General features: G+C 71.4%; 46 protein-coding genes. 24 read left to right on the top strand and 22 right to left on the bottom strand.

All coding sequences use genetic code 11. The annotated features are described in order from the left end of the window. On the top strand, positions 1-203 hold a 203-nt coding region (locus AB0H84_RS41430), incomplete at its 5' end, for a hypothetical protein (protein ID WP_357617248.1). A 59-nt stretch (positions 204-262) separates the two neighbouring features. On the opposite strand, the gene AB0H84_RS41425 is transcribed toward AB0H84_RS41430, so the two are convergent. From AB0H84_RS41425 to AB0H84_RS41400, 6 genes are all read right to left on the bottom strand, one after another. Continuing rightward, positions 263-517, bottom strand: a complete 255-nt coding sequence (locus tag AB0H84_RS41425; protein WP_357617246.1) for a hypothetical protein — start codon at positions 515-517, stop codon at positions 263-265. A 668-nt stretch (positions 518-1,185) separates the two neighbouring features. After that, positions 1,186-1,560: a nuclear transport factor 2 family protein gene (locus tag AB0H84_RS41420; protein WP_357617244.1), complete on the bottom strand. Its 375-nt coding sequence runs from the start codon at positions 1,558-1,560 to the stop codon at positions 1,186-1,188. A gap of 75 nt (positions 1,561-1,635) precedes the next feature. Further along, positions 1,636-1,938, bottom strand: a complete 303-nt coding sequence (locus AB0H84_RS41415; RefSeq protein WP_357617242.1) for a DUF952 domain-containing protein — start codon at positions 1,936-1,938, stop codon at positions 1,636-1,638. Next, positions 1,935-2,489 carry a GNAT family N-acetyltransferase gene (locus tag AB0H84_RS41410; protein WP_357617240.1) on the bottom strand — a complete coding sequence of 185 codons (555 nt, stop codon included), beginning with the start codon at positions 2,487-2,489 and terminating at the stop codon, positions 1,935-1,937. The genes AB0H84_RS41415 and AB0H84_RS41410 overlap by 4 nt, the downstream gene beginning before the upstream one ends. A 20-nt stretch (positions 2,490-2,509) precedes the next feature. After that, a complete protein-coding gene (locus tag AB0H84_RS41405) occupies positions 2,510-3,094 on the bottom strand; it encodes a TetR family transcriptional regulator (protein WP_357617238.1) in 585 nt (194 codons plus the stop codon). Next, the gene (locus AB0H84_RS41400) at positions 3,091-3,414 is read right to left on the bottom strand and encodes a multidrug efflux SMR transporter (RefSeq protein ID WP_357617237.1); all 324 of its coding nucleotides are present in this window, start codon (positions 3,412-3,414) and stop codon (positions 3,091-3,093) included. Before AB0H84_RS41400 ends, AB0H84_RS41405 begins: the two co-directional genes overlap by 4 nt. Positions 3,415-3,511: 97 nt before the next feature. Here AB0H84_RS41400 and AB0H84_RS41395 point away from each other — a divergent pair, with 97 nt between their 5' ends. Next, entirely contained in the window at positions 3,512-4,489 is a 978-nt protein-coding gene (locus tag AB0H84_RS41395; RefSeq protein WP_357617235.1) for a radical SAM protein, read from the top strand. A 38-nt stretch (positions 4,490-4,527) separates the two neighbouring features. Here AB0H84_RS41395 and AB0H84_RS41390 read toward each other — a convergent pair whose 3' ends face one another. Together AB0H84_RS41390 and AB0H84_RS41385 are read right to left on the bottom strand one after the other, a co-directional pair. Beyond that, positions 4,528-4,872 carry a hypothetical protein gene (locus tag AB0H84_RS41390; RefSeq protein WP_357617233.1) on the bottom strand — a complete coding sequence of 115 codons (345 nt, stop codon included), beginning with the start codon at positions 4,870-4,872 and terminating at the stop codon, positions 4,528-4,530. A gap of 132 nt (positions 4,873-5,004) precedes the next feature. Further along, complete coding sequence (locus AB0H84_RS41385) at positions 5,005-5,628, bottom strand: TetR family transcriptional regulator (protein WP_357617231.1); 624 nt, start codon at positions 5,626-5,628, stop codon at positions 5,005-5,007. Between the two features lie 53 nt (positions 5,629-5,681). On the opposite strand from AB0H84_RS41385, the gene AB0H84_RS41380 reads away from it, so the two are divergent. Both AB0H84_RS41380 and AB0H84_RS41375 read left to right on the top strand, forming a co-directional pair. Next, positions 5,682-6,875 carry an FAD-dependent monooxygenase gene (locus AB0H84_RS41380; RefSeq protein WP_357617229.1) on the top strand — a complete coding sequence of 398 codons (1,194 nt, stop codon included), beginning with the start codon at positions 5,682-5,684 and terminating at the stop codon, positions 6,873-6,875. A 100-nt stretch (positions 6,876-6,975) separates the two neighbouring features. Beyond that, a complete protein-coding gene (locus tag AB0H84_RS41375) occupies positions 6,976-7,704 on the top strand; it encodes a phytanoyl-CoA dioxygenase family protein (protein ID WP_357617227.1) in 729 nt (242 codons plus the stop codon). A gap of 12 nt (positions 7,705-7,716) precedes the next feature. On the opposite strand, the gene AB0H84_RS41370 is transcribed toward AB0H84_RS41375, so the two are convergent. From AB0H84_RS41370 to AB0H84_RS41360, 3 genes are all read right to left on the bottom strand, one after another. Further along, on the bottom strand, positions 7,717-8,259 hold the full coding sequence (locus AB0H84_RS41370; protein ID WP_357617226.1) for a GNAT family N-acetyltransferase: 543 nt from the start codon (positions 8,257-8,259) through the stop codon (positions 7,717-7,719). Beyond that, positions 8,256-9,464, bottom strand: coding sequence for an Ig-like domain-containing protein (locus AB0H84_RS41365; protein WP_357617224.1), 1,209 nt, complete (start codon positions 9,462-9,464; stop codon positions 8,256-8,258). The genes AB0H84_RS41370 and AB0H84_RS41365 overlap by 4 nt, the downstream gene beginning before the upstream one ends. Before the next feature lie 122 nt (positions 9,465-9,586). Beyond that, on the bottom strand, positions 9,587-11,791 hold the full coding sequence (locus AB0H84_RS41360) for an ATP-dependent RecD-like DNA helicase (RefSeq protein ID WP_357617222.1): 2,205 nt from the start codon (positions 11,789-11,791) through the stop codon (positions 9,587-9,589). 213 nt (positions 11,792-12,004) lie between these two features. Between AB0H84_RS41360 and AB0H84_RS41355 the strand changes: the two genes are divergently transcribed. Continuing rightward, positions 12,005-12,493: a hypothetical protein gene (locus tag AB0H84_RS41355; RefSeq protein WP_357617220.1), complete on the top strand. Its 489-nt coding sequence runs from the start codon at positions 12,005-12,007 to the stop codon at positions 12,491-12,493. Positions 12,494-12,547: 54 nt separating this feature from the next. Here the strand turns inward: AB0H84_RS41355 and AB0H84_RS41350 are convergent, their stop codons facing one another. Continuing rightward, on the bottom strand, positions 12,548-12,820 hold the full coding sequence (locus tag AB0H84_RS41350; RefSeq protein WP_357617218.1) for a hypothetical protein: 273 nt from the start codon (positions 12,818-12,820) through the stop codon (positions 12,548-12,550). 503 nt (positions 12,821-13,323) lie between these two features. On the opposite strand from AB0H84_RS41350, the gene AB0H84_RS41345 reads away from it, so the two are divergent. Genes AB0H84_RS41345 through aroQ form a run of 4 tightly spaced genes read left to right on the top strand, consistent with a single transcriptional unit; the run spans position 13,324 to position 15,732 of the window. Next, on the top strand, positions 13,324-13,668 hold the full coding sequence (locus tag AB0H84_RS41345; RefSeq protein ID WP_345002933.1) for an Lsr2 family protein: 345 nt from the start codon (positions 13,324-13,326) through the stop codon (positions 13,666-13,668). 49 nt (positions 13,669-13,717) lie between these two features. After that, on the top strand, positions 13,718-14,533 hold the full coding sequence (locus AB0H84_RS41340; protein WP_357617216.1) for a MerR family transcriptional regulator: 816 nt from the start codon (positions 13,718-13,720) through the stop codon (positions 14,531-14,533). After that, positions 14,530-15,063: a hypothetical protein gene (locus tag AB0H84_RS41335; RefSeq protein ID WP_357617214.1), complete on the top strand. Its 534-nt coding sequence runs from the start codon at positions 14,530-14,532 to the stop codon at positions 15,061-15,063. The genes AB0H84_RS41340 and AB0H84_RS41335 overlap by 4 nt, the downstream gene beginning before the upstream one ends. Positions 15,064-15,090: 27 nt before the next feature. Next, complete coding sequence (gene aroQ, locus AB0H84_RS41330) at positions 15,091-15,732, top strand: gamma subclass chorismate mutase AroQ (RefSeq protein WP_357617212.1); 642 nt, start codon at positions 15,091-15,093, stop codon at positions 15,730-15,732. A gap of 57 nt (positions 15,733-15,789) precedes the next feature. Here aroQ and AB0H84_RS41325 read toward each other — a convergent pair whose 3' ends face one another. Then, on the bottom strand, positions 15,790-16,839 hold the full coding sequence (locus AB0H84_RS41325) for a hypothetical protein (RefSeq protein WP_357617210.1): 1,050 nt from the start codon (positions 16,837-16,839) through the stop codon (positions 15,790-15,792). A 188-nt stretch (positions 16,840-17,027) separates the two neighbouring features. Here AB0H84_RS41325 and AB0H84_RS41320 point away from each other — a divergent pair, with 188 nt between their 5' ends. After that, the gene (locus AB0H84_RS41320; RefSeq protein ID WP_357617208.1) at positions 17,028-18,242 is read left to right on the top strand and encodes a cytochrome P450; all 1,215 of its coding nucleotides are present in this window, start codon (positions 17,028-17,030) and stop codon (positions 18,240-18,242) included. Positions 18,243-18,354: 112 nt separating this feature from the next. Then, positions 18,355-19,686 (top strand): serine hydrolase domain-containing protein, encoded by a 1,332-nt coding sequence (locus AB0H84_RS41315; protein WP_357617206.1) that lies wholly within the window; start codon positions 18,355-18,357, stop codon positions 19,684-19,686. 25 nt (positions 19,687-19,711) lie between these two features. Here the strand turns inward: AB0H84_RS41315 and AB0H84_RS41310 are convergent, their stop codons facing one another. Continuing rightward, complete coding sequence (locus AB0H84_RS41310; protein ID WP_357617204.1) at positions 19,712-20,071, bottom strand: helix-turn-helix domain-containing protein; 360 nt, start codon at positions 20,069-20,071, stop codon at positions 19,712-19,714. A 135-nt stretch (positions 20,072-20,206) separates the two neighbouring features. On the opposite strand from AB0H84_RS41310, the gene AB0H84_RS41305 reads away from it, so the two are divergent. Beyond that, positions 20,207-21,130 carry an NADP-dependent oxidoreductase gene (locus AB0H84_RS41305; RefSeq protein WP_357617202.1) on the top strand — a complete coding sequence of 308 codons (924 nt, stop codon included), beginning with the start codon at positions 20,207-20,209 and terminating at the stop codon, positions 21,128-21,130. A gap of 41 nt (positions 21,131-21,171) precedes the next feature. On the opposite strand, the gene AB0H84_RS41300 is transcribed toward AB0H84_RS41305, so the two are convergent. Continuing rightward, entirely contained in the window at positions 21,172-22,122 is a 951-nt protein-coding gene (locus AB0H84_RS41300; RefSeq protein WP_357617200.1) for a helix-turn-helix domain-containing protein, read from the bottom strand. Between the two features lie 85 nt (positions 22,123-22,207). On the opposite strand from AB0H84_RS41300, the gene AB0H84_RS41295 reads away from it, so the two are divergent. Beyond that, positions 22,208-22,645, top strand: coding sequence for a DUF6010 family protein (locus AB0H84_RS41295; protein ID WP_357617198.1), 438 nt, complete (start codon positions 22,208-22,210; stop codon positions 22,643-22,645). A 4-nt stretch (positions 22,646-22,649) separates the two neighbouring features. Here the strand turns inward: AB0H84_RS41295 and AB0H84_RS41290 are convergent, their stop codons facing one another. Beyond that, positions 22,650-23,147, bottom strand: a complete 498-nt coding sequence (locus AB0H84_RS41290; RefSeq protein ID WP_357617197.1) for an FBP domain-containing protein — start codon at positions 23,145-23,147, stop codon at positions 22,650-22,652. 72 nt (positions 23,148-23,219) lie between these two features. Here AB0H84_RS41290 and AB0H84_RS41285 point away from each other — a divergent pair, with 72 nt between their 5' ends. Beyond that, complete coding sequence (locus tag AB0H84_RS41285; protein WP_357617195.1) at positions 23,220-23,789, top strand: TetR-like C-terminal domain-containing protein; 570 nt, start codon at positions 23,220-23,222, stop codon at positions 23,787-23,789. 37 nt (positions 23,790-23,826) lie between these two features. On the opposite strand, the gene AB0H84_RS41280 is transcribed toward AB0H84_RS41285, so the two are convergent. Then, positions 23,827-25,320, bottom strand: a complete 1,494-nt coding sequence (locus tag AB0H84_RS41280; protein WP_357617193.1) for an MFS transporter — start codon at positions 25,318-25,320, stop codon at positions 23,827-23,829. A 24-nt stretch (positions 25,321-25,344) separates the two neighbouring features. On the opposite strand from AB0H84_RS41280, the gene AB0H84_RS41275 reads away from it, so the two are divergent. From AB0H84_RS41275 to AB0H84_RS41250, 6 genes are all read left to right on the top strand, one after another. Then, positions 25,345-25,797 (top strand): SRPBCC family protein, encoded by a 453-nt coding sequence (locus AB0H84_RS41275; RefSeq protein ID WP_357617191.1) that lies wholly within the window; start codon positions 25,345-25,347, stop codon positions 25,795-25,797. Positions 25,798-25,846: 49 nt separating this feature from the next. Continuing rightward, the gene (locus AB0H84_RS41270; RefSeq protein WP_357617189.1) at positions 25,847-27,085 is read left to right on the top strand and encodes a hypothetical protein; all 1,239 of its coding nucleotides are present in this window, start codon (positions 25,847-25,849) and stop codon (positions 27,083-27,085) included. A gap of 151 nt (positions 27,086-27,236) precedes the next feature. Next, the gene (locus AB0H84_RS41265) at positions 27,237-27,737 is read left to right on the top strand and encodes an SRPBCC domain-containing protein (RefSeq protein WP_357617188.1); all 501 of its coding nucleotides are present in this window, start codon (positions 27,237-27,239) and stop codon (positions 27,735-27,737) included. 199 nt (positions 27,738-27,936) lie between these two features. Beyond that, positions 27,937-28,950, top strand: coding sequence for a hypothetical protein (locus AB0H84_RS41260; protein WP_357617186.1), 1,014 nt, complete (start codon positions 27,937-27,939; stop codon positions 28,948-28,950). Next, positions 28,947-30,110 (top strand): histidine kinase, encoded by a 1,164-nt coding sequence (locus AB0H84_RS41255; protein ID WP_357617185.1) that lies wholly within the window; start codon positions 28,947-28,949, stop codon positions 30,108-30,110. Before AB0H84_RS41260 ends, AB0H84_RS41255 begins: the two co-directional genes overlap by 4 nt. Then, positions 30,107-30,712, top strand: a complete 606-nt coding sequence (locus AB0H84_RS41250) for a response regulator transcription factor (protein WP_357617183.1) — start codon at positions 30,107-30,109, stop codon at positions 30,710-30,712. Before AB0H84_RS41255 ends, AB0H84_RS41250 begins: the two co-directional genes overlap by 4 nt. Before the next feature lie 76 nt (positions 30,713-30,788). On the opposite strand, the gene AB0H84_RS41245 is transcribed toward AB0H84_RS41250, so the two are convergent. Further along, the gene (locus AB0H84_RS41245; RefSeq protein WP_357617181.1) at positions 30,789-32,282 is read right to left on the bottom strand and encodes an FAD-dependent monooxygenase; all 1,494 of its coding nucleotides are present in this window, start codon (positions 32,280-32,282) and stop codon (positions 30,789-30,791) included. Between the two features lie 47 nt (positions 32,283-32,329). Here AB0H84_RS41245 and AB0H84_RS41240 point away from each other — a divergent pair, with 47 nt between their 5' ends. Continuing rightward, positions 32,330-32,854, top strand: coding sequence for a PadR family transcriptional regulator (locus AB0H84_RS41240; RefSeq protein ID WP_357617179.1), 525 nt, complete (start codon positions 32,330-32,332; stop codon positions 32,852-32,854). A gap of 40 nt (positions 32,855-32,894) precedes the next feature. On the opposite strand, the gene sigJ is transcribed toward AB0H84_RS41240, so the two are convergent. Beyond that, positions 32,895-33,860 carry an RNA polymerase sigma factor SigJ gene (sigJ, locus tag AB0H84_RS41235; protein ID WP_357617177.1) on the bottom strand — a complete coding sequence of 322 codons (966 nt, stop codon included), beginning with the start codon at positions 33,858-33,860 and terminating at the stop codon, positions 32,895-32,897. Between the two features lie 117 nt (positions 33,861-33,977). Next, positions 33,978-34,478 (bottom strand): MarR family transcriptional regulator, encoded by a 501-nt coding sequence (locus AB0H84_RS41230; RefSeq protein WP_357617175.1) that lies wholly within the window; start codon positions 34,476-34,478, stop codon positions 33,978-33,980. A 149-nt stretch (positions 34,479-34,627) separates the two neighbouring features. Here AB0H84_RS41230 and AB0H84_RS41225 point away from each other — a divergent pair, with 149 nt between their 5' ends. Further along, positions 34,628-36,733: an MFS transporter gene (locus AB0H84_RS41225; protein WP_357617173.1), complete on the top strand. Its 2,106-nt coding sequence runs from the start codon at positions 34,628-34,630 to the stop codon at positions 36,731-36,733. Between the two features lie 149 nt (positions 36,734-36,882). On the opposite strand, the gene AB0H84_RS41220 is transcribed toward AB0H84_RS41225, so the two are convergent. Beyond that, the gene (locus AB0H84_RS41220) at positions 36,883-37,686 is read right to left on the bottom strand and encodes a hypothetical protein (RefSeq protein WP_357617171.1); all 804 of its coding nucleotides are present in this window, start codon (positions 37,684-37,686) and stop codon (positions 36,883-36,885) included. Between the two features lie 210 nt (positions 37,687-37,896). Here AB0H84_RS41220 and AB0H84_RS41215 point away from each other — a divergent pair, with 210 nt between their 5' ends. Together AB0H84_RS41215 and AB0H84_RS41210 are read left to right on the top strand one after the other, a co-directional pair. Next, positions 37,897-39,099: a sensor histidine kinase gene (locus AB0H84_RS41215; protein ID WP_357617170.1), complete on the top strand. Its 1,203-nt coding sequence runs from the start codon at positions 37,897-37,899 to the stop codon at positions 39,097-39,099. After that, entirely contained in the window at positions 39,096-39,800 is a 705-nt protein-coding gene (locus tag AB0H84_RS41210; RefSeq protein WP_357617169.1) for a response regulator transcription factor, read from the top strand. Before AB0H84_RS41215 ends, AB0H84_RS41210 begins: the two co-directional genes overlap by 4 nt. Before the next feature lie 174 nt (positions 39,801-39,974). Here the strand turns inward: AB0H84_RS41210 and AB0H84_RS41205 are convergent, their stop codons facing one another. Beyond that, the gene (locus AB0H84_RS41205) at positions 39,975-40,784 is read right to left on the bottom strand and encodes a nucleotide disphospho-sugar-binding domain-containing protein (protein ID WP_357617167.1); all 810 of its coding nucleotides are present in this window, start codon (positions 40,782-40,784) and stop codon (positions 39,975-39,977) included. Between the last annotated feature and the right edge of the window lie 45 nt (positions 40,785-40,829).

The following is a 40,829-nucleotide window of genomic DNA, read 5'->3' as shown; positions in this document are numbered from 1 at the left end:
CCATCGCCATCGCCATCGCCATCGCCATCGCCATCGCCATCGCCATCGCCATCGCCATCGCCATCGCCATCGCCATCGCCATCGCCATCGCCATCGCCATCGACGAGAGGCGCGGGGCAGGGCACCGCACTGCGTGGCGGCGATGGGCGGGCACGTGGGCGCCATTGGCTGATTTGCCGAACTATGTACAGCTTTGTCGGTAACCAGACAGAATCCAGCTTCTGTCTGGTTACGTGTGCAAAGTCGGATTCGGGGTGGGGGGTCAGAGGCGGTTGACGAAGCGGGCGGCGGCGCGCTGGCTCATGCCTGTCTCGCCGCGTACGAGGAAGACGGCTTCCTGGATCTGGCCGAGGGCCTTGAGTTCGCGGGCCTGGTCGACGAGGTCGACGCGGATGCCGGGCCGGTTGCGTGGGCGCTGGGTGAGCCGGGCCGCCACGATGATCAGCCAGATGGTGAGTGCGACGACGACGGCGGTGAGCGCGATGACGCCGGGGGCAGAGATGTCGAGGGCGCGCATGGTGGGCGTCTGCCCAAGGTCGGACGGTTTATGCCGGTTGCTTGATAATGAACATTATGTCAAGTAAGGGATTCTGGGAGGGGTTGGGGGCTCCCCTAGCGGCTGGGGTTGGTGGGTCTGGTGTGATTTTTCTCTCGGCGGCGTGTCCGGTGTCTGTCTGTGATCTCTGTGGAGGTGCGGATCGGGCGGTGAGCGGGGGTTTCGTGGTGTGGTGCGGTGGTGTGGCGGGGCTCTCCCGGGCGTTGACCGGCCGTTTGACGCTCTGTTGATTCGCTGTCCTTGGCCGGTTGTGTCGTTTTAGTGTGGGAGATCCTGCTATTCGCGCCGCGAGAGGAGCAGCACAGTGGGAAGTCAGTCGGTGCTATGTGAGGTGTGTCAGGGGGTTCTGCCGGCTTCGGGTAAGGAGGCGTACACGACGCTCCGGAGTCGCCTGATCCTGTCGAACGGGTATTGCGTGGGTGGGTGCGCCGAGCGGCGTGCTGAGGAGCTGGCGCAGCAGCAGCAGGCGCAGCAGGTGGTGCGTCCGCAGCCGGCTTCGGTGCCTGTGGGTTCGCGTGGGCCGGTGCGGTCCGCGGTGGCGCCGGTTCAGGTGGGGCGCTGAGCGGTTCCGGCTGGGTGCCGGGGTGTGTTTCGGGGGTGTGTGGCCGGTTGCGGGGCCGGCGGGTGGGTTATGAGTGGCCGTCGGTGGTGTGCCAGTAGTCGCGGGTGTGGGTGGCGAGGCCGTCGGCGTTGAAGCGGGCGAAGACGCAGCCTGCGAGGGTGACGGGGCGGCCGTTGTCGTGGGCGTGGACGCGGAATTCGATGGCTGCCTGGTCGCCGTCGACGATGGGTGGGGCGAAGGTGACGTGGGGGTCGGTTTCGCCGGTGAAGGACCATCGGATGTAGTCGGCGATGGCGTGTTTGCCCTGGTGGGGTGGGCGGAAGGGCATGCTGGTGTGGACGGCGTCGTCGTGGTAGAGGGCGATGATGGCGTCGGTGTCGTGGTGGGTCCAGCCGTGTTGCCAGGTGTCGGCGAAGTGCTGGGCGGCCGTGCGGGTGTCCATGGTTCTCATTGTGTGGGTGCCGTTGCCCTCCTTTCTCGTGGTTCTGTTCGCCCCTCTCCCCCGGTGTCGGGCTGTTCAGGGGGTGTAGGGGTGTACGGCGGTGACGGCCGTGATGGGCAGGGGGCCGTACAGGTGGGGGAAGCCGTTCTCGATGCGGATGTCGAGGCCCGTGGGGTCGATGTCGAGGACGAGCAGGGGTTCGGTGACGTGGGCGTAGTAGGCGGTGTGGACGCCGCGTAGCTGGGTGTGGTCGCGGCTGCAGTGGATGAAGCCTTCTTGGTCGAGGGTGCGGCCGAGGGTGGAGATGCGGTACTCCCCCGTTTTCTGTGCGGTGTGCCAGTCGGTGCGGAGGGCGAGGTGGTGGATGACGGGGGTCATGGGGTCCATTCGCTGTCGAGCATGGCGTAGATGGTTTCGCTGGACCATTCGCCTTTGACGAGTTCGTTCTCGATGAGGGTGGCTTCGTGGCGCATGCCGAGTTTTTCCAGGACGCGGGCGGAGGCGGTGTTGCGGGCGTCGAGGCGGCCGGTGATGCGGTGCAGGCCGAGGTGGTCGAAGCCGAGGCGGAGCATTTCGCGGGCGGCTTCGGGGGCGTAGCCGTGGCCGTGGTGGTCGGGGTGGAGGACGTAGCCGATTTCGCCTTGGCAGTGTTGCTTGCTGGTCCAGATGAGCAGGCTCTGGCCGATGAGTTGGCCGGTGTGGCGGAGGGTGACGGCGAGGTCGATGGCGTCGCCTTCGTTGAGGAGGCTCGTGCGGGTGATCTTCTTGTCGAGGAAGGTGCGGGTGGTCTCGCGGTCGCGGGGTTCCCAGTAGAGGTAGCGGGCGACGTCGGGGCGGGATTCGTAGGCGTGGATGGCGTCGAGGTCGTGGGGGGTGAAGGGGCGGAGGAGGAGGCGTTCGGTGGTGATCGGGTAGTCGGGTTTGAGCACGGGGGCAGTGTAGGTGGGGTTCAGGGGGGCGGCAATGCGTTTTGTGCTGTTGTGAGGGCGTGGGTGAGCAGGGCGCGGGTGTGGTCGAGGGGGCGTTGTTCGACGACGTGTTCGAGCCAGAGTGTGGTGATGGTGGTGTGGAGCAGGCGGACGCGGGTGTCGGTTTCGGGCAGGTTGAGGGTGTCGGCGATGATGCGGACGCAGCCGTCTGTCCAGTGGCGGGCGATGCGCTGGAGTTCGGGGTGGCGGCCGGCGTGGACGTACAGCTCCCACAGGCTGAGTTGGCGGGTGCGGTCGGCGGTGGCGAGTTCGGGCAGGGCGGTGAGGCCGTGGTCGGTGATCCAGGTGCGGGTGGTGGCGAGTTCGGTGTCGACGAGTTGGGCGAAGGCTTCGGCGAGGAGTTGGTCGCGGGAGGCGAAGTAGTAGGTGGTGGCGGCGAGGGGGAGGTTGGCGCGGTGGGCGACGGCGCGGTGGGTGAGGGCGGCGAAGCCGCCTTCGGTGAGGAGGTCGACGGCGGCGGTGAGGAGGGTGGCGCGGCGGCGGCGGCCGCGTGCTTGGGTGGGGGTGTCGGGGTGGGTCCGCTCCCCCGGTGTGTGGTGGGTCAATGGGCACCTGCGAGGTTGAGGACGACGACGCCGCCGATGATGAGGAGGATGCCGCCGATCTTGAGTGGGGTGAGGGTTTCGCCCATGAAGGCGGCTCCGATGAGGGCGATGGCGGCGGTGCCGGCGCCGGCCCAGATGGCGTAGGCGGTGCCCATGTCGAGGTGGAGTTTGAGTGCTTGGGAGAGCAGGGTGAAGGAGGTGAGGTAGCCGGCGGCGACGGTGATGGTCCAGGGAATGTGGGTGAAGCCGTTGCTGAGTTTGAGTGCGGTGGTGGCGAGGACTTCGGAGGCGATGGCGAGGGAGAGCAGGAGCCAGGGCATGGGGTCTTCCGGTGGGGAAAAGTGGTACGGGTGTACCGATTTTATGGTGGGGGCTGCGGTGTGCGGGTGTGCGGGAACTGCTTGAAAACGCAGTCGAATGCGTGTTCCATTGGTTGGTGTGGGTTGGGACGCGCTTGCGCTTGTCGAGGAGGCCGCCGACGAGCGGCCGCTGATCGAGCGGCGTGCGGTGGCGCGCGGCGGTTTTTTCGAGTTGCAGGCCCGTACGGTGATCGAGCGGGTGCCGGAGGCGGCGGGCATTGCTCAGCGGTGGGCGGTGTCTCCTTATCGTGGGTGCGCTCATGCGTGTCGTGGGTGTGGGGCGCGGGCGGGGCATCGGCGGCTGGGGTTGGATGCGGGGCGTGATTTCGACACGCGGGTCGTGGTCAAGCCGAACGTGGTGGCCCGGTTGCGGGCGGAGCTGGCGCGTTGGGACGGGCAGGAGCTGGCGGTGGGGGTCAGCGGTGACTGCTATCAGGCGGCCGAGGAGACGTATCGGCTGATGCCGGGGGTGATCGGGGCGCTGGCGGAGGCGGCGGTGCCGTTCACCGTCTACACCAAGAGCGCGCTGGTGGTGCGGGATGCCGCGTTGCTGGCGCGGGCGGGTGCGCGGGTGGCGGTGTCGATCGCGTTCGTGGACGAGCGGATCCGGCGGGCGGTGGAGCCGGGTGCGCCGGGTGCGCAGGCGCGGTTGGAGCTGGTGTCGGCGCTGGTGGAGGCGGGGGTGGAGTGCCGGGTGCTGATGGCTCCGGTGCTGCCGTTGCTGAGTGACGCGGCTGATCAGCTGGGGGCGACGGTGCGGCGGATCGCGGCGGCGGGTGCGCGGGCGGTGGAGCCGGTGGTGTTGCGGCTGCCGCCGGGGACGCGGTCGTGGTATTTGGAGTGGCTGGCGCAGGCGCATCCGCAGCTGGTGGGGCGGTATGAGGAGCTGTATGACCGGTCGGGGGTGCCGTCGCCGGATTATGAGGGGCGCATCACGGGGCAGATCGCGCAGTTGTGCCGGGTGTACGGGATGGGGTGTGGTGCGCCTGCGGTCGAGCGGCGTGAGCCGCGTGCGGCGCAGCTCGCGCTGGTGTGACGCTGCTCGCGGTGATCGGTGGCCGCTTCAGGTGATTGTCATGGCCATCTGATGTCGGGCGGCAGGAGCACGTCGGGTGGGTGCTTCGGCTGTTGGGCAGGGGAAGCCTTGGTCGGGTCCGATCGTGGCTTGCTGGTCTTTCTTCTCACCTGCTGCAGCTGATGGCAGCGCTTTTTGTGCTTCTTCATCGTGGTGCAGGGGCGGAGCTGGGACGGGTGGTCGGCGGCGGCCGGTCCCTGAGCGGCGGAGATGGTCGCCGGGTTGACGGTGGCCGAGGCGGGTGTGGCTGTCTCGGCGGTGGCTGCGGCGGTGGCTGTCGAGCCGCCGGCCAGGCCGGCGATGAGTGTCGAGGCAAGCAGGAGAGTGCGTTGCCTGCCGTGCATGGACTTTCCTTCCGAAGTGGAGCCCTCCTCGCCGTGAAGGCTCGGGATTGCTCGTTCAGAAAGCCCACAGTACGCCTGTGGTTGATCGCGCTGAAGTACTTATGGTCCTTGTTGCCTGGGCCTGGGCAACCTCTACCTTTCTCCTTCGGCGGGGTGGCGGGGTGTGGCGCAGCCGTGCACCATGGCCTGGGCCATGTGCCGGACGAGGTCGCGGGTGACGCTGTCCGGCGGCGCGGTGACCAGGGTGAACAGGGCGCCTCCGTAGAGCGCGATCAGGGCGGGGATTTTTTCGCGCGCGATGGTGAGGCCGAGCTTGTCGTGATGGGCGGCGGTGATCTGCGAGGAGGTGTCCTGCAGGTCCGCGAGTGCTGAGGCCAGTGCCGGTCGGCGTGTGGCCTCCAGCTGTAGTTCGAAGATCGCCAGATAGCGGGTGCGCAGGGTGGTCGCCGCTGTGAGCAGGGATTCCGTCCATAGGTCGGCCAGGGTCGTGGGCTGCCCTGCGGATCCGTCGGTGGCCCGGTCGGTGGCCCGGTCGGTGGCCCGGTCGGTGTCGGCGTGGTGCAGCTCGGCGATGCGCTCGGCGGCGGCGATCAGCAGGGCTTCTCTGCTGCGGAAGTAGTTGGAGGCCGTTCCGGGCGGAAGGTCGGCTTGCTTCTCCACCGCGCGGTGGGTCAGCCCATGGGCGCCGGAGGACGCCAGGAGCTCGATGGCGGCGTCGGTCAGGGCTTGGCGCCGGGCCGGATTGGTGGGCGGCATGCGGCCATGCTACCAATAGCCGTACTAGTACGATCGTAGTGAACGGAGGTCTGATGAGGATCGTGGTGGTCGGCGCCGGACTCGGAGGAGTCGCGGCCGCGGTGGGGCTCCATCGCCTGGGCCATGAGGTGACGCTCTTCGAACGAGGCGCCGAGCTGCGGGAGGCGGGCACCGGGATCGCGATCATGCCCAACGGGCAGCGCGCCCTCGACGCGCTGGGGCTGGCGGGTGACGTACGGCGGCACGCCATGCGGGGCGGCCGGATGGGATTACGGGACCGGCTCGGACGGCCGCTGCTGGTTGCCGACGTGGTCCGGGCGCAGCAGGAGGTCGGGACGGTGGCCGTCGTCGAACGTGCGCTTCTGCACCGGGGGCTTCGCGCCGGTCTGCCTGCCGGCCTGGTGCGCACCGCGACCCCGGTCGAGCGCCTGGAGCCCGATCCCACGGGCGTGAGCGTGATCAGCGACGGTGAGCCCGTCGCGAGAGCGGAGGCTGTGATCGCGGCTGACGGCATCGGCAGCAGGCTGCGCGGGCAGCTCTTCCCCGGCCATCCCGGGCTGTGCCGGACCGGCCGGATGGACCTGCGCGGCATGCTGCCCCGCCCGGCGGGCCTGGCGACGGACCTGATCGCGGGTCAGCTGGTCGACCGCCGCAGTGGGGCGATGTTCGGCCTGTTCCCTGTCGGCGAAGAGCGCCTGTACTGGTTCACCGACTCGGCCCTGCCCGAGACACCGCACAAAACACCGCCCGAGACGCCGTCCGAAACACAGCATGGTGCACTGCCGGGCGCGCAGGAGGCGCGGCGGCAGATGCTGTCCTTGATGGCCGACTGGCATCCCCTGGTCACGGAGTTGATCGAGGCCACCCCGGCCGCTGACATCTACGTCGATGCGATCACCCGCCTGGCCGCGCCCCTGCCGTCGTATGCGGCCGGCAGGATCGCGCTGCTCGGCGACGCCGCGCACGCCATGCCGCCCGACCTCGGTCAGGGCGCCAGCCAGGCCTTCGAGGACGCGGCCGCGCTGACCCGCCACCTGAGCGGCGCCGAGCCGGCGGACGTCGCCGAGCGGCTGCTGCGTTATGACGCCGAGCGCAGGCCCCGCGCCAACCGGCTGATGCGGGCGGCGTCGCGGCAGTCGCGGCTGACCTCGCAGACCGGCGCGGCCGCCTGGGTGCGCGACGCGCTGCTGCGCGCCGTGCCGTCCCGGCTGGCCACCCGGCAGCTGGCCGCGCTCTGGCACGCCTGAGGGGCTGCGGGCGGGCGGTTGACGGGCAGGCGGGTAGCGCCCGATCGGGGGCTGGAGCAGGGTCGGAAAATCGGTGGACGGCGCTGCTAGCCTGCCGTTCGTGGATGTCATTGATGTTGAGGCGTTCGTGGCCGACGGGTTCGCCAAGGTCGAGGCGGTGGTGCCGCCTGAGGTGGGTGACGCGGCCAGGGCGCTGCTGTGGGAGCGGATCGGCCTGTCGCCCGACGATCCGTCCGGCTGGACGCAGCCGGTGGTGTGGACGGCCGATTTGACCGGTGAGGGGCCGTTCGGGCAGATCGTCAACAGTGGGCGGCTGCGGGCGGCGCTGGACGCCGTGGCGGGCGAGGGCGGGTGGCTGCCGCTGGGGAGCCTGGGCAACATGCCCATCCGGTTCCCGGTTCTGCCTGCGGCCGACGACCGGGGCTGGCACATCGACGCGCACACCGCCCGCCCCGACGGCAGCCATGGGGTGAGCGCGCGGCCGGAGACGCTGCTGGTGCTGGTGCTGCTGTCCCATGTGGGGCCGCAGGATGCGCCGACGCGGATCAGGGCCGGTTCGCAGCGTGACATGGCGGCGCTGCTGGACGAGCGGGTGCTGGACCCGTTCCAGATGGGGCCGCTGTTCGACGAGGCGGGGCGGGAGCGGCCGGTGGCGCTGGCGACCGGGGCGCCGGGCGATGTGTATGTGGTGCATCCGTTCACGGTGCACGCGGCACAGGAGCACCGGGGCAGCCGGCCGCGTTTCATGGCGCAGAAGCCGGTGTTCCTCGCCTCGCCGCTGAAGCCGGGCGATGCCACGCCGCTGGGCCGGGCCGCCGGCTACTCCTGACCCGGCCGCGTTTCAGAGGCCGCGTTCCAAAGGCGGCGTTTCAGAGGCGGCGGTGCAGAGGCGGCGGTGCAGGAGCATGCCGGGCCACTCCCCCACGGTGAAGGGCGCGCTGCGGGTGAAGCCGCAGCTTTCGTAGTAGGAGACCAGGCGGCCGTCGTCGCCGGCGTAGCAGTCGACGCGGAGCAGGCCGACGCCGCGCCGGGCGGCTTCGGCCGCGGCCCAGTCCAGCAGGGCGCGGCCGACGCCGTGGCCGGCGTGGCGCCGGTCGGTGACCAGCGCCTGCACGTACAGTTCGGGCTCGGTGGCGGGGGTGACGTAGTCGTGGGCGGCGCCGACGACGATGCAGCCGGCCGGCTGGTCGTCGAGTTCGGCGATGCGCATGCCGCCGTGCTCGAGCCAGCTGGTGACCTGGTGGGTGCGCCGCTCGTTGCCGGTGAAGGGGCTGCTGCCCCACTGGCCGGTGCGTCCCTGGGAGGTCAGCCAGGCGACGGCGCTGTCGAACATGGCCAAGACGATGGGGACGTCACCGTCGCGGCCCTGGCGGATGCGCGTCATGCTTTGGTGTTCTTCAGGGCGCTGCCCTTCTTCCACTGGGAGAACGGCATCTGCCAGAAGCCCCAGCCGTTGTTCCACTCCAGCTCGCGGGTGGTGCCGGTGATGTCGACGACGTCGCCGCGCTGGAAGTGGTCGTAGAACCAGCGGGCCTGGTCGGGGCGGGCGTTGACGCAGCCGTGGCTGACGTTGCGTACGCCTTGGGCCCACACGTTGTCCTTGGCGTGGACGTACTCGCCGGAGTTGGAGATGCGGACCGCGTGGTTGATCATGACGTCGTAGTAGCCGGGGTCGCCCTTCTTGCGGCCGGGCGAGATCATGCGGACGGGGTTGCCGCGTTCCATGGTCAGGTGGATGCCGGAGGTGGTGGTGTATTCGCGGGTGGTCGCCATGCCCGCACTGATGCGCATGGTTTGTACGCGTTTGCCGTCTCGGTAGACGTACATCATGTGCTTCTTGGTGTCGACCTTGCTGATCTGCTTGGCGCCGATCTTGAGGGTGGCGGAGTAGTCCTTGACCCCGTACAGGCCCTTGCCGCCCTTGATGCCCTTGATGCGGGCGTTGAACGTGACCTTCTGGTGGGCGGGCCAGTATTTGGCGGTGCGGTAGATGGCGACGGTGTCGTTGATCCAGCGCCAGGCGCCCGTGACCGGCTTTTCCGCCTCGACCTCCAGGGCGCGCTCGATGGTGGCCTTGCTGGAGACGGGCTGGTTGAAGGTGACGATGATGGGGGCGCCGACGCCGACTGTCTCGCCCTTGGCGTTGGGGGTGACGTCGGCGATCTGCAGTTCACGTTCGGGTTTGACGGTCTTGAACGTGCTGGTGGCGGTGGTGGCGCCGGCCTTGGCCGAGACGGTGTAGCCGGTGGAGGGCTTCAGCGCCGTCTTGGAGATCCATTTGGTCTTGTCGGTGTTGAAGGCGCCCTCGACCTGTTCGCCGTCGGCCTCGACGGTCACGCTCTCCAGGGCGCCGCCGTCGGAGGTGACGACGACCTTTTTCTCGGGGCTGACCTTGGAACTGCCCTCCGCGGGGCTGATCTTGACGGTCGGCGCCTGGGGGGTGGCGGTCGTGGTGCCCTCGGGCGCGCCCCCTCCCCCTTGGGCGGCGCTGCCGCCGCCGCCGGATGAGCATGAAGCCGTCAACGTGGCCGCCGTGAGCAGCGCGACTGCGGTGGCGGGCTTCCTCCAAGCGGGCCTGACGTTCAACACTGTCCTTTCCCCCATAACACCAAACGCACCCCAAAAACCTTAATGCTCCTACCTGTAAGACGACCAAATATTTGGGGAAGTTCGGTCACATTTCAATCACTTGTGACTGAAAGGGGTCCTGGTCAGAGGCGGTGGGTCAGGCCGGTGTGCCGCCGCCCGGCCCCCTTGGTCCGTACGGCCTGCGCCAGGGCCCGGCGGGAGCCGACGATGACGACGAGCTTCTTGGCCCGGGTGATGGCGGTGTAGAGCAGGTTGCGCTGCAGCATCATCCAGGCGCTGGTGGCCAGCGGGATGACCACGGCCGGGTACTCGCTGCCCTGGGAGCGGTGGATGGAGACGGCGTAGGCGTGGGCGAGCTCGTCGAGCTCGTCGAAGGCGTAGTCGACCGCCTCGTCCTCGTCGGTCAGGACGCTCAGCTTGTGCTCGTCGGGCCGGATGTCGGTGACGATGCCGACGGTGCCGTTGAACACCCCGGCGGCGCCCTTGTCGTAGTTGTTGCGCAGCTGGGTGACCTTGTCGCCGACGCGGAAGACGCGGCCGCCGTACCGGCGCTCCGGCATGCCCTCGCGGGCCGGGGTGAGGGCCTCCTGCAGGGCGATGTTGAGGGCGCCGGCGCCGGCGGCGCCGCGGTGCATGGGCGCCAGGACCTGCACGTCGCGGCGCGCGTCGAGGCCGAAGCGGCGCGGGATGCGGCGGGCGACGACGTCGACGGTCAGGGCGGCGATCTCCTCCGGCTCCTCGCACGGGAAGAGGAAGAAGTCGTTCATGCCCTGCAGGATCGGGTGGTGGCCGGTGTTGACGCGGTGGGCGTTGACCACGACGCCGGACTCCTGGGCCTGGCGGAAGATCTGCGTCAGCCGTACGCGCGGGATCTCCTCGGCGGCCAGCAGGTCTTTGAGCACCTCCCCCGCCCCGACTGAGGGCAGCTGGTCGACGTCGCCGACGAACAGCAGGTGCGCGCCCGGCGCGACGGCCTTGACGAGCTTGTTGGCCAGCAGCAGGTCGAGCATGGAGGCCTCGTCGACGACGACGAGGTCGGCCTCCAGGGGGTTGTCGCGGTCGAAGGTGGCCTCGCCGCCGGGCCGCAGCTGCAGCAGCCGGTGCACGGTGGTGGCCTCGTGGCCGGTCAGCTCGGCCAGGCGCTTGGCGGCGCGGCCGGTCGGGGCGGCCAGGATGACCTTGGCGCGTTTGGCCCGGGCCAGCAGCACGATGGAGCGCACGGTGAAGCTCTTGCCGCAGCCCGGCCCGCCGGTCAGCACGGCCACCTTCTCCGTCAGGGCCAGGCGGACGGCCTGGCGCTGCTCGGTGGCCAGCTCGGCGCCGGTCTGGCCGTGCAGCCAGCTCTCGGCGCGCTCCCAGTCGACGTCGGCGAAGGCCTTCAGCCGGTCGTGGCCCGAGCGCAGCAGCGACAGCAGGCCGGAGGCGAGGGAGAGCTCGGCGCGGTGGAAGGGCGGCAGGTAGACGGCCGGCACGACGTTCTCGCCCGCCGGGACGGGCTCGCGTACGACGCCCTCGGCGGCCACCAGCTCCTCCAGGCAGGTGGTGACCAGGTCGGCGGGCACGTCGAGGATCTTGACGGCGTCGGCGACGAGGTTGGGGGCGGGCAGGTAGCAGTGGCCGTCGTCGGCGGCCTGCGACAGGGTGTAGCGCAGGCCCGCCTTGACGCGTTCGGGGCTGTCGTGCGGGATGCCGACGGCCTGGGCGATGGTGTCGGCCGTCTTGAACCCGATCCCCCACACGTCGTCGGCCAGCTGGTACGGCCGGGTCTTGACCACCGTGACCGACGATTCGCCGTACTGCTTGAAGATGCGCACCGCGATCGAGGTGGACACGCCGACGCCCTGCAGGAAGATCATCACCTCTTTGATGATCTTCTGTTCCTCCCAGGCGGCGGCGATCATCTTCGTCCGCTTGGGACCCAGGCCCGGCACCTCGACCAGGCGCTGCGGCGCCTGCTCGATGACCTCGAGGGTGTCGGTGCCGAAGTGGTCGACGATCCGCTCGGCCATCTTGGGGCCGATGCCCTTGATCAGGCCGGAGCCGAGGTAGCGGCGGATGCCCTGCACGGTGGCCGGCAGGACGGTGGTGTAGGACCACACCTCGAACTGGCGGCCGTAGCGGGGATGGGAGCCCCAGCGGCCGTGCAGCCGCAGCGACTCGCCGACCTGCGCGCCCAGCAGCGGGCCGACGACGGTCAGCAGCTCGGAGCCGGAACGCTCGGTGGCCACGCGGGCGATGGTGTAGCCGGTCTCCTCGTTGGCGTAGGTGATGCGTTCCAGTACGGCCGAAAGCTCGGTGCCGGGGGCCTTGTCCGCACTGTCGCTCACCGTTCACCTCTCCCGAAGGACCGCTTCCCGGGTCAGAGTAGAGGAATCGGCGTCCATGGGCGGCTCGCGGGAGGCGCCTGGACGTCCAGGCGGACGGGCGCCCTGTCGGGTGAGGCAGCGGCGGCTACGGAGACCCCGCCGCGTGTGCCGTGTGAGGGGGGATTGATCGTGACCCAGAACTTTTCGCGGCGCTTCGCAGTCAAAGCAGACATGATGAAGATGATGATCGGAGCCTCGCTCCTCGCCGGCTCGCTGCTTGCCTCCGGCGCCACCGCGGCGACCGCCCAGACGAAGCCGACGCTGGGTCCCTACGGTTACGGCGCGGTCAAGCTCGGCATGACGGTCAAGCAGGCCAAGGCGACGGGAGACCTGATCAACAAGATGCCGGGCGGCGGCGGCTGCTCCGGCTGGGACCTGAAGAAGTTCCCGACTCCGAAGGACGCGATCGGCGTCTACATCTCGCCGCGCGTGGGGCTGGCCGCCATTTTCGCCGCGAAGGGGATGACGACCCCGCAAGGCATCAAGATCGGCTCCACCGCCAAGCAGCTGAAGGCGGCCTACCCGCGCATCAAGCAGGACTTCCACGGCTTCTACGTGACCGCGGTCCCCGGCAACAAGAAGGCCTACTACAGCTTCGGCGTCACGCGCGGCAAGGTCACCGAGTACGGCATCGCGCTCAACAAGCAGGACTGCTTCAACTAGGGCAATCCTGGCCGGCGGGTGCGACGAGCACCCGCCCCTCGTGCGCGGACGGGCTCAGCGGCTCACGGCGGTCTCCCGCTCCACACGGGACGACTTCTCGGGAATGCGCACATGGGAGACGCCGGTGACGTAGCCGTTCTCGAGCCGCATCGCCAGCACGCCGTCGATCTCCCCGTTGATCTCCCCGTTGATCCGGACGAGCAGCGCCGGGCCGCCGTTGAGGCGACGTGGGTGGAGGTGACGTACACCGGCTGGACGCGCTACTGCGAACCGTGCAGCGACACGGGGGTCTGGGGGGCCGACGGCGACGGGAGCCCCTACCGCCATGAGGGCAATTATCAGGTGTGCACGTTTCCCAGGCCCCTCGGCGATGACAGGCCGACGGCGACAGGAAATGACGCGGCGCCGGAGGCGGGGCTGCCACTTCGTGCCGTGAAAGGCATAACCGCCTTCGCCGCCCGCCCCGGCAGGAATGCGATGAGTTCATAACGGGATCGCGCCGTCCCGCCGTTGCCGGCGCATGGATTCATCGCCCGATTTCCCGCCGACCCGCTGGCGTGTCCGCGGGAATTCGGCGAGGCGCGGGTATTCAACCCGCCGATTATCTCTTCCGCCCCCGTGAAATGCCGATCTGCTGGAGTGGCCGTCGCGGCCCGGTGATCGCCGTACCGTCCCGCACGGCGTACGGAGCCGAGCACGGCAGCGCTTTTCCGCCAACGCTTTGCCCTGCAAGCCGTAAAGAGAGGGATACGAACGACCTGACGACCGGTTTCCGCATAATGCGAAGCGTAAATTGGAGCGTGTGGCACCGGTCATATTGGAGCGTCGGCATGGCTAAGCAGATTCAAGAGATCTTCATCGACGACCTCGACGGCAGCGAGGCGTCGGGCACCACGAAGTTCGCACTCGACGGGACGAACTACGAGATCGACCTGTCGGGCAAGAACCGGGAGAAACTTGAGAAGGCACTTGCGCCCTTCATCAACGCGGCACGCCCCGTTCGTGCCGAGCGTGCCCGTGGCCGGCGCGGAGCCGGTGGCGGCACCCGCGTGATGAGCCGTGAGAGGTCTGCCGAGATCCGGCAGTGGGCCAAGACCCACGGCCTGCCAGTCAGCGAGCGCGGCCGCATCGCCTCCTCCGTGGTGGAGAAGTACGAGGCCGCTCACCGTAAGTGAGCGCGACGCGATGGACTCTCCCCCTATGGGAGAGGCCATGCTGGGGTGCGTGGACGGAGATCTGCTGCCGATCGGGCAGTTCGCCAGGTTGAGCCGGTTGAGCGTCAAGCAGCTGCGGCACTACGACGAGCTGGGGCTGCTGGTGCCGGCGCACGTGGACGCCGATTCCGGCTACCGCTACTACCGGCGCACGCAGGCCAGGCAGGCGCTGTCGATCGGGTTGCTGCGCTCGCTGGACGTGCCGCTGCCGGTCATCGCCGAGGTGCTGTCCGGTACGACGGGCGCCCTGACCGGGGTGCGCGAGACGCTCGAGGCCGAGCTGGCGCGGCGGCGGCGGACGCTGGCGGCGCTGGAGCGCGTGATGGCCGACGGGTTGCCGGCTCCGGCCGTACGCGTGAGCACCGAACCGGCCAGGCCGGTGGCGATGGCCCGCGAAAGCGCGGCCGGGGCCGCCGACGTGGCCCGCGCCACCTCGGCGGCGATCGGCCGCCTGACGCGCGCCATGTCCCTCACCGGTACCCCGACCGGGCCACCGCAGCTGATCGGGCTGTTCCCGGTCGAGCTGGACGACTCCTCCTTCGAGGTGCGCGCCGCGCTCGTCCTCGACCGCGACAGCTCGGCCGAGCCGTGGCAGCGGGCCGGCCTCGGCGTCGAGGTACTGCCCGGCGGGGCGTTCGCCGGCGCCACCCACGTCGGCCCCTACGACCAGATCTCGCTCACCGCCCACGCCGTGCTGGCCTGGTGCGCCGAACGGGGACACCCGCTGCGCGGCCCCATCCGCGAGGTGTACGTCTCCGACCCGGCCACCACCGAACCCGACCGGCTCGTCACCCACCTGATGATCCCCTTGGAGGAACAAGCATGACCCCGACAATCGCCACCCACGGCCCCGTCACCTGCCTGAACGTGACCGGCATGGGCGAGCCCGGCGGCAGCGAGCACATCACGGCCATCGGCGCCCTGTACACCGTGGCCGCCGCGCTGGGCGCCGGCACCGGCCCGCTGGAGGGCCAGTGGTGGGTGGAGGACGAGCGGCACGGGCTGGAGGTGCCGCGCGATCAGTGGCGCTGGCACCTGCTGCTGCCGCTGCAGGAGGAGCCGCTGCAGGAGGAGCCGCAGCAGGAGGGCGCATTGGAGCGGGCGCGCGAGCGCAGCCGCGCCGAGAACCCGGCCGTGGACCGGGTACGGCTGGCCACCGTCGCCGAGGGCCAGTGCGTGGAACTGCTGCACGAGGGGCCGTTCAGCGAGGAGCACCTGTCGCTGAAGGTCATGGAGGAGTTCATGGCCGAGCATGGGCTGGTCCCCAACGGCCTGCACCACGAGATCTACCTGACCGCGCTGGACGACCCCTCGCCGCGCACGCTGCTGCGCCAGCCGGTACGCCCGGCTGAGTGACGCCTGACCCCGGCCGGGAGCAGCCGCATGCCGCACCTCGCACACGCCGTACGGCGTCATGCCGCGTTCATCACCGCCGTTGTGCTGGCCCTCTCCCCCGCAGCCGTCCGTCCGGCGGCCTCGGTTGAGCGGGCTGAGCGGGCTGAGCGGGCTGAGCTGGTGGAGCTGGCGGCCTCGGCTGAGCGGACCGAGCTCAGCGAGCTGGTGGAGTTGATCGTGCGCCGGATCCTGCTGGCCGGCGAGGTCGCGGCGGCGAAGTTCGCCGCCGCCGTCCCCATCACCGATCCGGTACGCGAGCGGCAGTTGCTCGACGCCGTCGCCGTCCAGGCTGCGCGGTCCGGCCTGGCACCGGAGACAGCCGTCGGATTCTTCCGTGCTCAGATCGAGGCGTCCAAGCTCGTGCAGCGAGGATTGCACGAGCGCTGGCGGGTCCATCCGGCGCTGCGTCCCCGCAGGTCGCCCGACCTGGCCACCGCGGTGCGCCCGCGCCTGGACCGGCTCACGCCCCGGATGCTGCGCCTGCTCAGGCAGAGCGCGTCCGTCCGCGCGGTCCCGGCGCGATGCCGGGCACAGGTGACTGCGGCACGGACGATCGTGCAGAGCCGGGCCCACCTGGACCGGCTGCACCGCGACGCGCTGAACCTGGCGTTGCCGCCGATCTGCGCCTGACCACCGATCTGCAGCTCGCCGACCTGCGCCTCCGGCAGTGACGGCCCCTGTGACGGCCTATGCGTCAGGAACGTGCGTGTCGGCCGGGCCGGTGTACCCGTCGCGCGACAGCCGCAGATAGGCGCGGTCGTCGAAACTCCTGGCGTCGGGGGCCATTCCCTTGGTGGCGGCGTGGTCCATGATGCGCAGCCGGTCCGCCTGTAACGACGCCCGAAGCTCCGCTTCGGCCGTCACCAGGTTCGGTGCCGGGCCGAGGTAGCCGTCCGACGTCAGGACCACCTCCCACGCCTCCTCCGGCAGCAGGAACGTCTCGATGAACCGCTCCGGGACCGGCCGCCCGTCCAGCACGCCGTACCCGAACGGACCTGCGTCATCTCGGTTCGCCAGCGTGGCCTGGCGCTCCAGCACCGGCCGGATCAGGGCCCGTCCCGGGTCGGTGGCCGCCAGAGTCTCCGGGTGCTGGCCCTCCAGCAGCAAGCAGTGCAGGTAGGCCGCCCGGGCGCCGGCCAGCACCGTGTCGATCAGCTTGCCGCCCACGTGACGCTCCCACCGCAGCCGCCCCCGGCTTCGGCGGCCCACGGAATGGCAGTCCACGGAAAGGCAGTCCGCGGAAAGGTGGTCCACGGAGAGGGGATCCGCGGAAAGGTGGTCCACGGAGAGGGGATCCGCGGAAAGGTGGTCCACGGAGAGGGGATCCGCGGAAACGGGATCCACAGCGAGGTGGCCGACGGCGAGGTGCACATCGCCCACCCGCCACATCAGCCGCCGCCGCGGCCAGACCACTGCCGCGACGGCCGCCGGAGCGAGAGGATCGTCGTCGGCGACGGCCCACGTGCGGCGCAGCTCCGCCAGCTCTGCCGTGATGAACGCGACCGCCTCCCCCACAGTGACGTCGCCCGGCAGGGCCGCGAGCGTACGAGCGACGCAGTCAGCGGCCACGGCTCCGCCGCTCGCCCCGCCGAAGTCGCGGCCGGACTTGTCGGTGACGCCATCGATCACCGCCGCGCAATGAACACCGGAGCCGTCCTCCAGGACAACCAGACGATCTTCGCCGTGCCCCGCGGCCTTCGCCAGCACCGCCCGCTCGACCACCCGCCAGTCCGGCATGCCACCTCCCGCCCTCTCCCGGGGCCGCCAACGTGGCGGCATCCCGCCGACTCGATCGTGTCCGAACCTGGACGCACGCGAAAGCCCGCCCCGTCCATGGAAGATGTGGCCACGGCGAGACATTGACCGAGTACGCGCTGTTCCGTAGGTTCAGGGGGCTTGTTGGACGGCATCGCCAGGAGGCGACCATGACAGCACAGTCCAGCACCACCTGCCCGTGGCCCGACCTTCCGCCCGGCCCCGGCGGGACCGCCTCACCGGAGCTGCCCCGCAGGCTCGCCGAGGCTCCGATGGAGCCCGTCACGATGCCGAGCGGGGACCGGGTACCCATGATCGTCAGGTATCAGGACGTCCGCGCCCTGCTCGCCTCTCCGGCCGCCAGCCGCAACCTGCGCGAACCCGGGCTGCCCCGGATGGTCAGCGGCACCGGCCTGGATGACGACCCCGCCGCGCTGATCAACCAGGACCCGCCCGAGCACACGCGCTACCGCCGCATCATGCAGGGCGCCTTCACCCCCCGGCACATCGAGCGCTGGCGGCCTCGCGCGGCGGCGATCGCCGGCGAGCTGATCGACGCCGCCGGTGAGGAGTTCGACGTGGTCGCCGAGTTCGCCCTGCCGCTGCCCGCGCGGGTGATCTGCGAGATGCTCGGCGTCCCGATGGACCGGTTCGAGCAGTTCCGCGGCTGGACGGAGATGTTCCTGTCCACGTCCGAGGCGAGCAGCGAGGCCCGGGGCGAGGGGTTCGCCGCGTTCATGGCGTATGCCGGCGAGCTGATCGCGCAGCACCGGAGGAGGCCGGGCGACGACCTCATCGACCTGCTCATCGAGGCGCGCGACGGCGGCGACCGGCTGAGCGAGGCCGAGCTGACCCACATGGTCTTCACGCTGATCATGGCCGGGCACGAGACCACCGCCTCGATGATCATCCGGGGTGCGTTCCGGCTGCTGTGCCACCCGGGGCAGTACGCGCAGCTGGCGGCGCGGCCCGAGCTGGTGGAAGCGGCGGTCGAGGAGATCCTGCGTTACGAGGGTCCCGGTGGCAATGGCTTGCTGCGGCTGGTCACCGAGGACGTCGAGCTGTCCGGCGGCGTGATCCCGGCCGGCTCTGTCGTGCTGCCCAACCCCGCGGGCGCCAACCACGATCCGGCGGCGTACGCCGAGCCGCGGCGCTTCGACATCGGCAGGTTCGCCGCGAGCACGGTCAACCCGCACCTGGCCTTCGGCCACGGCCCCCACTACTGCCTGGGTGCGAACCTGGCCAGGATGGAGCTGCAGGAGGCCTTCCGCGCCCTGGCGACGCGGCTGCCGGGCCTGCGGGCGCAGGAGGATCTGGCGACGCTGCGGTGGACCGACGACGGGCTCATCTACCGCCCGCTCCGGCTGCTGGTCAAGGGCGGGTGAGCGCTGCGCTGCACCGCGGGCGATGACGGCGCGGTGGGCGGCGCAGCGGGCGGCGCGGGCGCTTCGGACGCGCGGGCGGCTGGTGCTCGTCCAGCCGCTACTCTTGTCGCCCATGAGTCAGGTGGGAGATGCGACGGCGCGCGCCCTGCTGCGCAGACTGGCCGTCGAACAGGCCGAATGCAGGGTGCCGTCGCTGACGGCGGCGATCGTGCGCGACGGGCGGACGGCGTGGTTCGGCGGGCGCGGCCGGGTGGACGGCGCGCCACCCACCCCGGACACCCAGTACCGCATCGGGTCGATCACCAAGAGCATGGTCGCCGTCGTGGTGATGCGGCTGCGCGATGAGGGCGCGCTGCGGCTGTCGGACACGTTGGACGAGCATCTGCCGGGCACGCCGCTCGGCCACCTGACCATCGCGCAGCTGCTGTCGCACACCGCCGGGCTGACCGCCGAGCCGCCCACCGACTGGTGGGAGCGCACCCCCGGCATCCCGGTCGCCGACCTGATCGAACGTCTCGGGCCCGGCGAGCTCAAACACCGGCCCGGACGGCGCTTCCACTACTCCAACCTCGGCTTCGCCCTGCTCGGCGAGCTCGTGGCCCGCGCACGCGGCACCACCTGGCTCAAGGCGTTGCAGGCCGAGGTGCTCGACCCGCTCGGCATGGACGACACCACCGCCCGGCCGCGCGCCCCGCACGCCACCGGCTACGCCGTCCACCCGTACGCCGATGTCGTGCTGGCCGAGCCCGAGCACGACGCCGACGCGATGGGACCGGCCGGGCAGCTGTGGTCCACGCCGCACGACCTGGCGCGGTGGGCGGCCTTCGTCGGCGGCGACACCGGCGACGTGCTGCGCTCCGACACCGTCGCCGAGATGCGCGAGCCGGTCGGCGTGGACGACGGTGACGCCTGGACCGGCGGGTTCGGGCTGGGCCTGCAACTGGCCCGCGTCGCCGGGCGGCGCCTGGCCGGCCACGGAGGGTCGATGCCCGGGTTCCTGGCCACGGTGTGGGCCGACCCCGCCGACGGGGTGGGGGTGCTGTTCATGGCCAACACCACCACGGGGGTGCGCGGCACGCTGCTGACCGACCTGCTGGACATCCTGCAGCAGTACGAGCCGCGCCTGCCCGCCGAATGGCAGCCGGTCGAGGCCGACCCCGACCTGCTGGCGCTGACGGGGCTGTGGCACTGGGGGCCCAAGCCGTACACGCTGCGGCTGCTGCCCGGGCGCGGGCTGGCGCTGGAGCCGGTCGGCGGCAGCGGGCGGGCCTCCCGGTTCGTGCCCCAGCCTGACGGGACCTGGCTGGGGCTGGACGGCTACTACGCCGGGGAGACGCTCCGGGTGGCCGCCGACCATCTGGACCTCAACACGTTCATCTTCACCCGCACCCCGTACGATCCGGCCGCGCCGGTGCCGGGCGGGGTCACCGGCTGGCACGCCTGACCGCGTCCCGGCCGGCGGCCGCCGGTCAGGACGCGTCGTAGCGCACGCGTGCGGCGGCCACGTACTCACGGTGCTGCTCGGCCCAGGTGATGAGCCCCGCGACCTGGGCCGAGAGCGTGCGCCCGACGGGGGTCAGGGTGTAGTCCACCCGGGGCGGCGAGGTGGGGGTGACCGTGCGCTCCACCAGGCCGTCGCGCTCCAGGCTGCGCAGCGTGAGGGTGAGCATCCGCTGGGAGATGCCCTCGATGGCGCGCTGCAGTTCGGAGTAGCGCTGGGGACCGGTGCCGAGCAGGTCCATCACCAGCACGCTCCATTTGTCCCCGACGCGGTCGAGGATGTCGCGCAGCCGGCACCGCGGATGATCCCCGTTGAGTGGTTCACGCACATCGGTGTGCCTTGCGCGGGTCAAAGTGCCTTCTTCCGCCATGGCAGCATTGTGGACCACACTCAGTGCGCGCACAAGAAGTAACCAACGCACAGAAAGTGCTGCGGTGCTGTGCTGAGAGATGGAGCGATCATCATGCGTGCCATGGCTTTCACCGAGTTCGGCGCCGGCCTGGAGGCCACCGAGCTGCCCGTGCCCGAGCCCGGTCCCGGCGAGGTGCTCGTCCGGGTGCTGGCCTCCTCGGTCAACGGCTTCGACCTGGGCGTGCTGGGCGGCAACCTCAAGGGCCTGTACGAGTACGAGTTCCCGGTCGTGCTCGGCAAGGACTTCGCCGGGACCGTGGCGGCCCTCGGCCCCGGCGTGAGCGGCCTGGCACCGGGCGAGGACGTGTTCGGCGTGGTCATGCGCCCGACCCTCGGCCAGGGCGGCTTCGCCGAGTACGTGGTCGTGAGCGAGCAGTACGGCCTGGCCAGGATCCCCGAAGGGCTCGGCCACGCCCGCGCTGGTGCGCTCGGCCTGGCCGGGACCGCCGCGCTGAACGCCGTCGACGCGGTCGCCCCCGTACCGGGCGAGACGGTGCTGATCTCGGGCGCGACCGGCGGCGTCGGAGCGTTCGCCGTCCAGCTGGCCGCCGCGCGCGGCGCCCGGGTGATCGCCACCGCGCGGCCCGGAGCAGAAGCCGCTTTCGTCACCGGCCTGGGCGCCACCTGGGCCGTGGATCACACCGAGCTGGAGGCGGGGGTGCGCGCGATCGCGCCCGGCGGCGTGGACGCCGCGCTGCACCTGGCGGGCGAGGGCCCGGACGTGGCGGCGCTGCTGGCCGACGGCGGGCGGCTGGCCTCCACCCGGCACTACCTGCCCGAAGAGTCCGACCGGAAGATCACGGCCACGGTGGTGATGGCCGACCCGACCCCGGCCACCCTGGCCCGGCTGGCCGCCGACGCGGCCGAAGGGCGTCTTCGGGTGCCGGTGGCCCGCTCCTACCCGCTGGCCGAGGCGCCCCGGGCGATCAGCGACTTCGTCTCGGGAAGCGTCGGCAAGCTCGCCGTCACGATCTGACCGGGGCTCCAGGCGCGGCCCACCCCCGACGCCGGGCAGTCTCAGGAGGCGTTCGCCCGGAAGGCGGAACGGTAGGACTGCGGCGTGACGCCCACGACGCGCTTGAACCGCTCACGGAACGCGGTCGCCGAGCCGAAACCGGCCTGCGCGGCGACGCGCTCGACGCCGTGGTCGGTGGTCTCGAGCAGGAACTGCGCGCGCCGCACCCGGGCGCGCAGCAGCCACTGCAGCGGGGTGGTGCCGGTCTGCTCGCGAAAGCGGCGGCTGAAGGTCCGCTCGCTCATCCCGCCGCGCCGGGCCATCTGCGCCAACGTCACCTCGTGGGCGAGGTTCTCCTCGATCCACGACAGCACCGGCTCCAGCAGCGACCCCTGCGGGACGGGCGGCTGGGCGTGGCGGATGAACTGCGCCTGACCGCCCTCCCGCTCCAGGGGCATCACCGACAGGCGGGCCGAGTCCGCGGCAGCCGCCGAGCCGAGATCCCGCCGGATGATGTGCAGGCACAGGTCCAGGCCGGCGGCGGCCCCGGCCGAGGTCAGGATCTGGCCGTTGTCGACGTACAGGACATCCGGCTTCACCTGCACCCGCGGATACATCTGGGCCAGCCGGCCGGCCGCCACCCAGTGCGTGGTCGCGCTCAGCCCGTCCAGCAGCCCGGCCGCGGCGAGGGTGAACGCTCCCGCGCAGATGGAGGCGATCCGGGTGCCGGCGGCCGCGGCCGCGCGCAGGGCGTCGATCACCTCCGGGGCGGGCGGGCCGGCCTGCTCGGAGCAGCCCGGCACGACGATCGTGTCCGCCTCCCGCAGCGCCTCCAGGCCGTGCGGGGCGACGATCGTGAAGGCGTCACCGGCCACCTGCGGCGTCACGGCGCAGACCAGGGTCCGGTACGGCCGGCGCCCGTCCGCCAGCCGGGCACGCCCGAACACCTCGATCGGTGTCGCCAGGTCGGCCGCCACCACATGGTCCAGAGCCAGGACCGCCACTGTGTGCATGACCGACACGGTAGGCGAGAACCCGTTGGAAATTGTCCATCCAGCCCATGGGGCCGCCGTGGATGGCCTCTCTAGCCTTGCGGGCATGCACCCCATGTCCCTCTTCATGCCGATCGTCATCGGGCTGATCTGCGTCTGTCTCCTGTCCCTGATCCCCGAACCGCATCGACGCCTGGTCAACGCCGTGCTGGTCGCCGGTGCGGGCGCCGCCTACCTCAGCGGGGGCGGGCTCGGGTACGGGGAGTTCGTCCTGCCGGTCGTCATGACCTATGTCGCCTATCGCGGGCTCGGCAGCTGGACCTGGATCGGCGTCGGCTGGCTGCTCCACACCGCCTGGGACGTCCTGCACCATCTCAAGGGCAGCCCCATTCTCCCGTTCGCCGAGCACTCCTCCTTCGGCTGCGCCATCTGCGACCCGGTGATCGCGCTGTGGTGCTTCGCGGGCGGGCCGTCGGTCTTCGGCTGGGTACGTGCCCGCCTGTCCCGCAAGCGGGCGGCGACGATCGGCTCCGCCGACGAATGACCGCTCACCCGGTCACCTTGTCGAGGAAGGTGAGCAGGTTGGCCCGGGTGCGGGCGACCTTCTCCGCCGGGGTGAGGGACTCGTCGGTGATCCCGTCGCCCGCGGCCTGCTTCTTCCCGCGTACGTACAGGGAGCAGCCCAGGTCGGTGCAGAGGTACTGCCCGACCGAGTTGCCCTGGCGGCCGGCCTCGCCCGTGCGGCGCGCCGTCATCAGCGTCACGCCGCCGCTGGTGTGCGTGGTCAGGCAGAGCGAGCACATGCTGCGGGAGGTGAAAGCCCGGGACGCGCCGGAGGTCGCCCGGAGCGCGACCCCGACGAGGCCGCCGTCGCGTTCGGCCACCAGGTAGGCGCGTTCGGGCGCGCCGGGATCTCGCCACCCGAGGAAGTCGAGGTCCTCCCAGGGGCTGTCGGTGAAGTCCTTGGGCAGGTTGAGACGCTTGACCTCGCCCTTGGAGCAGTTGACGAATGATGTGCGGATGTCGCGTTCGGTGAGTGGTCGCATGGGCGTGGAGGCTAGCCGTCCTTAAGGGTAGTATGCAAATACTTAAACCCTGTAAGTTTGGGAGGGTGGCACATGGCCCGTGCCGGAGTGACCGCCGAGCGCCTGACCCGGGCGGCGGCGGACCTGGCCGACGAGATCGGCTTCCAGAACGTGACCGTCTCGGCGCTGGCCCGCGGCTTCGACGTCAAACCCGCCGCCCTGTACGCCCACGTCAAGGACCTGCAGGACCTGCGGATCAGGGTGGCCGAGCTGGCCCTGACCGAGCTCGCCGACAGGGCTGCCGCCGCCCTGGCCGGCCGATCGGGCAAGGACGCGCTGGTGGCCTTCGCCCACGTCTACCGCGACTACGCCAAGCAGCACCCCGGCAGGTACGCCGCGGCGCAGATCGAGCTCGACCCGGAGACGGCGGCCACCAGCGCGGCACACCGGCACGCGGAGATGACGCGGGCGATCCTGCGCGGCTACGAGCTGTCAGGCACCGACCAGACCGACGCGGTGCGCCTGCTGGGCAGCACCTTCCACGGATATGTCTCCCTGGAGACGGCAGGCCGGTTCGACCGCCACCCGCGCGATGTGGACGCCTCGTGGTCCAGAGCCCTGGACGCGCTCGACGTCCTGCTCAGACACTGGCCGCCGGCCTGATCAGACACCGGCCGCCGGCCTGACGGCCGTCAGCGGGTCACCGCCTCAGCAGGTCCCCAGATGGGCGGCCGCCGCCGCCGTCCACGCCGTCGAACAGCGCCGCCGCCCGCGCGGCGGTACCGGCGGCCCAGCGGCCGGTGCTGAGCAGCCCCAGCGCCAGGATGGCAAGGCCGAGCCCGAGCTCCAGCCACCACACGGTCCGCGCCGCACTGGTGAACGCCGTCCCGCCGTGCGCCAGGGCCGGCCCCACGATCGTCCCGGAGATCGCGATGCCCAGCGCCATGCCGCTCTGCCGGCCGACGGAGGCCAGCGAGGCGGCCACCCCGGCCATCGAGGCGGGCATCCCGGAGACCGCCGTGTTGGTGATCGGCGGGTTCACGGTGCCCAGACAGAGGCCGAACAGCAGGTACGTCGCCAGCACCGCCGGCAGCGGCGTGGCCGGCCCCAGCCACAGCGACGCGCCGCCGCCCACGGCCAGCGCGGCCCCCGACACCACCAGCGGCAGCCGCGGCCCGCGCCCGCCGACCAGCCGGCCCGTCACCGGGGAGAGCGCCACGATCAGCAGCCCGGCCGGAAGCAGGCACAGCCCGGCCACCAGCGCCGGCATGCCGCGCACGACCTGCAGGTACAGGGTCGTCACGAACAGGAACGCCCCGAACCCGCACAACGCGAACAGCGCCATCGCGATCGCCGAACTGAACGGCACACTGCGGAACAGGCGCAGCTCCAGCAGCGGGTCCACGCGGCGCGGTTCATACGCCAGGAGGCCCAGCACGCCCAGGACGGCGACCGCGAGCAGGCCGAGGATGAGCGGGGAGGTCCAGCCCAACCGGCCGGACTCGATGATCGCGTAGACGAGGCTGCCCAGCACCAGCACCACCAGCGCCTGCCCCACCGGGTCGAACCGGCGCGCCCGGGCGGCACGCGAGTCCGGCACGAACAGCGCGGCGCACACGAACGCGGCGGCCACGATCGGCACGTTGATCCAGAAAATGGAACGCCAGCCGAACCCCTCCACCAGAGCGCCGCCGAGGACCGGCCCCAGCCCCAGCGACAGGCCGGACATCGCGCCGAACACACCGATGGCCCTGGCCCGCTCCGCCCGGTCGGGGAACACGGTCACGATGATCGCCATCGCCACCGGATTCAGCATCGTGCCGCCGACGGCCTGCAGCGCACGCGCGGCCACCAGCCACCCGACGCCCGGCGCCAGGCTGCACAGCAGCGAGCCCAGCCCGAAGACGGCAAGACCGACCTGGAAGATCCGCCGCCGGCCGACCCGATCGGCGGTCGAGCCGGCCAGCACCAGGAAACCGGCCAGCACCAGGGTGTACGCGTCGACCGTCCACTGCAGGCCCGGCACCGAGGCATGCAGGTCGCGGCGCATCTCCGGCAGCGCCACGTTGACGATCGAGACGTCCATCACCACGACGACGATGCTGGCGCAGCAGATCGCCAGCACCAGGAGCCGGCGACGCCGGCTGAGCTCCGCCACGCCGCCCGTGACCTTCGCCCGCCTTGAAGCAGTCATGAGGACGACGCTAGAAATTGGAGCATGCTCGAAGTCAAGCAGCGGCGAGAGCCCTCCTGGACGTACGTGGCCGCCGCGCTCCACGTCCCGGCACCGCCGGAGCAGGTGTTCGCCCTGATCACCGACTGGGGCCGGCACCGGGAGTGGATGTTCATGACCGAGGCCCGCCAGGTGGGCGAGCACGCCGTCGAGGCCTACACCGGGCGGCGGCCGTTCGGGTTCCTCGACACGATGACGATCACCCGCTGGGAGCCGCCGTCCCTGGTGCGGGTCACCCACACCGGCCGCGTCGTGCGCGGCGAAGGCGCCATCCGGATACGGGCCGAGGACGGCGGCAGCCGCGTCATCTGGGCCGAACGGCTGCGGTTGCCGTTCGGGCCGCTGGGCCGGGCCCTGTGGCCGCTGGCCCGTCCGGTCTTCGCCGCCGTCCTCGGCCGCTGCCTGCGCCGACTCGCCGCCCTGCTCCCCCGCGCCTGACGCCCCCCTCGCAGGGGAACCTTCGGGGGGCGGGCGGTGTAGCCATGGCATGGCTCCCTACACCAGACGCCGAGCGCTCATCCTGGGCGGCGCCGCCGCCGTCCTGTCGGCCTGCGCCGCCCCCGAGCGCCCCCAGCCCCCACCCGCCAAGCCGGGGCCATCCGGACGGCTGTTCGCCGACACCGCCGCCGGGCTGGCCGTGGTCGACCTGGCCGGCGGCACGGTCCGCGCCACCTACCCGGGCACGGTCGCCGACCACCGCTGGACCAGGCTCTACCAGCTGCACGACGGCCACCTGCGCACCTACCGGGCCGCCGACGGCGCCCTCGTCGACGACCTGCCGATCGCGCGAACGTCCTCCTGGCAGGTCAAGGCGGTCTCCAGCGGCGTCGCCGCGATCGGCCCGCCGCCCGGCCCGCGCGCCCGTACCACGATCACCCTGGTCACCGGCGGCCGCCCGCGCACGCTCGAGCTCGGCGGCAACATCGAGCCGGAGGCGTTCTCCGCCGACGGCAGCGCGATGTACGTCCTGGACCGTCTGCCCCCGCGGGCACCCGACCGCTACCGGGTACGCGTGTACGACGTGGCCGGCGGCATGATGGGCGCGCTGCTGACGCGCGACAAACGCCAGATCCCGCCCGGCCAGGAGGAGGAGATGCACGGCCAGGGCCGCCAGGCGGTCCTCGACCCCGCCCAGAACATCCTCTACACCCTCTACACCCATCAGGACGCCCACCTGCACACCCGCGACCTGGCCGCGGGCAGGGACCTCAGTCCCGGGGTGCACGCCTTCGTCCACGTCCTCCACCTCGACCAGCGGTGGGCGTACTGCCTGGACCTGCCGGCCCCGTTCGGGCTCGGCCCGCCCGCGGCGCACACGCTGGCGGTGCAGGACGCGCGGCTGTACGTGTTCGACGCCTCCACCGGACGCGTGGTCCTGGCCTCCACCAAGGACCTGACGATCACCCGGACGGGGCTGCTGGGCAGGCTCATGAGCCCCACCCCGGCCCCCGGCGGGAGCGGTGAGGCGTTCGCGGTGGCGGGCGGCGGGCGGCTGTTCCTGGCGGCGGGCAGGCGGCTGCTGGTGTCCGACGGCGCCACCCTCGCACCCCAGGCCGCCTGGGACCTGCCCGGGCAGGCACGCGGGCTGGCGTACCTGGAGGGCGAACTGCTGGCCGGGGCGGGTGAGCAGGTGCTGCGTCTGGAGCCGCGCACGGGCGCCCGTCTGGGCGCCATGACGCTCACCGGCCTGCGCGCCCTCCGCCACGCCGAACGCACCGCCGGGTGACCTGCCGCCCTCAGGGCCGGCGCGGCGACGGGGGCCGAGCCGGCCTGCTGCGGTGGAAACTCACCGCCCATCTCGTGACATTTGCCTCTGTTTGCTCCGAGGGCTCGCGTGGAGGATCGGGTGGCATAACCCCACCTCACAGGGAGCATCCATGACCATCTCACCCGCGACCAGAACCGTCCGGATCGAACGCACCTATGCCACCACGCCCGAGCATGTGTGGCGCCTGTGGACCACCGGCGAGGGCATCGAGTCCTGGTGGTCCCCCGACGGCTTCACGGTCAACGTCGCAGAGCTGGACCTGCGGCCCGGCGGCGAGCTGAGGTACACGATGACCGCGACCGGACCCGAGCAGATCGCGTTCATGGAGGGCGCCGGACTGCCGCTGAGCACCGAGTCGCGCAAGACCTTCGTCGAGGTGGACGAGCCCGCCCGGCTCTCCTACACCTCGCTGGCCGACTTCATCCCGGGCGTGGAGCCGTACGACTTCCTCACCGTGGTCGAGATCCGGCCGCAGGGCGACGGCGTCCACGTCGTCATGACCATGGACGCGATGCACGACGAGGAGTGGACCCAGCGCCTGGCGGCCGGCCGCGGCAACGAGCTGGACAACCTCGGACGGGTCATCGACGCGGGAGCAGGCCCCGCCTGATCCCGTCAAGCTCGTGGTACGCATGGTGTCGTCCTTGACCGGCCGCGACGCCGCCACTGTCGCCCCCCGCCCCCGCGGGCGGACAATCGGAGCGGATCAGGGCCGTCGGCATGCCCGCGCGTCCGCGGCTCGATCGGCCGCCGGATCCGGTGTCCGGTCGCGGCCTCTACTCTGGTCAGCCAGGACGCGAGGACGGGCGGTGGCAGGAGTGGCGGAGCTGTGGCGATCCGACCGCGCCGTCCGGCTGGCGCCGGTCGGCGCGGTCGCCTGCAGCGCCCTGCTGCCGCTGGTGCAGGTCGGGCTGGCGTTCAGCTATGTGGGAAACGGCGTCGGCACCGGGCTGTGGAGCATCGCGGCGACCGCGGCCTACCTTCCGCTGCACCTGCGTCACATCTGGTACGCGGCGCGGGCGCACACGCCGCCGCTCGGCGGTTGGTCGCTGGCGGTGATGGCCGTCGTCATCCTCGGGGCCACCCCGCTGGCCGGGAACATGTGGCCGCGGGCGTACACGGCCCTGGTGGTGTCGTCCCTGCTGATCCTGCCCGCGCCGTGGTCGTACCTCGCATACGTGGCGGTGGTGGCCGCGGCCGCGCCGGTCGCCCATACGCTCGGGCTGTCGTGGGCGGCCGCGCCGTGGCTGACGTTCTCGGTGCTGTGCGGCAGCACGGCGCTGCTGATGCTGGTATGGCTGGCCGCGGCGCTGACCCGGCTGCAGGCGGCCAGGGAGGCGCTGGCGCAGCGGGCCGTCATGCAGGAGCGGCGCAGGATCGACGACGACCTGCGCCACAGCCTCGGCAGAGCGCTGGAGGCGATCGCGGCGCGCGGCGACCGGGCGGCGAGCAAGGTCGCCAAGGGCGGGCCCGCGGACGCGGCGCAGGACCTGATCGCGCTCGCCGACGACTCCCGCCGCACGCTGGCCGAGGCCAGGCAGCGGGTACGCGGCTACCGGCAGCCGTCGCTGCGCGCCGAGCTGGAGACCGCCGCCGCCCTGCTGACCGCGGCGGGCATCGTCACCCGCCTGGACCTGCCCCGCGCCGGCATCCCGGACACCATCGCCCCGCAGCAGCGAGGCCGGCTGCGCGCGACGGTCACCGGCCTGCTGCGCGAGGGATCCGCCCGCGCCTGCACGATCACGGCGACCGTCCTGGACGGCCGGGTGCTGCTGGACGTGCGCGCCGGCGACACCACCGAGACGATCGAGGTGCGGGCATGACACCCTCGATACCGCGATGGGTGCTGCGGCACCCGCACTGGCCCCTGATCGCGCTGCACGTGCCGCTGGCCGTACAGGTGCCGGTGTACACGAGCCTCGGCACGGACGGCTCGCCACCTTCCGACCCGCTGCCCGCGATCCTGGCCGCCGCCGCGGTCCTCGCGCTTCAGCTACGGCACAGCCTGGCCGCCGCCCGGGGCGAGCGGCCCCGGGGATGGCGCTGGAGCTTCGCGGCACTCCTGCTGCTCACCTACGCGCCGCTCTGGATGCTGAACCTGAACTGGATCTCCATCTCCATCTTCCTGCTGGCCTCGACGGCGATGGTGCTGCGCGGCCGGACGATGTGGGCGCTCGCCGCCGCGCAGGTGGCGGTCTACGTGGTCTTCCAGGTGATCGCGACCGTCCGGACACCGGGCTTCAGCCTCTGGCAGGTCGTCATCCTGGCCCTGTACGCCGTGGTCGTGCCCAGTCTGTTCGCCGCGGCCCTGGTCGGCGGCGCCCGGCTGGTGCGGCTGCTGAACGAGCTGGAGGCCGCCCGTACCGAGCTGGCCGCGACGGCCGTCGGCGAGGAGCGGATGCGGGTCTCGCGCGACCTGCACGACCTGCTCGGCCAGAGCCTGTCGGCGATCTCCCTCAAGGGCGACCTGGCCCTGCGGCTGCTCGCCAGGGACGCCACCGCCGCCCGCGCCGAGATCGAGAGCCTGACCGGCGTGGCCCGCGACGCGCTGCACGACGTCCGCGCGATCACCCGCGACCAGCACACCGTGTCGCTGCGTACGGAGATCGACGGGGCCGCCGCCCTGCTCGGCGCCGCAGGGGTGGACACCCGGCTCGACGTGGCGGACCTGCCGTCGCTGCCCGCGCCCGCGCAGAGCGCCCTGGCCTGGGCCATCAGAGAGGGCACCACGAACCTGCTGCGCCACAGCGACGCCGTCTCCTGCACCATCACGCTTTCCCGGCAGCGCGGACGAGTACGGCTGGAGATCGCCAACGACGGCGTCCGCGGCGGCGCCGGTCACGGCCTGCGCAACGGCCCGCAGCAGGGCTCCGGGCTCGCGGGCGTGGCCGAGCGGGCCGAGGCCGCGGCCGGCTCGTCCTACGCCGGTGTTCTCGACGGCCGGTTCCGGCTGTCGGTCGAGGTCCCCGAGGAGGTCACGTGATCCGCGTGCTGATCGCCGAGGACATGCACATGATCAGGTCCGCGTTGGTCGCGCTGCTGTCGCTGGAGGACGACATGGAGGTGGTCGCCGAGATCGAGCGCGGGGACGAGGTGCTGGACGCCGCGCTGCGGGTACGCCCCGACGTCGCCGTCCTGGACATCGACATGCCGGGCCTGGACGGGCTGTCGGCGGCCGAGCAACTGTCCGCGCGGCTTCCCGGCTGCCGCACGCTCGTGCTCACGGGCCTGAGCCAGCCGGGCAACCTGCTGCGTGCGCTGAAGGTGCACGTGAGGGGATTCATCGTGAAGGACGCCCCGGCGCAGGCCCTCACGGACGGAATCCGGCGGATCGCCAGAGGCGAGCGGGTCATCGACCCCGAGCTCGTCGCGGCGGCGCTCGAGACGGGCAGCAGCCCGCTGACGGCCCGCGAGACCGAGGTGCTGCGCGCCGCGGCGAGCGGCATCCGCATCGCCCAGATCGCCACCCAGCTGTCGCTGTCGCAGGCCACCGTGCGCAACTACCTGTCGAACGCGATCAGCAAGGTCGGCGGGCGCAACCGCATCGACGCCATCCGCATCTCGCGCGACGCCGGCTGGCTCTAGCGGGCCGGCATGCCGCGAGCTCGAGCACGTCGGCAGCGGCGTTGCCGTCCGGCACGTCGGGGCATCGAGGTGCAGGTCACAGGCGCTCGAGGTAGTCCGCCGGCTCGGCAGGCGTGTCGGCCATGAGCCCGATGTAGCCGTCCGGGCGGATCAGTACGGTCGTGCCCTCGCGCCCGCCGTACATGCGGTGCAGGTGCCCGGTCGTGTCGACCAGCCCGGCCCGTCCCGGGCGGACGACGGTGTAGGCGCGGACCCGGGGGTCGCTGAGGCCAGGGTCGGCGCCGAAGCTCAGGGCGGTGAAGTGCGGGCCGCGCAGCAGCTCGAACAGGCGGCATTGGCGACCGTCGAGCATGACGGGGGCGTCGGGGGCGACGTCTCCGGCCCGGAAGCGGCCGCGACGGCCGGTGAGGTGCCGGGTCAGCGGGCCGGTGCGGTAGACCGGGTGGTCGTTGCGGGTACGGCGCTGCTGCCGGGCCATGACGGACCTCAGGATCAGCCGCACCACCGGGCGGACGGCACGCGGCGGGATCGCGCCCTTCATGCGGCGATCGCTGTCGGCCAGGATCTGCCTGGCGACCGGCAGCCGCTCGGCCTCGTAGGTGTCCAGCAGCTCGGGCCTGGCCGCGCCCTGGACGACCAGGGCGAGCTTCCAGCCGAGGTTGTAGGCGTCCTGGATGCCGGTGTTCATGCCGTGGCCGCCGAAGGGGCTGTGCACGTGGGCGGCGTCCCCGGCCAGCAGCACCCGGCCCACCCGGTAACGCTCGACCATCCGCAGGTTGTAACGCCAGGCCGACAGCCAGGTCGCATCGGACACCCGGACGTCGGCGCGGCCGGTCCTGGTGGCCAGCGCGCGGCGCACGGTGTCGAGGTCGCCGTCCTCGCCGGGCTCCAGCGAGGTGACGACCTGCCAGGTGTCGTCGGCGTGCGGGATGGGGCGGGCGGCCAGCAGGTGGCCGTCACCGGTCACCCACAGGTGCGTGCCGCTGTCGCGGTCGAGGCCGTCGAGGCGCACGTCGGCGATGAGGGCGCGCATGTCCTCGGCCGTGGAGCCGGCGAAGGGCAGGCCGAGCGTGCGGCGGACCAGGCTGCGGCCGCCGTCCGCGGCCACCAGGTAGCGCACGCGGACGCGCTCGCCGCCCTCCAGCGTCGCGCTCACTCCCTCGTCGTCGGTGTCGAAACCGGCCAGCCGCCGCCCGAACTCCACCTTCCCGCCGAGCTCGGCCAGCCGGTCACGCAGGATCGACTCCGTACGCCACTGGGGCAGCCCCACGGTGTTGGGGTACGGGCGCGACGGGTCGGCGGGGGCGGGCGGCAGGCGCAGGTCGAACAGGTGGCCGGTGCCGAGATGGAAGCGGAGCCAGCCGCGGATGTCGCCCGCCGCCAGGATGCGGTCGGCGACGCCGAGATCGTCCAGCGCCTCTAAGGAGCGCGGCTTGAGGGTGAAACCGCGCGAGCCCGGGGCAGGCTCCGCGGCCTGCTCCACGATGCGGCAGGCGACCCCTCGGCGGGTCAGGTCACAGGCGAGGGTCAGGCCGGTGGGTCCGGCGCCCACGATCAGCACGTCCGTCATGACGCTCACATTAGGACCTGTCCGTCGGTATATGTCAAGATAGAGGTATGTCACTGCGTCACGCCTTGCTCGGCTTGCTGGAGGACGGGCCCGCCAGCGGCTACGCCCTCAACGTCCGCTTCGAGCGCTCGCTGCAGCGCTACACCTGGACCGCGCGGCAGAGCCACATCTACCCAGAGCTCAAGCGCCTGGCGGATGAGGGCCTGGTCGTCATCGCCGAAGAAGGGGCTCGCGGCAGCCGTACCTATGCGATCACCGACGCGGGCCGCGAGGAGCTGCGCGCCTGGCTGCTGTCACCGCCCAAACCACGCGCCGTACGCGACGAGCACGGCCTGCGCATGTGCCTGCTCTCGGCTCTGGACCCGCCGGAGGCGGGCATGCTCGTGCGGGGGCACCTGGAGACGGCCGAGCAGATGATCGCCGAGCTCCAGGCCATCGCCGAGGCCGCCGACGCCGGCGACCACCCGCGCGGCCGCCTGCGCTTCGGCCGGCTCGCGCTGCAGTACGGGATCTTCCAGTACGAGGCGCAGCGTGAGTGGGCCCGATGGGCTCTGGCGCAGCTGGAAAGCTGAGGGCCTGCCGGCGGGTGGCCTTCGCGACGTGCGCGGGGTGTCAGCCCGCCGTCCACGGACGGAGCTTCTCGGGGTTCCGTACTGCCCAGATGTGCTGGATCCGGTCCCCTGCGACATCGAGGGCCATCACCATCACGGTGACGCCGTCGTGCTGGGCCACCAGACCGGGCTGACCGTTGACCGTACGCTCCAGGAAGATCAGGTCGGGTGCCCTGTCGGCGGCGAGGCCGACCAGGAGGCGTGCGATCTGCTCGCCGCCTTCCACCGGGTGGAGCAGGGCGCTGGCGAGGCCGCCGCCGTCGGCGGTGGCCGTGGCGTCCGGGGCGAGGAGGCCGATGAGGGCGTCGATGTCCTTGGCCTCCCAGGCCTGCTTGAACTCCCTGACGATGCCGGCGCGCCGGGCTGACGGAGTCGCGGGAGGCTGCGCGGCGCGGATGCGACTGCGGGCCGAGGAGGCCAGCTGGCGGCAGGCCGCCGGGGTACGGCCGACGATCTCCGCCACTTCGGCGAAGGAGTAGCGGAAGACATCGTGCAGGATGAGCGCGACGCGCTCGGCGGGGGTCATCGATTCGAGCACGACGAGGAAGGCCATGTTGATCGACTCGTCGAGGGTGACGCGGTCGGCCGGGTCGACTGCGGCGCCGCCCGGACGCGCGCTGATCCACTCCGTACGCTCGGGCAGCGGCTCGGGGATCCATTCGCCCACGTAGCGCTCGCGCCTGGCCCGCGCCGAGCCGAGCAGGTCGAGGCAGACGCGGCTGGCGACCTTCGTCAGCCAGGCGCCAGGGGCTTCGATGGCCTCCTGCTGCTGCCGGGACATGGCGTACCAGCGGGCGTACGTCTCCTGGACGACGTCCTCGGCATCGGCCAGGGAGCCGAGCAGCCGGTACGCGAGATTGATCAGCTGACGCCGCTCGCTCATGATCGCGCTCAGGCTCGGATCGAGCCGGCCGGCTCCTGGCTCGGAAGGGGTGGTCATGGTGTCGCCGACTTTCCGTTGTCGCATCTGCCTTCACCGGACCGACGAGACAGCACCCCGGAATGTGAGGCCTCCCAGCCTCATGCCCGTGACGATGAGGCCGAGTCGGTGGAGGAGCTCCTGCGGCTGCTCCTGCACGTGCCGCTATTCGGGTGTCGTGTCGCCGAGCGACTCCAGCAGGCCGCGCATCAGGCCCGCCAGCTGATCACGCTCCTCCGGACTCAGCGTGGCCAGCAGGCGGGCCTCGTTCGCCACGTGCGGGGCGACCAGTCCGTCGATCGTCGCCAGCCCGTGCTCGGTGAGCCGGACGCGGATCGAGCGCCGGTCCCCCTCGTCCGGCATCCGCTCGACCAGGCCTTTGGCCGCGAGCCGGTCGATCCGGTTGGTGATGGCTCCGGAGGTCACCATGGCGGCCCGGTTGAGCGCGCCGGCCGTCAGCTCGTACGGCGGCCCGGACCGGCGCAGGGTGGCCAGCACGTCGAACTCCCACCGCTCCAGCCCGTGCGCGGCGAAGAACTCCTTCAGCTCGCGATCCAGCAGCCGCGCCAGCCGGCTGACCCGCCCGACGATCCCCATGGGCCAGGTGTCGACGTCGGGCCGTTCGCGCAGCCACTGGGTCATGATCAGGTCCACCGCGTCGCCCAACGGGGCCTCCTTCCGGCCGCTCGACGGCCATGCGCCGCCAACCCGGCCATCTCTCAGTACAAAGAATCTCAACGTTCATCTACTTGACGTTGAGCTAGCTACCGTGCTCTTATCTCAACGTTGAGATTATCAATAAGGAGCGATGCGGCATGAAGAGCGGCCGGCGACTCCTCACCGCGGGTGTGACGGCGCTGGCACCGGCGATCTGGGGAAGCACCTATCTGGTCACGACCGAGTGGTTGCCACCGGACCGCCCGCTGCTGGCCGCCACCGTGCGGGCGCTTCCCGCGGGCCTGATGCTGCTGGCCTTCGCCCGTACGCTGCCGACCGGAATCTGGCTGTGGCGCGCCCTGGTGCTCGGGACCCTGAACATCGGCGCGTTCAACTTCCTGCTGTTCGTCGCGGCCTATCGCCTACCGGGCGGGACAGCCGCAATGATCATGTCGGCGCAGCCGATGCTCGTCCTGGTCCTGGCGGCGCTGCTCCTCGGGGACAGAATCCGGTACGCGCACGTGGCGGCCTGCGTCCTCGGCACAGGCGGTGTCGCGCTGCTCGTCTTCAAGGGGACGGCGGCACTGGACTTCGTCGGCGTGGCGGCGGCGCTGGCCGGGGCGGCCTGCATGGCCATCGGCATCACGCTGACCAAACTGTGGGGACGCCCGGACGGAGTGGGACTGCTCCCCTTCACCGCCTGGCAGCTCATCGCGGGCGGACTCGTGCTGTCGCCCTTCACCCTGGCCATCGAAGGTCTGCCGGCCACCGTCAGTGGGACCGACCTCGTCGGATTCGGCTATCTCATGTCCCTGGGCGCCGTCGTCAGTTATGCGATCTGGTTCCGCGGGATCGAGAGGTTGCCGGCGCCGGCGGTGTCCGTCCTCGCCTTGTGCAGCCCGATCGTCGCGACGCTCCTCGGCTATCTGTTCCTGCATCAGACGCTGTCGATTCCGCAGCTGGTCGGAGTCCTGGTGATCATCGGCGCCGCGCTGCTGGCGCAGCTCCGGCCGGCCGACCCGCTGCGAACCACAATGAGAGAGAAGAAGTTGACCGCACCCGACAATCATCCGCACTCGACCCTGAGATCATGGCTGGGCGTCGCCGTCATCACAGCCAGCTTGTTCGTCTTCGTCACCACCGAGTTGATGCCGGTCGGCCTGCTCACTCCGGTGAGCTCGAGCCTGAGCGTGTCCGTGGGTGTCGCCGGACTGATGGTCACCCTGTACGGCGTCTCCGCCGGGCTCGGCGTGCCGTTCATCGTGGCCTGGACCAGGCGCGTCAACCGACGCGTGCTGCTGTCCGCGCTGCTGGCGATACTCGCCCTGGGAAACCTGGTCACCGCCGTCTCACCGAACTATCCGCTGGTCCTGACGGCGCGGCTGCTCATGGGATTCGCCAACGGGGTGTTCTGGGCCATAGGCGTGGGCATGGCGATGCGCCTCGTTCCGGAACGCCACGCGAGCAGGGCGTCCGCGATCGCGCTGTCCGGCATCTCGATCGCCACGGTGGTGGGCATACCGCTGGGCACATTCCTGGAAAGCCTCACCAGCTGGCGGAGCACGTTCCTCATCTGGAGCGGCCTCAGCGCGCTGGTGTTCCTCGCGGTCGCCACCGTGATCCCGTCACTGCCGTCGCAGAACGCGGTCCCGGTGCGGGAGGTCTTCGCACTCCCCCGCAAGAACGTGCGACTCCGCCTGGTGATGTTCGCCGTCATTCTGTACGTGCTCGGCCATTTCGCGGCGTACACATTTGTGCGGCCCTTCATGGAGGACAATTCAGCCGCCACGCCCGCCTTCATCGCCGGGCTGCTGATAATTTACGGCGTCGGAGGCGCGGCCGGTAACTTCATCGCCGGACACACGGTGAGCAAGAGCCCGAGGGGCAGCTTCATCGCCGCCTGCGCGGGACTCGTGGTGTCCCTGCTGCTGCTGCTCACGATCGGCCACTCGCAGGTCGGCGCGATCATCTCCCTGGCCCTGTGGGGGGTTTCCTTCGGCGCCGCCAACCTGTGCCAGATCAACCTGACGCTCTCCGCCGCGCCCGACACCTTCGAAGCCGCCATGTCGATCAACACCTTGGGATACAACACGTCCATCGCGCTCGGAGCGCTCTTCGGCGGGCTGTTCGCCGATCGGCTCGGCGTCCCGAGCGCCGTCTGGTTCGGTGTGGCGCTGACGGCGGCTTCGCTGCTCCTCACCCTCAGCACCGGCCGCAAGACCGCACCCACCGTCCCCGATCGGGAATTGACCAGCAGCAGATAAGCCCGGCTGCGTCCACCAACCGTCGGCCGAACGACGGGATCCCGCCCGGCCATGAAGGCCGGACGGGATCCCGGTCGGCCCCCGGCCACGACGGCGGCGGCAATACCGAACCTGGCGATGTCTTCGGCGGTCGCGCAGGCCCGGGGCGTTCATCCCCTTGGGCCGAAAGCCGTCATGAGAATGTGCACGGCGACGAGGACGACGACCCAGACCATGGCACGCCTGGTCGGCGGGGGGCCGCTGCGCAGCAGGGAGATGCCCAGGGGGACGAAGGCGACGCAGAGGCCGCCCACGGCGATGAAGGACTGCGGCTGGGTGCCTTTGAGCGTCCCCAGCGCGAGCGCCGACATCAGGCCGAGCGCGACCGAGCGGCCCAGGCCCAGGGCGCCGGAGCGGTAGGCGCCGACGGCCAGCACCACCCAGCCGAAGAAGGCCGGTCCGGAAATGGCCTTGAACGGATGCCAGCTCGTGTCCCGCCATGCCAGGTAGTAGTCGTCGATGCCCTTGAGCATCGTCTGCAGGCCAAAACTGTCGGTCAGGTGAAAGGCCAGGTGGTCGGTGCCGAACTGGAAGGTCCGGGTGAACAGGCCGACGATCACCAGGCAGCCGCCCCACAGTCCCCACAGCGGGCTGGTGGCGGCAATCCGTTGCGCCAGCGTCATGACCGCCGGCCACAGCAGGACGAACCCGGCGGCGAAGCAGGTATAGGCGACGACGACGAGGGTGGGGTGCCGGGCGTAGGCGGCGAGCTGGTGAGGGACGAAGTAGTGGAACGGGGAGCGCAGGAGCGTCCCGGTCATGATCAGCGCGGGGCCGCCGATCAGCGAGACGGCACTCACCCATCGTCCGGGAAACGGGTGTCGCCGGCCCTGGTTGGCCGCGGCGTTGGCGGCGCGCCGGTCCGCGGTGGCCTGTCGCCATCGCGTGATTCGCTCCCGAAGATCAGTGCTCATGGGTTCCTGCCCGCCTTGTCGGTGTCGGCGCGTCTCGGCTCGGTGTGCCGGCCCGCATCAGCATGGTGATGGGCGGCGCGGTGGGAGCGCGTCTGGCTCGGGTCGCATCCTGGTCGCCGGTCACGTGCCGGTGGTACGACCCAGGACGGATGCGCGATGTCCAACCGTGGGCAGACGCCGGGTGACCTGCTGAGGCGATAACGTCCGGCCATGGAGTGGACTGGGCGGCGGCTCGGCGGACGGGTGGTCGCCGATGCGGTGGTGGCGGCCATCATGGCGCTGTTGATCGGATACGCCATCGTCGACCCGCCAGGGGCGTCGTCATGGTGGCCCGCCTGGTCGGCTTGGCCGGTGGCCGCGGTCGTGAGCTTTCCGGTCGCCGTCCGGCGGCGCCGGCCGCGGGCCATGCTCGCTGTCGCCTGCACCACGGCGGGGCTGGCGGCCGTGGCCGGCGCTGTCGCGGCGGGCGCGATCTGGCTGTCGTTCGTACCGACCGTGCTGGTGCTGTACGTGGTGGCCGCCACCACCTCGGTCGCGTGGTCGGTGGCGGGCCTGGCGGCGTGCGCGTCAGCCGCGGTCACCGCGGTCCTGATCTTCTACGAACGGGTGTTCCCGGGCCTGGCGCCCGCGGCGGAGCCCAGCGAGGTGCCGCCGGCCTGGCCGATCGAGATCGGCGTGATCTGTGTGCTGCTGGTCGCCGGATGGGCCATCGGGACGGCCGTCCGCTGGAAGCGGGACACGACCGCTCGCCTCGTCCGTCACCTCGCCGAGGCGGCGGTGGCCGACGAGCGCAGGCGCATCGCCCGGGAGCTGCATGATGTCATCGGCCACAGCATGAGCCTGATCGCCGTCAAGGCCACCGTGGCCAACCATGTCGCCGAGGCCCGGCCGCAGGAGGTACGCGCCGCGCTGGCCGTCATCGAGCAGACCAGCCGGAGCACGCTCACCGAGATCCACCGGGTGCTCGACCTCCTGCGCTCCGACGGCGACCCCCAGCAGGCCCATATGCCCGTTCCCGGCATGGCGGACCTGCCCGAGCTGGCTGCTCACGCCCGCTCGGCCGGAGTCGAGGTGGACCTGACCGTCCGCGAAGAGGCCGCGCTGCCCCCCGCGGTCGCGGTGTCGGTGTACCGAATCGTGCAACAGGCTCTGACCAACGTCATCACTCATGCCGCGCCCACCCGCTGCTCGGTCGCGGTGGACGCCGACGGGCGGGAAGCCGTGATCGAGGTCGTCGACGACGGTTCCCGCCACGGCCGGCCGCCGCGAGCGCGCCCCGGCGGTCACGGCCTCATCGGCATGCGCGAACGGGTCAAGATGTACGGAGGCACGTTCCACGCGGGCCGCCGGCCCGAAGGAGGCTTTCGCGTGTCGGCTCGACTGCCCTACGACCCGAGGGGCACCAAGGCATGACCGATGACACCGCTGCGCACCACCGGCCCCCGCCCATCCGTGTCGTGCTCGCCGAGGACCAGGCATTGGTACGCGACAGCCTCAAAGTCCTCATCGACACCACGCCGGGGATGGCGACCGTGGGCGAGGCGGGCACCGGCGCCGAGGCCGTGCTGCTGGCCCGCCGGCGGCGACCCGACGTCGTTCTCATGGACGTGCGCATGCCCGACATGGACGGCATCGAGGCGACAGAGAAGATCTGCGCCGCCCCCGATTGCGCCGGTGTCCGCGTGCTGATCCTCACGACGTTCGATCTCGACGAATACGTGTACGCGTCGCTACGAGCAGGGGCAAGCGGCTTCCTCCTCAAGAGCGCCACCGCGACGGAGCTCCTGGCCGCCATCCAGATCGTCGCCTCCGGCGAAGCCCTGCTCGCGCCTACCGTGACCCGTCGGCTCGTCGCCGAGTTCCTGAAGGGCGCCGGCCCCGCCCCGGTCGTACGAGACCTCAACGACATCACCCGACGCGAGCGTGAGGTGCTCACCCTCATCGGCAAGGGCATGTCCAACTCCGAGATCGCCGAGCACCTTCACCTCACCGTCGGCACGGTCAAAACCCACATCGGCCGTCTTCTGGCCAAACTGCACGCCCGGGACCGGGCCCAGCTCGTCATCGCCGCCTACGAAGGCGCGCTCGTCACCGTCCCAGACGGCCGCCGTTGACCAGCTTGTCCAGGAGGCGGGTGAGGACGGACGCCCTGTCCTGGCCCATGACCCCTGATCACCGCGTCCCGCGCCATGGCCGGGTCGGCTTCGGTCTCGACGATGCTGCGGACCCTCGACCCGGCCGCGGGCACGCGCAAACCGGCGGGGTGCCTACCTGCGCAACCTCCGGGATCAGCCCGCCGACCCGCTCCGGCCGATCATGTCGAGCAGAAGCTGCGCGGCCAGCTCCGCCCCGTCGGTGCGGACCTGCTCGGCCACGACGGCCGCGCGGGCACCGGTCTCGGGGGCCAGCGCGATCTTGAGTGCGGCCGACAGGGACTCGGCGGTCGGCGTCGGACCGTCGTGTTCCGTGCCGATGCCCAGCTCGGTCACCCGGCCCGCCCAGTACGGCTGATCCGCGACCTGGGGCACGATCACCTGCGGCGCCCCGGCACGGGCCGCCGTCGTCGTGGTGCCCGCTCCGCCGTGGTGCACGACCGCGGCCACCCGCCGGAACAGCGCCTGCTGGTTGACCTCGCCGACGACGAAGCAGTCGTCGCGGTCGTCGATCAGGGCCAGGTCGGCCCAGCCGCTCCCGAGCAGGACGCGGCGCCCCTGCGCCCGGACCGCTTCGGTGACGGCCCGGGAGACCTCCTGCGCGTCCGCCCCCCGTACCAGCATGCTGCCGAAGCCCACGTACACCGGCTCCGCACCGGCGGCCAGGAACGCCTCCAGGCCGGCCGGGAGCGGGCGCTCGTCCGGCCGGATCCACGCGCTGGTCTGCGTCACGTCGAGCTCCGGCGTCTCCTGCGCCCCCGTCGCCAGCGCGCGGATCGGCCAGCCGAGGGGAGTCAGCGGCACGGAGACATCGACCAGCAGTTCCGCGAAGTCCGGCGGCGCGCACACCCGCACCTCGGCGCCGAGAGCCTTCAGCTGCAGCGCCAGCCCCGTCATCGGCTCGACGTCCCCGCGCGACCCGTAGGTCACCAGCACAACCCGCATTCCGCGGCCCCCGATCTCCGTACGTTCCGGTGTCGAAGGGCGATT

It is taken from the genome of Nonomuraea sp. NPDC050786, assembly GCF_040654115.1.
In the GTDB taxonomy this organism is placed as follows: domain Bacteria; phylum Actinomycetota; class Actinomycetes; order Streptosporangiales; family Streptosporangiaceae; genus Nonomuraea.
The sequence above is the reverse complement of the archived record's forward strand: the minus strand, read 5'-3'. Positions and strand labels throughout refer to the sequence as shown.

Excerpts from the sequence above, each read along its gene's own strand:
- AB0H84_RS41335 (WP_357617214.1), top strand. The coding sequence starts at position 14,530 with ATGACCCCGACAATCGCCACCCACGGCCCCGTCACCTGCCTGAACGTG.
- AB0H84_RS41295 (WP_357617198.1), top strand. The coding sequence starts at position 22,208 with ATGCACCCCATGTCCCTCTTCATGCCGATCGTCATCGGGCTGATCTGC.
- AB0H84_RS41220 (WP_357617171.1), bottom strand. The coding sequence starts at position 37,686 with ATGAGCACTGATCTTCGGGAGCGAATCACGCGATGGCGACAGGCCACC.
- AB0H84_RS41350 (WP_357617218.1), bottom strand. The coding sequence starts at position 12,820 with ATGGCGGTAGGGGCTCCCGTCGCCGTCGGCCCCCCAGACCCCCGTGTC.
- AB0H84_RS41290 (WP_357617197.1), bottom strand. The coding sequence starts at position 23,147 with ATGCGACCACTCACCGAACGCGACATCCGCACATCATTCGTCAACTGC.
- AB0H84_RS41395 (WP_357617235.1), top strand. The coding sequence starts at position 3,512 with ATGCGTGTTCCATTGGTTGGTGTGGGTTGGGACGCGCTTGCGCTTGTC.
- sigJ (WP_357617177.1), bottom strand. The coding sequence starts at position 33,860 with ATGCGACAACGGAAAGTCGGCGACACCATGACCACCCCTTCCGAGCCA.
- AB0H84_RS41305 (WP_357617202.1), top strand. The coding sequence starts at position 20,207 with ATGCGTGCCATGGCTTTCACCGAGTTCGGCGCCGGCCTGGAGGCCACC.
- AB0H84_RS41315 (WP_357617206.1), top strand. The coding sequence starts at position 18,355 with ATGAGTCAGGTGGGAGATGCGACGGCGCGCGCCCTGCTGCGCAGACTG.
- AB0H84_RS41255 (WP_357617185.1), top strand. The coding sequence starts at position 28,947 with ATGACACCCTCGATACCGCGATGGGTGCTGCGGCACCCGCACTGGCCC.
- AB0H84_RS41380 (WP_357617229.1), top strand. The coding sequence starts at position 5,682 with ATGAGGATCGTGGTGGTCGGCGCCGGACTCGGAGGAGTCGCGGCCGCG.
- AB0H84_RS41415 (WP_357617242.1), bottom strand. The coding sequence starts at position 1,938 with ATGACCCCCGTCATCCACCACCTCGCCCTCCGCACCGACTGGCACACC.
- AB0H84_RS41370 (WP_357617226.1), bottom strand. The coding sequence starts at position 8,259 with ATGACGCGCATCCGCCAGGGCCGCGACGGTGACGTCCCCATCGTCTTG.
- AB0H84_RS41240 (WP_357617179.1), top strand. The coding sequence starts at position 32,330 with ATGTCACTGCGTCACGCCTTGCTCGGCTTGCTGGAGGACGGGCCCGCC.
- AB0H84_RS41270 (WP_357617189.1), top strand. The coding sequence starts at position 25,847 with ATGGCTCCCTACACCAGACGCCGAGCGCTCATCCTGGGCGGCGCCGCC.
- AB0H84_RS41320 (WP_357617208.1), top strand. The coding sequence starts at position 17,028 with ATGACAGCACAGTCCAGCACCACCTGCCCGTGGCCCGACCTTCCGCCC.
- AB0H84_RS41425 (WP_357617246.1), bottom strand. The coding sequence starts at position 517 with ATGCGCGCCCTCGACATCTCTGCCCCCGGCGTCATCGCGCTCACCGCC.
- AB0H84_RS41205 (WP_357617167.1), bottom strand. The coding sequence starts at position 40,784 with ATGCGGGTTGTGCTGGTGACCTACGGGTCGCGCGGGGACGTCGAGCCG.
- AB0H84_RS41420 (WP_357617244.1), bottom strand. The coding sequence starts at position 1,560 with ATGGACACCCGCACGGCCGCCCAGCACTTCGCCGACACCTGGCAACAC.
- AB0H84_RS41345 (WP_345002933.1), top strand. The coding sequence starts at position 13,324 with ATGGCTAAGCAGATTCAAGAGATCTTCATCGACGACCTCGACGGCAGC.
- AB0H84_RS41325 (WP_357617210.1), bottom strand. The coding sequence starts at position 16,839 with ATGCCGGACTGGCGGGTGGTCGAGCGGGCGGTGCTGGCGAAGGCCGCG.
- AB0H84_RS41215 (WP_357617170.1), top strand. The coding sequence starts at position 37,897 with ATGGAGTGGACTGGGCGGCGGCTCGGCGGACGGGTGGTCGCCGATGCG.
- AB0H84_RS41385 (WP_357617231.1), bottom strand. The coding sequence starts at position 5,628 with ATGCCGCCCACCAATCCGGCCCGGCGCCAAGCCCTGACCGACGCCGCC.
- aroQ (WP_357617212.1), top strand. The coding sequence starts at position 15,091 with ATGCCGCACCTCGCACACGCCGTACGGCGTCATGCCGCGTTCATCACC.
- AB0H84_RS41210 (WP_357617169.1), top strand. The coding sequence starts at position 39,096 with ATGACCGATGACACCGCTGCGCACCACCGGCCCCCGCCCATCCGTGTC.
- AB0H84_RS41300 (WP_357617200.1), bottom strand. The coding sequence starts at position 22,122 with ATGCACACAGTGGCGGTCCTGGCTCTGGACCATGTGGTGGCGGCCGAC.
- AB0H84_RS41245 (WP_357617181.1), bottom strand. The coding sequence starts at position 32,282 with ATGACGGACGTGCTGATCGTGGGCGCCGGACCCACCGGCCTGACCCTC.
- AB0H84_RS41400 (WP_357617237.1), bottom strand. The coding sequence starts at position 3,414 with ATGCCCTGGCTCCTGCTCTCCCTCGCCATCGCCTCCGAAGTCCTCGCC.
- AB0H84_RS41390 (WP_357617233.1), bottom strand. The coding sequence starts at position 4,872 with ATGCACGGCAGGCAACGCACTCTCCTGCTTGCCTCGACACTCATCGCC.
- AB0H84_RS41285 (WP_357617195.1), top strand. The coding sequence starts at position 23,220 with ATGGCCCGTGCCGGAGTGACCGCCGAGCGCCTGACCCGGGCGGCGGCG.
- AB0H84_RS41280 (WP_357617193.1), bottom strand. The coding sequence starts at position 25,320 with ATGACTGCTTCAAGGCGGGCGAAGGTCACGGGCGGCGTGGCGGAGCTC.
- AB0H84_RS41225 (WP_357617173.1), top strand. The coding sequence starts at position 34,628 with ATGAAGAGCGGCCGGCGACTCCTCACCGCGGGTGTGACGGCGCTGGCA.
- AB0H84_RS41275 (WP_357617191.1), top strand. The coding sequence starts at position 25,345 with ATGCTCGAAGTCAAGCAGCGGCGAGAGCCCTCCTGGACGTACGTGGCC.
- AB0H84_RS41265 (WP_357617188.1), top strand. The coding sequence starts at position 27,237 with ATGACCATCTCACCCGCGACCAGAACCGTCCGGATCGAACGCACCTAT.
- AB0H84_RS41355 (WP_357617220.1), top strand. The coding sequence starts at position 12,005 with ATGAAGATGATGATCGGAGCCTCGCTCCTCGCCGGCTCGCTGCTTGCC.